The 55565-nt window shown below is 62.6% G+C and carries 54 protein-coding genes, 1 tRNA gene, 1 pseudogene and 1 riboswitch (1 of these 57 running past the window's edge); of the genes and pseudogenes, 22 read left to right on the top strand and 34 right to left on the bottom strand.

Features of this window, described 5'->3' with window-relative positions; translation table 11 throughout:
- Window positions 1–109 carry the 5' end (the start) of an AraC family transcriptional regulator gene (locus C8K61_RS25315; protein WP_108099452.1) on the bottom strand. The gene continues 926 nt to the left of window position 1, outside the view, so 109 of the gene's 1035 nt are visible here — the first part of the coding sequence; the start codon lies at window positions 107–109; its stop codon lies off the left edge, out of view.
- A complete protein-coding gene (locus C8K61_RS25310; protein WP_108099450.1) occupies window positions 109–1023 on the bottom strand; it encodes a GGDEF domain-containing protein in 915 nt (304 codons plus the stop codon). Before C8K61_RS25310 ends, C8K61_RS25315 begins: the two co-directional genes overlap by 1 nt.
- 403 nt (window positions 1024–1426) lie before the next feature.
- Between C8K61_RS25310 and C8K61_RS25305 the strand changes: the two genes are divergently transcribed.
- From C8K61_RS25305 to C8K61_RS25280, 6 genes are all read left to right on the top strand, one after another.
- Window positions 1427–3955 (top strand): TonB-dependent receptor, encoded by a 2529-nt coding sequence (locus tag C8K61_RS25305; RefSeq protein WP_108099448.1) that lies wholly within the window; start codon window positions 1427–1429, stop codon window positions 3953–3955.
- A gap of 67 nt (window positions 3956–4022) precedes the next feature.
- Window positions 4023–5957: a phytase gene (locus C8K61_RS25300; RefSeq protein ID WP_108099446.1), complete on the top strand. Its 1935-nt coding sequence runs from the start codon at window positions 4023–4025 to the stop codon at window positions 5955–5957.
- A 90-nt stretch (window positions 5958–6047) separates the two neighbouring features.
- Window positions 6048–6755 carry a protein TolQ gene (gene tolQ, locus C8K61_RS25295; protein WP_108099444.1) on the top strand — a complete coding sequence of 236 codons (708 nt, stop codon included), beginning with the start codon at window positions 6048–6050 and terminating at the stop codon, window positions 6753–6755.
- 10 nt (window positions 6756–6765) lie between these two features.
- Window positions 6766–7209, top strand: coding sequence for a protein TolR (gene tolR / locus C8K61_RS25290; RefSeq protein ID WP_108099442.1), 444 nt, complete (start codon window positions 6766–6768; stop codon window positions 7207–7209).
- A complete protein-coding gene (locus C8K61_RS25285) occupies window positions 7206–7979 on the top strand; it encodes an energy transducer TonB (RefSeq protein WP_108099440.1) in 774 nt (257 codons plus the stop codon). The genes tolR and C8K61_RS25285 overlap by 4 nt, the downstream gene beginning before the upstream one ends.
- A gap of 42 nt (window positions 7980–8021) precedes the next feature.
- Window positions 8022–9974 (top strand): PhoX family phosphatase, encoded by a 1953-nt coding sequence (locus tag C8K61_RS25280; RefSeq protein ID WP_108099438.1) that lies wholly within the window; start codon window positions 8022–8024, stop codon window positions 9972–9974.
- 3 nt (window positions 9975–9977) lie between these two features.
- Here C8K61_RS25280 and C8K61_RS25275 read toward each other — a convergent pair whose 3' ends face one another.
- Together C8K61_RS25275 and csrA are read right to left on the bottom strand one after the other, a co-directional pair.
- The gene (locus tag C8K61_RS25275; protein ID WP_108099436.1) at window positions 9978–10220 is read right to left on the bottom strand and encodes a hypothetical protein; all 243 of its coding nucleotides are present in this window, start codon (window positions 10218–10220) and stop codon (window positions 9978–9980) included.
- Between the two features lie 16 nt (window positions 10221–10236).
- The gene (csrA, locus tag C8K61_RS25270) at window positions 10237–10410 is read right to left on the bottom strand and encodes a carbon storage regulator CsrA (RefSeq protein WP_108099434.1); all 174 of its coding nucleotides are present in this window, start codon (window positions 10408–10410) and stop codon (window positions 10237–10239) included.
- Window positions 10411–10597: 187 nt separating this feature from the next.
- On the opposite strand from csrA, the gene C8K61_RS25265 reads away from it, so the two are divergent.
- Window positions 10598–11035: a hypothetical protein gene (locus tag C8K61_RS25265; RefSeq protein ID WP_108099432.1), complete on the top strand. Its 438-nt coding sequence runs from the start codon at window positions 10598–10600 to the stop codon at window positions 11033–11035.
- A 34-nt stretch (window positions 11036–11069) separates the two neighbouring features.
- Complete coding sequence (locus C8K61_RS25260; protein WP_108099430.1) at window positions 11070–11531, top strand: hypothetical protein; 462 nt, start codon at window positions 11070–11072, stop codon at window positions 11529–11531.
- A gap of 22 nt (window positions 11532–11553) precedes the next feature.
- Here the strand turns inward: C8K61_RS25260 and C8K61_RS25255 are convergent, their stop codons facing one another.
- The 5 genes from C8K61_RS25255 to C8K61_RS25235 form a co-directional block, all read right to left on the bottom strand.
- Window positions 11554–12513 carry an HlyD family secretion protein gene (locus tag C8K61_RS25255; protein WP_108099428.1) on the bottom strand — a complete coding sequence of 320 codons (960 nt, stop codon included), beginning with the start codon at window positions 12511–12513 and terminating at the stop codon, window positions 11554–11556.
- A gap of 2 nt (window positions 12514–12515) precedes the next feature.
- The gene (locus tag C8K61_RS25250; protein ID WP_108099426.1) at window positions 12516–12920 is read right to left on the bottom strand and encodes a DUF3302 domain-containing protein; all 405 of its coding nucleotides are present in this window, start codon (window positions 12918–12920) and stop codon (window positions 12516–12518) included.
- A gap of 34 nt (window positions 12921–12954) precedes the next feature.
- A complete protein-coding gene (locus tag C8K61_RS25245) occupies window positions 12955–13848 on the bottom strand; it encodes an amino acid ABC transporter substrate-binding protein (RefSeq protein WP_108099421.1) in 894 nt (297 codons plus the stop codon).
- A 2-nt stretch (window positions 13849–13850) separates the two neighbouring features.
- Window positions 13851–15194: a putrescine-ornithine antiporter gene (potE, locus tag C8K61_RS25240; RefSeq protein WP_108099419.1), complete on the bottom strand. Its 1344-nt coding sequence runs from the start codon at window positions 15192–15194 to the stop codon at window positions 13851–13853.
- 141 nt (window positions 15195–15335) lie between these two features.
- Window positions 15336–17183 (bottom strand): diguanylate cyclase, encoded by a 1848-nt coding sequence (locus C8K61_RS25235; RefSeq protein WP_108099416.1) that lies wholly within the window; start codon window positions 17181–17183, stop codon window positions 15336–15338.
- Window positions 17184–17330: 147 nt separating this feature from the next.
- Here C8K61_RS25235 and C8K61_RS25230 point away from each other — a divergent pair, with 147 nt between their 5' ends.
- Window positions 17331–18119: a DeoR/GlpR family DNA-binding transcription regulator gene (locus tag C8K61_RS25230; RefSeq protein ID WP_108099414.1), complete on the top strand. Its 789-nt coding sequence runs from the start codon at window positions 17331–17333 to the stop codon at window positions 18117–18119.
- Between the two features lie 7 nt (window positions 18120–18126).
- On the opposite strand, the gene C8K61_RS25225 is transcribed toward C8K61_RS25230, so the two are convergent.
- Both C8K61_RS25225 and C8K61_RS25220 read right to left on the bottom strand, forming a co-directional pair.
- Complete coding sequence (locus C8K61_RS25225; RefSeq protein ID WP_108099412.1) at window positions 18127–19035, bottom strand: alpha/beta fold hydrolase; 909 nt, start codon at window positions 19033–19035, stop codon at window positions 18127–18129.
- Between the two features lie 141 nt (window positions 19036–19176).
- Entirely contained in the window at window positions 19177–19752 is a 576-nt protein-coding gene (locus tag C8K61_RS25220; protein ID WP_108099410.1) for a flavin reductase family protein, read from the bottom strand.
- 201 nt (window positions 19753–19953) lie between these two features.
- On the opposite strand from C8K61_RS25220, the gene C8K61_RS25215 reads away from it, so the two are divergent.
- The 6 genes from C8K61_RS25215 (at window position 19954) to C8K61_RS25190 (ending at window position 25484) form a co-directional block, all read left to right on the top strand.
- On the top strand, window positions 19954–20550 hold the full coding sequence (locus C8K61_RS25215) for an antitoxin Xre/MbcA/ParS toxin-binding domain-containing protein (protein ID WP_108099408.1): 597 nt from the start codon (window positions 19954–19956) through the stop codon (window positions 20548–20550).
- Window positions 20550–21023, top strand: coding sequence for an RES family NAD+ phosphorylase (locus C8K61_RS25210; RefSeq protein ID WP_108099406.1), 474 nt, complete (start codon window positions 20550–20552; stop codon window positions 21021–21023). The genes C8K61_RS25215 and C8K61_RS25210 overlap by 1 nt, the downstream gene beginning before the upstream one ends.
- A gap of 75 nt (window positions 21024–21098) precedes the next feature.
- The gene (locus tag C8K61_RS25205) at window positions 21099–21614 is read left to right on the top strand and encodes a DUF4124 domain-containing protein (protein ID WP_108099403.1); all 516 of its coding nucleotides are present in this window, start codon (window positions 21099–21101) and stop codon (window positions 21612–21614) included.
- 177 nt (window positions 21615–21791) lie between these two features.
- A complete protein-coding gene (locus tag C8K61_RS25200) occupies window positions 21792–22322 on the top strand; it encodes a glyoxalase superfamily protein (protein WP_108099401.1) in 531 nt (176 codons plus the stop codon).
- A 139-nt stretch (window positions 22323–22461) separates the two neighbouring features.
- Entirely contained in the window at window positions 22462–23316 is an 855-nt protein-coding gene (locus tag C8K61_RS25195; protein ID WP_108099399.1) for a tetratricopeptide repeat protein, read from the top strand.
- Window positions 23317–23561: 245 nt separating this feature from the next.
- Window positions 23562–25484 (top strand): tyrosine-protein phosphatase, encoded by a 1923-nt coding sequence (locus tag C8K61_RS25190; protein WP_108099397.1) that lies wholly within the window; start codon window positions 23562–23564, stop codon window positions 25482–25484.
- Between the two features lie 38 nt (window positions 25485–25522).
- On the opposite strand, the gene C8K61_RS25185 is transcribed toward C8K61_RS25190, so the two are convergent.
- Together C8K61_RS25185 and nudK are read right to left on the bottom strand one after the other, a co-directional pair.
- Window positions 25523–26458 carry an AraC family transcriptional regulator gene (locus tag C8K61_RS25185; RefSeq protein ID WP_108099672.1) on the bottom strand — a complete coding sequence of 312 codons (936 nt, stop codon included), beginning with the start codon at window positions 26456–26458 and terminating at the stop codon, window positions 25523–25525.
- A 117-nt stretch (window positions 26459–26575) separates the two neighbouring features.
- Window positions 26576–27172 carry a GDP-mannose pyrophosphatase NudK gene (nudK, locus tag C8K61_RS25180; RefSeq protein ID WP_108099395.1) on the bottom strand — a complete coding sequence of 199 codons (597 nt, stop codon included), beginning with the start codon at window positions 27170–27172 and terminating at the stop codon, window positions 26576–26578.
- A gap of 166 nt (window positions 27173–27338) precedes the next feature.
- On the opposite strand from nudK, the gene C8K61_RS25175 reads away from it, so the two are divergent.
- A complete protein-coding gene (locus C8K61_RS25175; protein WP_108099393.1) occupies window positions 27339–27698 on the top strand; it encodes a DUF3592 domain-containing protein in 360 nt (119 codons plus the stop codon).
- Window positions 27699–27941: 243 nt separating this feature from the next.
- Window positions 27942–28156, top strand: a pseudogene (locus tag C8K61_RS27375) (tyrosine-type recombinase/integrase); the annotation flags it as partial.
- A gap of 741 nt (window positions 28157–28897) precedes the next feature.
- Here C8K61_RS27375 and C8K61_RS25165 read toward each other — a convergent pair.
- The 13 genes from C8K61_RS25165 to C8K61_RS25105 all read right to left on the bottom strand — a co-directional run bounded on the left by C8K61_RS25165 (window position 28898) and on the right by C8K61_RS25105 (window position 43284).
- Window positions 28898–28971: transfer RNA gene (locus tag C8K61_RS25165), tRNA-Gly, on the bottom strand.
- A 100-nt stretch (window positions 28972–29071) separates the two neighbouring features.
- Window positions 29072–29944: an alpha/beta fold hydrolase gene (locus tag C8K61_RS25160; protein ID WP_108099391.1), complete on the bottom strand. Its 873-nt coding sequence runs from the start codon at window positions 29942–29944 to the stop codon at window positions 29072–29074.
- A 418-nt stretch (window positions 29945–30362) separates the two neighbouring features.
- Window positions 30363–31073, bottom strand: coding sequence for a murein L,D-transpeptidase catalytic domain family protein (locus tag C8K61_RS25155; RefSeq protein WP_108099389.1), 711 nt, complete (start codon window positions 31071–31073; stop codon window positions 30363–30365).
- Window positions 31074–31166: 93 nt separating this feature from the next.
- Complete coding sequence (locus C8K61_RS25150) at window positions 31167–32198, bottom strand: L,D-transpeptidase (RefSeq protein WP_108099387.1); 1032 nt, start codon at window positions 32196–32198, stop codon at window positions 31167–31169.
- 95 nt (window positions 32199–32293) lie between these two features.
- Window positions 32294–33007, bottom strand: coding sequence for a pseudouridine synthase (locus C8K61_RS25145; RefSeq protein WP_108099385.1), 714 nt, complete (start codon window positions 33005–33007; stop codon window positions 32294–32296).
- Entirely contained in the window at window positions 33007–33222 is a 216-nt protein-coding gene (locus C8K61_RS25140; RefSeq protein ID WP_108099383.1) for a cysteine-rich CWC family protein, read from the bottom strand. The genes C8K61_RS25145 and C8K61_RS25140 overlap by 1 nt, the downstream gene beginning before the upstream one ends.
- 57 nt (window positions 33223–33279) lie before the next feature.
- Complete coding sequence (gene atzF / locus C8K61_RS25135) at window positions 33280–35085, bottom strand: allophanate hydrolase (RefSeq protein WP_108099381.1); 1806 nt, start codon at window positions 35083–35085, stop codon at window positions 33280–33282.
- A gap of 118 nt (window positions 35086–35203) precedes the next feature.
- Window positions 35204–38851 carry an urea carboxylase gene (uca, locus tag C8K61_RS25130; protein WP_108099379.1) on the bottom strand — a complete coding sequence of 1216 codons (3648 nt, stop codon included), beginning with the start codon at window positions 38849–38851 and terminating at the stop codon, window positions 35204–35206.
- A gap of 261 nt (window positions 38852–39112) precedes the next feature.
- Complete coding sequence (locus tag C8K61_RS25125; protein WP_108099377.1) at window positions 39113–39748, bottom strand: urea amidolyase associated protein UAAP2; 636 nt, start codon at window positions 39746–39748, stop codon at window positions 39113–39115.
- A 10-nt stretch (window positions 39749–39758) separates the two neighbouring features.
- Complete coding sequence (locus tag C8K61_RS25120) at window positions 39759–40487, bottom strand: urea amidolyase associated protein UAAP1 (protein ID WP_108099375.1); 729 nt, start codon at window positions 40485–40487, stop codon at window positions 39759–39761.
- A 2-nt stretch (window positions 40488–40489) separates the two neighbouring features.
- Window positions 40490–41293 carry an ABC transporter ATP-binding protein gene (locus C8K61_RS25115; protein WP_108099373.1) on the bottom strand — a complete coding sequence of 268 codons (804 nt, stop codon included), beginning with the start codon at window positions 41291–41293 and terminating at the stop codon, window positions 40490–40492.
- On the bottom strand, window positions 41290–42105 hold the full coding sequence (locus tag C8K61_RS25110) for an ABC transporter permease (RefSeq protein ID WP_108099371.1): 816 nt from the start codon (window positions 42103–42105) through the stop codon (window positions 41290–41292). Before C8K61_RS25110 ends, C8K61_RS25115 begins: the two co-directional genes overlap by 4 nt.
- Window positions 42106–42216: 111 nt before the next feature.
- The gene (locus C8K61_RS25105) at window positions 42217–43284 is read right to left on the bottom strand and encodes a putative urea ABC transporter substrate-binding protein (protein ID WP_108099369.1); all 1068 of its coding nucleotides are present in this window, start codon (window positions 43282–43284) and stop codon (window positions 42217–42219) included.
- Window positions 43285–43338: 54 nt separating this feature from the next.
- Window positions 43339–43444: riboswitch (guanidine-I (ykkC/yxkD leader) on the bottom strand.
- 321 nt (window positions 43445–43765) lie between these two features.
- Between C8K61_RS25105 and C8K61_RS25095 the strand changes: the two genes are divergently transcribed.
- A complete protein-coding gene (locus C8K61_RS25095) occupies window positions 43766–44200 on the top strand; it encodes a hypothetical protein (RefSeq protein ID WP_256589549.1) in 435 nt (144 codons plus the stop codon).
- A gap of 110 nt (window positions 44201–44310) precedes the next feature.
- Here the strand turns inward: C8K61_RS25095 and C8K61_RS25090 are convergent, their stop codons facing one another.
- Entirely contained in the window at window positions 44311–44478 is a 168-nt protein-coding gene (locus C8K61_RS25090; protein ID WP_108099367.1) for a general stress protein, read from the bottom strand.
- Window positions 44479–44820: 342 nt separating this feature from the next.
- Here C8K61_RS25090 and C8K61_RS25085 point away from each other — a divergent pair, with 342 nt between their 5' ends.
- Window positions 44821–45078, top strand: coding sequence for a DUF2188 domain-containing protein (locus tag C8K61_RS25085; RefSeq protein ID WP_108099365.1), 258 nt, complete (start codon window positions 44821–44823; stop codon window positions 45076–45078).
- Between the two features lie 105 nt (window positions 45079–45183).
- On the opposite strand, the gene C8K61_RS25080 is transcribed toward C8K61_RS25085, so the two are convergent.
- From C8K61_RS25080 to C8K61_RS25045, 7 genes are all read right to left on the bottom strand, one after another.
- Window positions 45184–45597: a hypothetical protein gene (locus C8K61_RS25080; RefSeq protein WP_108099364.1), complete on the bottom strand. Its 414-nt coding sequence runs from the start codon at window positions 45595–45597 to the stop codon at window positions 45184–45186.
- Between the two features lie 136 nt (window positions 45598–45733).
- Window positions 45734–47323: a malate:quinone oxidoreductase gene (locus C8K61_RS25075; RefSeq protein ID WP_108099668.1), complete on the bottom strand. Its 1590-nt coding sequence runs from the start codon at window positions 47321–47323 to the stop codon at window positions 45734–45736.
- A gap of 162 nt (window positions 47324–47485) precedes the next feature.
- Window positions 47486–48877, bottom strand: coding sequence for an MDR family MFS transporter (locus tag C8K61_RS25070; RefSeq protein ID WP_108099666.1), 1392 nt, complete (start codon window positions 48875–48877; stop codon window positions 47486–47488).
- Window positions 48878–49072: 195 nt separating this feature from the next.
- Window positions 49073–50224: an acyl-CoA dehydrogenase family protein gene (locus tag C8K61_RS25065; protein WP_108099362.1), complete on the bottom strand. Its 1152-nt coding sequence runs from the start codon at window positions 50222–50224 to the stop codon at window positions 49073–49075.
- Between the two features lie 40 nt (window positions 50225–50264).
- Window positions 50265–51155 (bottom strand): 3-hydroxyisobutyrate dehydrogenase, encoded by an 891-nt coding sequence (gene mmsB / locus C8K61_RS25060; protein ID WP_108099360.1) that lies wholly within the window; start codon window positions 51153–51155, stop codon window positions 50265–50267.
- Between the two features lie 37 nt (window positions 51156–51192).
- On the bottom strand, window positions 51193–52707 hold the full coding sequence (locus C8K61_RS25055; RefSeq protein ID WP_108099358.1) for a CoA-acylating methylmalonate-semialdehyde dehydrogenase: 1515 nt from the start codon (window positions 52705–52707) through the stop codon (window positions 51193–51195).
- Window positions 52708–53029: 322 nt separating this feature from the next.
- Window positions 53030–53926 (bottom strand): LysR family transcriptional regulator, encoded by an 897-nt coding sequence (locus C8K61_RS25045; RefSeq protein ID WP_108099354.1) that lies wholly within the window; start codon window positions 53924–53926, stop codon window positions 53030–53032.
- A 143-nt stretch (window positions 53927–54069) separates the two neighbouring features.
- Here C8K61_RS25045 and C8K61_RS25040 point away from each other — a divergent pair, with 143 nt between their 5' ends.
- The 3 genes from C8K61_RS25040 to C8K61_RS27090 all read left to right on the top strand — a co-directional run.
- Entirely contained in the window at window positions 54070–54768 is a 699-nt protein-coding gene (locus tag C8K61_RS25040; RefSeq protein ID WP_108099352.1) for a CoA transferase subunit A, read from the top strand.
- Window positions 54769–54805: 37 nt separating this feature from the next.
- Complete coding sequence (locus C8K61_RS25035) at window positions 54806–55462, top strand: CoA transferase subunit B (protein ID WP_108099350.1); 657 nt, start codon at window positions 54806–54808, stop codon at window positions 55460–55462.
- Window positions 55463–55473: 11 nt separating this feature from the next.
- Window positions 55474–55565, top strand: a 92-nt coding sequence (locus C8K61_RS27090) for a hypothetical protein (RefSeq protein ID WP_256589556.1), incomplete at its 3' end; no start/stop codon positions are given.

Below are 55565 nucleotides of genomic sequence, written 5' to 3'. Positions count from 1 at the left end.
GATGGCTGTCGATGCCACGCGACAGGCACAGCTCGATCAGCGTGGCGGGCTGCTGGTGCGCGGCGATGATGCGGCTGTCGCACTCGTACCAGGGGCAGGGCAGGGTCATCAGGCGCTCAGGGCCAGCGGGCGTTTGGCTTTGGCCAGGGCCAGGTTGAGGCGTTGCAGCAGGCTTTCAGGGCTCTCTTGCAGGGCCATTACGCTGGCGACGGTGGCGCTCAATTGCAGGCGTTCACCATGCTGACGCGACTTGTGCGCAAGGTGGCGCAGTGACTCGCTGAGCTCTTTCGCCACCTGCGTGGCCAGGGTTTCGCCGGTGTTGGGCAGCAGCACCACGAAGCGGTCGCCGGCCAGGCGGCAGAGCAGGTCTTGCTGGCGCAGGTTGAGCAGTAGCAACTGGGTGACGGCCTGCAACACGTGGTCTCCTTCGTCATGGCCGTAGCTCTGGTTAATGGCGTCGAAGGCGTTGATGTCGACCACCACCAGGGACAACGGCTGCTGTTCGCGGGCGCTGTGTTGCAGGCTCAGCTCCAGCTGTTTGCGCAGGTAATCGGCGCCGCCCAGGGGCGTGAGTTTGTCGAACAGGCGGTGCTCGCGGAACAGCCGCTCGCGCTTCTCCATCTGCTGGGAAATGGCCAGCTGTTCGTGGTGCCAGTGGTACATGCCGTAGGTGAGAAACAGCAGGCCGACCGGCATTGGCCCCGACTCCAGCCAGTGGTCCCAGGTGACGCTGTCGGGCAGGCGGATGAACTCGTCGAGCAGGTCGATCCACCAGGAAAAGAACACGCAGCTAAGGCCGATGGCCAGCAGGTTGGTGACGCGCCCGGCGGGCCGGCTTTTCAGAATCAGCCCCAGCCACACCAGGGCCAATACGGCGGAGCCGCCTTCGCCGACCAGGTCCAGCCACACCCATTCGGCCACGGCCTTGAGGTCGCCAGCGGCCAGGTGCAGCAGCAGGCCGAGGTTGGCGGCGAGAAACAGCGCGGTGAGTTTGAGGCGGTGGTGGTGCAACAGGCTGGACATGGAGACTCCTGGTCAAAGCGAGATCTCGTAGGAGCGGCTTCAGCCGCGATGCTGTTGATCGTTAAAGGCATCGCGGCTAAAGCCGCTCCTACAGGAAATCAGGGGCGACACAACTGATGCCGCCCAGCTAACCAGTGCTTTATGACGCTCAGGTTGCAGTGGGGGAGGTCAATTGGGCTCAGGCAATCGTGCGATTTTTTTGCGTGGCGGCGAGTGGGCGCCGGCAAACGCGGCTTGGCGGTTTTAAACGCCGGGTCATTTCAGCCCATTCGCTCCGCTAAAACACGCCAAAGCCCCGGTTTTGCTGGTGTTGCCGCGAGCACTGTCACAGAAGCGTCATGGCCGCTGCCTAGCGTGTCGCTCCACTTGCTGGGTGCCTACCTGGCCTTATGGGGAGTGACCAATGAGCATCAATTTCCGCCAAGCCCGCCGCGCCGGGCATGCCCTCAGCGCCTTGACCCTGGCCATCGCCGCCAGTGCCGTGCTGGCTGCCGAGCCTGCACCTGAGGTGGTGGCCGAGGGTGAAACCGAACACGTCAATGTGGTCGGCCAGGCAGTGAGCATGGACAAGGCGATCAAAGAGCAACGCAGTGCCGACACGGTCAAGAGCGTGGTCAGCGCCGATGGCGTGGCGCAGTTGCCGGATGAAAACGTGGCCGAAGCCGCGCAGCGTTTGCCGGGTGTGAGTGTCGAGCGTGACCAGGGCGAAGGCCGTTTTGTCAGCGTGCGTGGCCTGGGGCCGGACCTCAACAGCGTGAGCATCAACGGCACCCTGATTCCCTCGCCCAACAGCGGCACCCGCGCCGTGGCTCTGGACGTATTGCCATCGGAGCTGGTGCAGTCGCTCAGCGTGATCAAAACCCTGACCCCGGACATGGACGCCAACTCCCTGGGCGGCACCATCGAAGTACAGAGCCTGTCGGCGTTCGACCACAAGGGTCTGTTCTACACCGGCAGCGTCGAAGGCAGCCACGACGACAACACGGGGCAGAACAGCCCGAAGGTGTCGGGTGCAGCAAGCAATCGTTTTAGCGTCGGCGATGGCACCGACAACTTCGGCGTGGCCGCCGCCGTGAGCTGGGGCCAGCGCGATTTTGGTTCCGATAACGTCGAAACCGGCGGCGCCTGGGACTTCGAAGACGGCGCCAAGCTGGAAGAATTCGAGCAGCGCGATTACGACATCACCCGCGAGCGCACAGGCCTGGGCCTGAACTTCGACTACCAGGCCGACGACTACAACAGCTACTACCTGCGTACCCTCTACAGCCGCTACAAAGACAGCGAAACCCGCAACGCCGCCGGCGTCGAGTTCGCCGACGCGCAAGCGGCCGGTGAGAGCGGTGACAGCGAAGGCTGGCGCGAGCTGAAAAGCCGCGAAGAAACCCAGAAAATCCAGAGCTACGTGCTGGGCAGCGAACACCTGCGCGGTAACTGGACCATCAACGCCCAGGCCGGCTGGAGCGAGTCCAGCGAAGACAGCCCCGGCCACATCGCCTCGGCTAAGTTCGAGGGCACCGATGACTTCGCCGACAGCGGCTTCAGCAGCTCCAGCAAGCCACGCCTGAACATCGGCAGCGATTTCTACAACCCGGCCAACTTCGAGCTCGACAGTGTCGAGTGGGAAGAGCAGAACACCACCGACACCGAGAAGAACATCAAGCTCGACTTCGCCCGCGACTACGAGTTGGCCGGCAACGAAGCGCGGGTGAAATTCGGCGGCAAGCTCAGCCGCCGCGACAAGGACAACGACCTCAACAGCTGGGTGTACGAGGACTTCGACAACTACGGCATCACCGATGACGAGCTGTCGCTGACCCAATACACCAAGGGCACCGTGCACTACGGCCTGGACAACTTCGGCCCGGGCATCAGCGCCAGTTCGATCAAGAACCTGCTCGGCCGCCTGGACCGCAGCGAGTTCTATGACGAAGAACAGTCGCGGGTGAATGACTTCACCATGAGTGAAGACATCAACGCCGCGTACCTGATGCACACCGTCGACGTTGACGCCTGGCGCATCATCGCCGGCCTGCGCTACGAGGGCACCGAGTTCAAGGCCAAGGGCACTGGTATCGAGGACGGTGAATACGTCGCCAGCGATGCTGACAACAAGTACGACCACTGGCTGCCGGGTCTGCACGTGCGCTACCAGATCGACAAAGAGACCCAGGTGCGCTTCGCCTGGACCAACACCGTGGTGCGCCCGACCTTCGAGCAACTGGCGCCGGGGTTTGTCATTGACGGCGACGAAGCCGAGTTCGGCAACCCCGACCTCGACGCGCTGGAGTCGAGCAACTTCGATCTGGGCATCGAGCACTACCTGAACAAGGACGGCGTGGTCTCGGCCTTTGTGTTCTACAAAGACATCGAGAACTTCGTCTACAACACCGATCTGGCCGGCAGTGGCCGCTGGGCCGCGTTCGATCAAGCCAACACCTTCGCCAACGGCGACAGCGCCGACCTGTATGGCATCGAGCTGGCCTGGCAGCAGAAGTTCAGCAGCCTGCCGGCGCCGTGGAATGGTTTGCTGATGGGCGCCAACGCCACCTTCAGCCGCTCCGATGCGCACATTGAAGGGCAGGGCCAGAAGCGCGATATCGACCTGCCGTTCCAGTCCGACAGCGTCGGCAACCTGATGCTTGGTTGGGAGAACGACAAACTCAGCCTGCGCCTGTCGGCCAACTACAAGTCTGACTACCTCTATGAAGTGGCGGCCATCGACGACAAGGCCCACGACCTGCACGTGGACGACCAGACCTTTGTCGACTTCACCGCGCGCTACTTCCTGACCAAGAACCTGCAGCTGTCGTTCGAGGCGCAGAACCTCACTGACGAGTCGTACTACGTGTACACCGGCAGCCGTTCCTACAACGCCCAGTACGAAGAATACGGCCCGACCTACAAGCTCGGCCTGACTTTCACCCACTTCTGATAAAGCCCATGCGCCCCTAGCGTGGGGCGCGTGTGGCCTGTGCGTTTTGTACAAGGACACTGATGTGATGAAGCCGTTGTTTACCCGAACTCTGCTGGTGGCTGGCCTGTTGCTGGCCGGTTGCGATGTATTACCCAAGGCCACTGATGCGAAGCCTGCCGTCAGCTTGTCGCCGTGGAGTGCCTCGGCGAAAGTGAAGGCCGAGGATGTCCGTTTTCTGCCGGCTGATGTCAGCGCCAGCACCGACCTGCGCCTGGCGGCCAGCGAACGTAATGGCCTGCTGTTGCTCAGTGCCGAGGGTGCCGAGTTGGCGCGTTTGCCCGGTACCTACAGCGGCCTCGATAGCCGCAGTCTGGGTCGCCAGGTGCTGGTGGCCAGTGTCGATGGCGCCACTCAGCAAGCGGCGCTGGTGCTGCTCGACCCGCAAGCGCGGCAGTGGGCCAAACCGCTGCTGTTGCCGGCGCGCGATTACGCGGTGTCCGGCCTGTGCCTGTACCGCGACGAAGCCGCCAACCTGCACCTGTTTCTACTCGGTGAAGACGGCAAGGGCGAGCAATGGCTGGTGGCCAGTGGCAGCCAGTTGAACCAGCAGCCGCTGCGCCTGCGTGGCCTGCCTACGCCACCGGGCGCCGAGTATTGCCATGCCGATGACGCCGCTAATCGCCTGTATGTGAACGAGGAAGGTGTGGGCCTGTGGGCCTACCCTGCGGCGCCGGAAGCCGATGTCGCCCGGGCGCCAGTGGACTTGCGTGCGCCGTTCGGCCAACTGGCCGGCAACCCGCAAGCCATGGTTGGCCTGCCCGGCGGCCTGGTGGCGCTGGACAGCGATAACGCCACGCTGCACCTGTATCAGCAGACTGCCGAGCAGTGGCAACACGTCGCCAGCCTGTTCCTCGAAGGGCTGCAGGAGCCCGAGCGCCTCGACGCTCGGGTCACCGCCAACGGCCTGGAACTGTTGATTGAAGACGGCGAGCAGAAACGCATCTATCAGGGCCAGTTGAACTGGAAACCCACACCCCAGGCCCTGCCGCCGCATCTGCCGAATGTGCCGGCGCTGCGCCAGACCGAACCGGTCGGCCGCCAGGGCGACGCCGCCGATGACCCGGCAATCTGGCTGCACCCGAGCCAGCCGCAGCTGTCGCGCGTGCTCGGCACCAACAAAAAACAAGGCCTGCTGGCCTATGACCTCGATGGCGGCCTGTTGCAGGAGCTGCCGGTGGGGCGCCTGAACAACGTCGACGTGCGTGCCGGTTTCACCCTGGCCGGCAAGCCCATCGACCTGGCCGTGGCCAGTAACCGTGATCGCAACAGCATCAGCCTGTTTGCTATCGATCGCGCCACGGGTGAACTACGCGAGGCTGGAGAGGTGCGCACGCCGCTGGCGGAGATCTATGGCATCTGCCTGTTCCAGCCCGCATCGGGCGAGCTGTACGCCTTTGCCAACGGCAAGGACGGCACCTTCCTGCAGTACCGCCTGACCGACCAGCAAGGCCAGATCGAGGGCCAGCAGGTGCGCCGTTTCAAGGTCGACAGCCAGCCCGAAGGCTGCGTTGCCGATGACCGTCAGCAGCGCCTGTTTATCGGCGAGGAAGACGTCGGCGTGTGGACCGTGGATGCCCGCCCGGATGCCTCGGGCGAGCTGACCAGCGTGCTCAAGGTCGGCGAGGTATTGAAGGCTGACGTCGAGGGCATGGGCCTGTTCCACGGTGCCCATGGCGACTACCTGGTGGTGTCCAGCCAGGGCAACGACAGCTATGTGCTGCTCGATGCGCAGCCACCGTTTGCCGTGCACGGCGCCTTCCGCGTCGGCCTCAACGGTGCCCTGGGCATTGACGGTGCTTCGGAAACCGATGGTTTGGAAGTGACTGGCGCCAACCTCGGCGGCCCCTGGAACCAGGGCCTGCTGGTGGTGCAGGACGGCCGCAAGCGCATGCCCGAGAGCACGCAGAACTTCAAGCTGGTGCCCTGGAGTGACGTGGCCAAGGCGTTGGGCTTGCCCTGAGGGGCTGTCATCAGTTGGTAACGCCTGCGTAATCGAATAGCCGTACAACACACCCCGTGAAGGCGGGGTAATGAGACAAGGAGCTGCACCATGCACAGCACACTCGACCAGATGAGCGTCTGGAGCCTGATCAACGATGCCTCGCTGCTGGTAAAGGGCGTGATGCTGATTCTGCTGTTGGCCTCGTTGGTCAGCTGGTACCTGATTGTGCAGCGCAGTTTGCTGCTGGGGCGTATCGAGCGCCTGCTCAAGCAATTTCAGCTGCGCTTTCGCAACAGTAATGACCTCGCACAGCTGTACCGCGAAGGCGGCGAACAGCTGGATGACGAGGCCTGCCTGCAGCGGATTTTCCACGAGGGTTTCAGCGAGTACAGCCACCTGCGCCGCGAGCCTGGCATCACCCCCGAAGCGGTGGTGGATGGCGTTGAACGGCGCCTGCTGGTGAGCATCAGCGAGGAGCAGGAACGCCTGGAAAAGGGCCTGGCGTTTCTCGCCACGGTGGGTTCGGTAAGCCCTTATATCGGCCTGTTCGGCACGGTGTGGGGGATCATGAATTCCTTTATCGGTTTGTCCCAGGTGCAACAGGCCACCCTCGGCACCGTGGCGCCGGGCATCGCCGAGGCGTTGATCGCCACCGCCATCGGCCTGTTCGCGGCGATTCCAGCGGTGATCGCCTACAACCGTTTTGCCGCGCGGGTGGAAACCCTCAGCACGCGCTTCTACAGCTTCGGCAACGAGCTGCAAGGCCGCCTGCACCGCGCCCTGCAGGCCACCACGCGCCTCGCGCAAGCGGCCTGAGGACAACCCCATGCGCAAGCCAGTTCGCAAGCACGGGCCCAAGGCCGAGATGAACGTGGTGCCCTATATCGACGTGATGCTGGTGCTGCTGGTGATCTTTATGGTCACCGCGCCGATGCTCACCCAGGGGGTGAAAATCGAGCTGCCCAAGGTGGCCGCCGAAGCCCTGGCGAGCAACAGCCAGCAGCAGATTCTGACCCTCTCGGTGAAGGCCGATGGCGGCTACTACTGGAACCTCGGCGCCGAGCTCGACAGCCATCAGCAAGAAGACAGCGCCGTCGGCCTGGAGGAAATGACCGCCAAGGTCGGCGCAATCATTGCCGCGCGTGGCGACACCCAGGTGTATATCCGCGCTGATCACAACACCGACTACGCCACGGTGGTGGCCGGGATGGCGGCGTTGCAACAAGGCGGCGTGCGCAACCTCGGCCTGATCACCGAGGCGCCGCAATGAGTGCCGCGCTGATGCCTGCTACCCAGCCCATGTCCGCGGTGCAATGGCCCAGCCGCGTCTGGTCGCGGCATGCCTTGGCCGTGAGTATTGCTGTGGGGTTGCATGCGTTGGCGCTGGTCGGTCTGGTCAGCCACTGGCAGCCCAGCCCACCCGCTGAGCCGACGGTGCACACGCTGACCACGCAGATCATCACCCTGGCGCCACCCACTCCGGTGCCAGTGCCTGAGCCGGTGGTGGCTGCTGCGCCGCCTGTGCCGGTGCAACCCGAGGTGCTGACGCCGCCACCGAAACCGTTGGTGAGCAAGCCCGTGGAGACCAAGCCCAAGCCGCAGATCGACCACGCCGCTCTGGCGCGCAAACGGGTGCAAGAGCAGGAACAACAAGCGGCCGCCGTGGCGCAGCAACAGGCCGAGCAGCAACGCGAGCAACAGCAGGCCGCTGCTGCCCAGGCCCAGGCTGATGCAAAAGCACGCGCCACCGCCGAGGCACTGGCCGCTGAAAGCCGGCCCTATTTGCCGGTTAGCAAGGAGGCGCCGGCATACCCGGACAAGGCTCTGGAAAAAGGCATCGAAGGCGACTGCACGGTGACCTACACCGTCACCCCGCAAGGCCGGGTGGAAAACCCGCAGGTGCTGGGCCAGTGCCATCCGCTGCTGGTGCGCCCGTCGTTGGCGGCTGCGCGGACCTTTCGTTATCAGCCGCGGATAGTCGATGGCCAGGCCATCAGCGTCAGCAATGTAAAAAACACCTTTCACTACCGAATCGAGTAAGTTCGGCGCACAGCGCCGGGCACTGACTTTACGAGAGCCGTCATGAGCCACGATCACGAGCAGTTTCATCAGCGTCTGGAAAGCCACGACAACATCGCCATCAACCCCAGCAGCAACCCGAGCCTGGCCGAACTCCTCAACCCCAGCCGGCGCAATGTGCTAAAGGGCGGCCTGAGCGTGGCGATTCTGGGCTTTTTCGGTGGGCTCGGTGCCTGCAGCAAAATCGGCGCGAGCTCGCTGCTGAACTTCAAGGGTGTGCCCGTGCAACTCGACCCGCAGTTCGATCGCGTACTGGTCGCCGAGGGTTATCGCGCGGTGCCGTTCTTCTCCTGGGGCGACCCGGTAGAGGCGGGCGCACCGGCCTGGAACCCGGACGCCAGCGACGACTGGCAAGCTCAGTTGAAGCAGGCCGGCGACAACCACGACGGGATGAACTTCTTCGCCTTCGAAGGCGAAACCGACCGTGGCTTGCTGGTGATGAACCACGAGTACATCAACCCGCACCTGCACCCCTCCAGCACCATCGACCAGAGCAAGCCGCGCCCGCTCGATGAAGTGCGCAAGGAGCAGGCCGCCCACGGGGTGTCGGTGATCGAAGTGAAAAAAGACGCCGATGGCCAATGGCAGCGCGTGCTCGATTCCTCCTACAACCGCCGCATCAGCATGCTCACCCCCATGCGGGTGGCCGGGCCATTGGCCGGCCATGAGCTGATGCAAACCGTCAGCGACCCCAACGGCCTGGAAGTGCTCGGCACCCTCAACAACTGCTCCACCGGCGTTACGCCCTGGGGCACCTTCCTTACCTGCGAAGAGAACTGGCCGAATTACTTTATCAACCGCGACCAGGCCGACTTCGCCCAGCGCGTGGCCCACAAGCGTTATGGCCTGGCCTCAAGCGGCACCAGTAAGAACTACGCCTGGGAAACCGCCGACCCACGCTTCGACGCCACCCCGGACGCCAATCAGGCCCACGGCGGTCATGTGAATGAGCCGAACCGCTTTGGCTGGGTGGTGGAAATCGACCCGTTCGACCCCAAGGCGCAACCGATCAAGCGCACCGCCTTCGGCCGTTTCAGCCGTGAATGCGCGGCGCTGAGTCTGGGCGATGACGGCAAGATGGCGTTCTATTCCGGCGACGATGCCAAGGGCGAGTACATCTACAAATTTGTCCCTGCCGGCAAGCACGATGCCGCCAACCCCAAGGCCAGCCGCGACCTGCTCGACAGCGGCACGCTGTACGCCGCCAAGCTGAATGCCGACGGCAAGGGCCAGTGGCTAGCGCTGGTGCATGGTGAGAACGGCCTGACCGCCGCCAATGGTTTTGCCAGCCAGGCCGAGGTTTTGGTCAACGCCCGTGCGGCTGCCGACAAGGCCGGCGCCACGCCAATGGATCGCCCGGAGTGGGCCGCCGTGCACCCGCGTACCCGCGAGGTCTATGTGACCCTGACCAACAACGATGGGCGCGGCAGCAAGCAGGCCGTGGACAAGGCCAACCCGCGTGCCCAGAACCTCCACGGGCATATCCTGCGGTTCAACGAGCAGGACGCTAACCCGACCGCTCTGGCCTTTACCTGGGAGTTGTTTTTGCTGGCGGGGGAGGCACAGGGCACCAAGGACAAGGACGGAAAACCGCTACCGGCCAACCTCACCGGTACCATCAACGGCGACATCCTGTCCTCGCCCGACGGCTTGGCGTTCGACGACGCCGGGCGCTTGTGGATTCAGACCGACTACGACGACGTGGAGCCGGCGATGCAGAACATGGGCTGCAATCAGTTGCTCTGCGCCGACCCGTCCAGCCGCGAAGTGCGGCGTTTTCTGGTGGGGCCACGCGGTTGCGAAATCACCGGCCTGACCTGGAGCCCGGATGGCAAAGCGATGTGGGCGAATATCCAGCACCCCGGCATCAGCTTCCCGGCCAGCGATGGCAAAACCCGACCGCGCTCGACCACGCTGCTGATCACCCGCCTGGACGGTGGCGTGATCGGCGCGTGAGGGTCAGGAAAAAACCAATGTGGTCTTGGCCTGCTGCATGACATTGCCGGAGAGTTGCTCGCCGGCAAACCGCACGATCACGTAGTTGGCGCCGCTGGGGAACACCGAGTCGTTGGCCGCGGCCGAGGCGGAATACACCCCCAGGCGCTCTTCACGGATCACCGTGGGCTGACTCAGCTCGATAGAACCCTGGGCAAAGCACAGGATGATATCGGCGGGACCTTCATGAAGAATGCGGCGCGGCATGGCAGGCCCTGCAAGGTCAGGCTGGAGCGGCAGCAGGTTGTCGCTTCTTGGCATCGTCACGCATGATCGCCACGTCCTTCGGTGCCGCAATGCCGATACGCACCTGGTTGCCGTTGACCTCGACCACTGTCACCGAAATGTCAGCACCAATTTGCAGCGTTTCGCCTACGCGGCGGGTAAGTATCAGCATGAGCCTGCTCCAGTGGGTCACGATGCCGGAGGCCGCGGTACGGCTCTCCCATTGAGGGCTATGACCTAGGAAATTGCCGAGAGGTTTCAAGAATTTTTCCTAAACCTTGGATGGGCGCCGGGCGTGTACGCAAAATTTCCGCGCAGTGCGTTATCCTCGCCGCCCACGCCATGCAGGGAGCGCCGCAGTGAGCATCAACAGTACCGACCATCTTTTCGCTGTCATCACGCCGGGCCTCTTGTATGCCGTGAGTCTGGGCACCACCTGGGGCGGTTTTCTGCTGATGCCCGTGCTCTATTTCGTGTTTCGCCGCTTGTCTATGCCGTTGGCCAAAGACTGCACCCTGAAACTCTTTGATTTGACCCTTTCGCTGATGCTGATCGGCTTGGTGCTGGGCGGCTTTCTGGCGGCGCTGAATTTAGTAGCACGGGATGGCGAGATGCACATTCCGTTGATTTCCGATGGTCTGTTTGTCTACGTCCTGGGCCTGTTGGGCGCGATCTACTACACCGTCTGTGTACTGCTGCTCAGCATCAAGACCTACCAGAGCAAACCCTATACGGCCAAGCTGTCGATGGGGATTTTCGAAGCCTTGCGTGGCAAGCGCACACCCGCCGTGGAGTGATCCGCGCCGCCACGCCTTGCAGGGAGCACCGCTGATGTCGATTTTTCCGCTTAAACCTTCACCCACTCTGGTTCTGTTGGCGCTGCTGGCTGGCGGCTGTCAGTCGGCTATTGCCTGTTCGGTCACCACCCCACCGGCAGACTGGGCCACCGGCTCGGCGCGCTGGGACGGTGACTGTGCCGGCGAGCAGGCCGAGGGTTTGGGCGTGCTCAAGGAACAGCAGGGCTCTGCGGTGAAACGCCTGTTCTTTGGCCGTGCGCAACAGGGCGAATTGGCCCTCGGCGTGATCGAGGTGCCGGAGCAGGGTTTTATGCCGGGGAAATTCGAGGCGGGCCGAGTGCTTAGCAGCGATGACCGCCAGACCGTGCTGGACGCCTTCGAGACCGCTGCGCAGGCTGCGGCGGCGGCCGCACAGCGTTTCGAACAGGCCGGCAATGCGCCGTCGGCGGCCTTCTACCGGGGCAAGGAACGGGCGCTCTTGCAACAGATGGACTGAGCGCCCAGCGCCTTGGCGCCGCTTAGTGGAACGGAAAGATGTAGTTCATCCACGAGGCCATGCGCAGCAGAATCTTGCGCATGATGGCGACATGGTGGAAGTGCTCGCTGTAGATCGCCGCCTGGCCGTACGAGCCGCCGGGCATCATCGCGCGGTAGGGCTCGTAGTCCGGGTCGGTGATCTCGATGACCACCGGCACCCGCCCGGCCGGTGGCGAACCGGTGTAGCTGATCAGGGTGCCGGAGGGCTGCACCTGCCCTTCACCGATTACCGGCAATACGTTCTTCACCTTGCCCTTGAATACCTTGCCGGGAATGCCATCGAAGGCCACTTCGGCTTCATCGCCAAGCACCAAGCGCAGCTGGCTGTTCTGCCGCATCCAGGCGGTGAAGTATTGGGTTTCGGCGGGGATGAAGACCATCGAGGGGCGCAGCGGCAAGCGCGTGGCCATCATGCCCGGGCGCAGTGACACATGCACCACCATGCCATCTCCGGGCGCGCGCACGGTGGTGTTATCCAGTTCGAACTGGGCAATGTTCAGTTGTGCCTGCAGATCGTCGACGCGGGCGGTGGCGATGTCTTCGTCGCGGCGGTTGCCGACGTTGCGTTTGACCAGCTCGCTGGCCCGAAACAGGTCGGCCCGCGCGGACACCAGTTGCGCCTTGATCGACTTGACCTTGTTGGAGAAGGGCGTGGGGTCGATGCGAAACAGCACATCACCTTTTTTCAGCGGCGTATTGCCCTGCACCGGCACGTCTACCACCAGGCCGCTGACTGCCGGCACCACCGGTGTCGAGACGAAATAGGCGCGCGCCACTTCGGAGTAGGGGTGGTTGTAGTTCATGGTGAAGATCAGCGCGCCGATCAACACGATGCCGCCGAGCACGGCGGTAGGCACCGTCCATTTGTTCAGCGGTATGCGGAACAGTTTGAAGATCGCTACACAGAGTGCCGCGTAGGTCAGGATCAGTAACAGGTCCATGTTCAGAGCTCCTTGTCGGCGTCAGCCGCCGGTGGCAGCGGTTCGCTGGCGGGTGTTGGCGCGACTGCGACTGCGGCTGTTACGGGTGCCTGCGCCTCCAGCGCAGCCAGTCGTTGTTGCAGCTCGAGCACTTGCTGTTCCAGGCGCAGCACATGGTCACGGGGGGCTTTGCCGTCGCCGAAGCCCCAGCCGCGGTCCTCGCGGTACAAGGTCGCCCAGATCCACAGGAACGGCCACAGCACATGCAGGGTGAACAGGCTCACCCAGCCGGTGGCGTGGATCGCGTCCTGGTGCGGATGGTTGCGGTGTTTGGCGATTTCGTAGGGGATGTCGTGCAGGGCAATGATGCCGTAGAACAGCACGATGCCGACGAAGAACAGAATCCCCAGGGCGAAGTAGTCGAGCATAAACAGCGTTCCTCAGATGAATAAAACGGGGCGCTTATGGCAGCGCGTAAACCTTGTGCAAGTCCTGCAGGGTTTTGTCTGGCGGGCCGAAGTAACGGCTGTAGGCCTGGTCGATTTCGCCGCTGCGGTACAGCGCGCTGAGGGCGCTGTCCACCAGCAGGTGGAAGTCTTCATCACCGCGAGGCAGGGCCATGGCGGTGGGGCTGTAATCGAAAATCCGGTTGAGCACTTTCAGCTTGGCGCCGTCTGGGTCTTGGCTCAGGTAGTGCTTGAGCAGCATGCGTTCGGAGAAGAACGCATCGGCATTACCCTGCGCGACCTGGCGAACGCCGTCGGCGTCGTTGCTGACGCTGATCAGGTTGACCACCACCCCCAGCCGGTTCACCTGCTGATGAATCCAGGCTTCGGTGACCCCGCCAGCGGTGGTGGCGAAGGTATGCCGAGCGATGCCGCGATTGATCGTGGCGCGCCACGTCGGCCCCTCGTGGGCGGTCTCGCCATTGAGCACGCGCACCAGGTCGTCGGCCGCATTCTGGCGCACCACGGCAGCGAGGCCGGCGGTGTACACCGGAATCGAGAAGCTGACCGTCTTGCGCCGTTCCAGGGTTTGCGGGGTGGGGGTGCACAGCAGGTCGATGCTGCCGCTGCTGACTGCGGTGATGCTCTCGGCGCGGCTGACGGCTTTGAACTGCACCTTTACGGCGTCCAGCCCCGGCTGATGACGCAGGTAGTCGGCCACCTGGTTGCACAGCTCTATGGCATAGCCTTCGGGTTTGCCGCCGCTGTCACTGCTGAAGGGGGCGAAGTCGGGCAGGTAGCCGAGGGTGAGGGTGTGGCTGCTGCGCACGCGCTCCAGGGTATCGGCCCCGGCGATAGCGGGCAGGGTGCTCAACAGGCCGACCAGCAACAGGCTCAAGTGGGTGTTCATGGTTACGCCTCCGCCACGGGTAGCGCGGCTTGGGCGGCCAGGCGCGCAGCCAGGCGTTTGGCCATTGAGCCATACAGCAGGTAGCCGATCAGCAGCACGATGGCGCCGCCGAACATGGCGTCCTTGCCACAGGAATACAGGGCATAAAACGAATAGGCCATGGCCACCAGCAGAATCAGCACATTGCGCTGGTACAGCGGTGGGCTGACCTTGGCCCGGTACATGATCACCAGCAGGCCGGACAGCGCAGTGACGAAGGGGATCAGATTGGTCACTGCCGCCAGATTGACCAGCTTGCCGAACTGGGCGCTGGCATCGGGCGAAATGGTCGAGATCGCCATCAGCGTTTGCAGGGCGCCGCAGGCCAGCATGCCGAGGATTGGCGCGTTCGCCGCGCTGACCTTGGAGAACAGCGCAGGGAACATGTCCTGGTCGGCGGTGACCTTGGCGGTTTGCGCCAGGGTGAACTGCCAGCCCAGCAGCGAGCCGATGCAGGCCACCACCGCCAGGCCCATGATGATGTTGCCCACCAGGGGGTTGAACATATGGGCATACACCAGGGCAAACGGCGCCGAGGAATTGGCCAGCTCGCTATTGGGCACAATGCCCTGGATCACCGTGGTCGACAGCACGTACACCACCGCGGCACCCAGGGTACCGAGCAGGCAGGCCAGGGGCACATTGCGCTTGGGGTTTTCCACCGCGTCGGAGTTCTGCGCCGCCGACTCCATGCCGAGAAAGGCCCAGAGCGTCAGCGGAATGCTGCTGGAAATCGCCTCGGAAATCGGCAGGCCTCGGGGGTTCCAGGCGTCGATCAGGATGCTCGGTTGGAACCAGAACCAGCCGATCACGCTGAGGCCCGCCACCGGAATGATCACGCCCCAGACGCTGATGGCGCCGATCCGCCCGGTTACTCGTGGGCCGCCGAAGTTGGCCACGATGGTCAGCCAGATCAGCCCCAGGGTGCCGACGAACAGCGGTACCGAGCCGCTGCCGAACCAGGGTACGAAGGCGGTCAGGTAACCCACTGCGGAAATGGCCACGGCGATATTGGCGATGGCCAACGACAGAAAATACAGAAACGAGCAGAGAAAGAAGGCCGAGCGGCCATGGGCCTCGGCGGTATAGGCGGACATGCCGCCGGCGCGGGTGCAGTAAATGCCGCACTGGGCAAAGCAGTAGGCAATGGCCATCGAGCCTATTGCCGTGATCACCCAGGACAACAACGACACGGCGCCCAGCTGCGCCATGTTGGTGGGCAGCATGATGATGCCCGAGCCCATCATGTTCACCGCCACCAAGGTGGTTAAGCCCATCAGGCTCATTTTTTTGCTCGACCCGGCCATCGACTGTTCCTTAGTACGCGGTTCAGGGGGGCAGCGGTGGGGCTCGATACGGGCCGGTCCGCTGCTCTGTTGATTACCAACAGCGTAGATCAGCCGGTTGCCGGTGCCGGGAAAAATTCCAGGCCCGGGCGAAGTGCGCAGTTATTCGTGGCCGACGCGGTTGCGGCCCTGTTTTTTCGCCTGATAGAGGGCCGCATCGGCGTGTTGCAGCAGCATCTGCGGGTTGCTGTCGGCGCTGGGCAGCAGGCTGACCACGCCGACGCTGACACTGACATGGCCAAGTGGTGAAACCTCGTGCGGCAACGCTTGCGCCGCCACTGCCTGCACCACTTTGCGCGCCATGGCCTGGGCGCCGGCGGCGTCGGTCATGGGCGCGAGGAAGACGAACTCTTCGCCGCCATAACGGGCCACCAGGTCGCTGGAGCGGCACACGGTGGAGGCCAGTGTCTGGGCGATCTGCCGTAGACAGGCGTCGCCGGCCGGGTGGCCGTAGTGATCGTTGTACGGTTTGAACCAGTCAACGTCGAGAATCGCCAGGGCCAGGGGCGAGCCGATGCGTTGTGCGCGCGCCCATTCCTGTTCCAGCACCTCATCGAAATGGCGACGGTTGGCGATGCCGGTGAGGGCGTCGGTGAGGCTCAGGGTTTCCAGTTTGCTGTTGAGCACCTGCAGCTCTTCGGTGCGCTGGGCGACGCGCTGCTCCAGCTCGCGCTCGGAGCTTAGCAGGGTGTGTACCAGTTGCTGTTGGGTGTGCAGCAGTTGCTCGCGCACCCGCGCTTTTTCCCGGCGCATGACGTTGTAACGGTCGGCCAGGGCAAAGGCCAGCAAGATCATTTCCATCGCCGAGCCGAGCTGGATGCCATCCACAGTGAACAGGTTGGTGGGCATCACACCCATGGCGCGCAGTGAGGTCATCGCGCCGCCGAGCATCAACAGGGCGAAGGCACCGAGGAAGAAATAGGCACTGCGTTGGCGCTTCAGCGCCGCCGCCACGCCAACCCCGATCACCACCAGGGCGGTAGCCAGGTTGAGCAGAATCGCCGCGCGTGAAAACAGCGGCAGGGCCACGGCATAAGCCAGCGGGGTGAGCAGGTACAGCGCCACCAGCGCGATTAGCAGGCGGTCGGTGCGGGGCAACAACTGAGGTGTGCCCAGCATGCGCCGCATGAACAGCAACATGGCGGCGAGCGCCAGCGAGGTGCCGGAGTAATACACCGCGTTGGAATTCAGCGGCACGCCGCCCAGGAGCAAGTCCGGAGCCAGGCCGTTCTTGATCGCCAGGGTGGCGAAGGTGCAGGTGGCGAAGGTTACGTACAGCAGGTAGATGCGGTCGCGCAGCGACACCAGCAGCATCAGGTTGAAGAGGATCATTGCCGTGGCAATGCCGAAGTACCAGGCCTGACCGACGTAGTCATCGCGCTCGTGGGCGTGGAAGGCCTGCGGCGTCCACAACTGCAGCGGAATCAGCAGGCCGACACTGGATTCCATGCGCAGGTAGATCACCTGCTCGCTGTGCGCCGGCAGGCTGATGGGGAAGATGTAATTACGATTGGGGTAGACCTTGCTGCTGCCCGGCATGTCGCAGCCGGTGACCACCACTTGGTACTGACCTTGAGCGTCGGGCAGGTAGGCCTGGATAACCGAGATGCGCGGGTTTTCCACCGCCAGCATGCGTTGCACGTCGCTGCTGCTGGTGTTGCGTAGCGGCAGACGCAACCAGTAAGCCGAGCGGGTAAAACCCAGGCCCAGGGCGCTGCTGGCGGGCAGGTCGGTGGTGAAGCGTGCGGCCAGCTCGGGGCGCTGCACATCGGCCAGGGTCAGGGAACGGTCGGGGTCTTCCAGCAGGGCGACGTGGGCAGTCAGCGACAGCGGCTGGTCACTCAGCGCGGCCACATCAAGCGGCTCAGCGGCCCAACTCGGCGAACTCAACAGGCTGACAGCCAACAGCAGGCAGGCCAGCAGTTGCCGACTAAAGCGGGAAACATGCATTGGACTAAAACCACAGGCACTAAAGCTGGGGGAGTCTACAAGAGCCGCGCCGGGCGCTGCAAAAAACGCCAGCGCGGCCTTGAGTTAGACGGGTTGCTTCGCTAATCTCGCAGTAACCCGCAAAAACCAGCACAAGCAGGCATAAACATGCAAAACCAGCACGTGGTCACCGACTTGCCCCAGGTTCGCCGGCAGAAGATTCTGCTGCTGCTCGAACGCGACGGCCGTGTGCTGGCCTCGGCTTTGAGCAGCCATTTCGAAGTCTCCGAAGACACCATTCGCCGGGATCTTGCCGAGCTCGCCGAGGCTGGCCTGGTGCAGCGCGTACACGGCGGCGCGCTGCCGCGGCCACGGGATTCGGGCAAGGACTACTTCGCTCGCCTTAACGAACCCGCCGAGGTCAAACGCCAACTCGCGCAACTGGCCGCCCAGCAGGTACAGAACGGCCAGGTGGTGGTGTTCGACTCCGGCACCACGCCGCTGCAGATCGCCCGCTCGCTGCCGGTGGATATCCGCATCACGGCGATTACCGCTTCGCCGATGACTGCCATTGCCCTGGCTGACCATCCGGGCGTCAGCGTGATCGTCGCCGGCGGCCAACTGAACCCGCAGACCATGGCCGCCAATGGCCAGGAAGCGTTGCAGCTGATCAATAGCGTCAAGGCCGACCTGCTGTTCACCGGCGTGTGCGCGCTGCACCCGGAAGTGGGCCTGAGCTCGCCGCGATTCGAGGAAGTACAGCTGAAACGGGCGATGCTCGACTGCGCCTCCCACGTGATCGCGGTGACCACTGCCGACAAACTGGGCGCCGTTGAGCCGTTCGTGATCGCCCCCTGCAACCGCATCCACAGCCTGTACACCGAAGCCCGGGTCGCCTCCGGTGATCTCGACGATTACCGGCGCCAGGGCCTCAATGTGCGGGTGGCTGAAGGCTAGGGCACCGCTACTTGGCGATGAACTTGGTGATGGCGGTGATGGTCTGGGTCGGCGCCTCTTCCATCAGCCAATGGCCAGCGCCAGGCACCACCACTTCGGTGACCTGATCGGCCGCGTTGCGCATCACCAGCGCTTCATTGGCGCCGAAGGATTTCTCCCCACCAATGGCCAACACCGGCATCGGTAGACGCTTGGCCAGTGAGGCCTGATTGTCGATGGCGTCCTGGCGAATGGCGTGGAACTGGGAGAAGGCGGCGTGCATAGCGCCGGGGCGGGCGTAGAGCTTGGCGTAGTGCTGGCGGGTGGCTTCGTCGATCTTGCTCGGGGTACCGGCGAATTCGTTCCAGAAACGGTCGAGGTAGATGCGTTCGCGGCCAGCCACCAGGCGTTCGGCGTCTGCACCGCCGAAGTCGAAATGCCAGAGCATCGGCGAGCGCACGATGTCGTTCCACGGCGGAATGCCTGGTACCGGTGCATCCATCACCACCAACTGCTCAGTGAGTTCCGGGTAACGGGCTGCATAGGCATAGGCGACCATGGTGCCGATGTCATGGCCAACCACCACGGACTTCTCGATGCCCAGCGCTGCCAATACGGCGCGCATATCGGCGGCCTGGGTTTTCTTGTCATAGCGGTCGTTGGGGATCGACGACAGGCCCATGCCGCGCAAATCTGGCACCACCACGGTGTGGTTCTTGGCCAGCTCGGTGGCCAGCGGTGCCCACATGTCGCCTGTGTCGCCAAAGCCATGGATCAACAGAACTGCCGGGCCTTTGCCGCCGACACGTACGTGCAGTTTGGCGCCTTCAGTGGGTATTTCCTGGGTATGGAAGGAAGCAGGGAAAGCGGGCATTTCGGCCTGAGCCGAAACGCTCAAGGCGAGCAGGGTGAGCGCAGCGAACAACGTCCGAATCATCGGTGAGGCTCCAGAATAGGTGAGGCGAGAATGCCCCCTGCGGCGGCGGGCGATGCAAGGCATCGACCTTGCGCCATCTGTTGCCAGCGAAGGATTCGACCGGGTGAGCGTAGACCGTTTTTCCAACCGCGCTGCAGCGCGTTAATCGACCTTGACCACGCAGGATTCGCCGGTCAGATAAAACTGCCCGCCTGCCACGTAATGCAGGCTGCGCAAGGCCGGGTCGGCTTGTTCGAACTGCCAGTGGCCATTGGAAAACGCGCGGGTGTCAGCCCAGGCACCAACCACTTCGGCAATGAACAAATCATAGGTCTGCTGGTTGTGCGGTTCGGGGATCAGACGGCAGGCCAGCCAGGCTGAACAGCCGGCCACAAACGGCAGGTCGTGGCCGGGCATGTCGAACAACTCGACGCCGGCTTCGGCGAGTTTGTCTGGCGCTTCGGCCAGGCTGCGATTGCCGACCCTGTGGGTCAGTTGCGCCTGCGCCGCAGTCGGCACCTGGATGACAAACACACCGCTGTTCTCCACCAGGGCTCGGGTGCGGGTGGCCTTGTCCAACACCACGGTGAGCTTGGGTGGCATGAAATCCAGCGCGCAGGCCCAGGCCGCCGCCATTACATTGCTCACCCCGGCATGACGCGCCGACACCAGTACGGTGGGGCCGTGGTTGAGCAAACGGTAGGCCTTGGGCAGTTCGACGGGGGCGATGGTGTTCATGCAGGGTGCTCGAATAGGGAGAAGGGCAGAGTGTGGAAATAGTACCGGGGCGCGAGCAGGAAAAGTTGCCTGGCGTGAGTGTCCACCACCGCGCGGCTGGCGGTAGAGGTCCTACATGGCTTTCAGCTTTCCAAGCGACGGCCTGGGGTGTACTGTCATTTGCGTTGACTTATTCAGTCAAATGACTGACAGGAGGTAGCCATGGCTTCCCGCGATTCATCCAAAGACCGTTCTAAGGCAGCAACTGCGGGTAACCACAAAACCCGTGAAGCACGCAAACCCGCGACCGCCGCCATTGCCGAGGAAGCGGCGCACTATCAGGCCGAGGTGTCCAGCAATCGGCCGCCACTTCCTGAGCACGCCTGGGCGGACGACCCGGACGACCCGGACGATTTTCAAGCCATAACCCGCGGCATGCCGGGCATGAGTGACGAGGTGCAGGTGGGGTTTATCCGCCACGGGTTGAGCGCCAACTTTGCCCGCAGCCTGGGCCAGACCTTCGATATTTCCGTGGGCGAGTTGGCCAAGTTATTGCTGGTGTCGGAATCGACCCTCATCCGCAAAAGTCGTGACAACGCGTTGCTCGACCCGTCCACCAGCGAACGCATGCTGCGCATTGCCGCTGTAACGGCGTTGGCCACGGACGTGTTCGAAGACGAAAGCAAGGCCACCGCCTGGATGAAACGCGACAACGTGGCGCTCGGCGGCCAGGCACCGCTGGCCATGTGCGACAACGACATCAGTGCCGGCCAGGTGCGCCGGGTGTTGCGCGCCATCGAGTACGGTGGCGTGGCCTGATGCGGGCCTGGCGGTTGTGCAAAGCCAAGTGGGCGGACAATTTTGATGGTATGGGTGCAGCCATCGCGGGTGGCCGCTGGAATGCGCAAGATGTGCCGGCAATCTACCTGGGCCTGGATTCGTCGACCTGCGTGCTGGAAACCTTTGTGCACCAGAGCGGCCCGCCATTGGTAGCGATGGTGATGGTGGAGGTGGAGTTACCGGATGACGCCGGGTTGTATGTCCAGCCCGCGCTCAGCGACTTGCCGGCTGGCTGGGACAACCTGCCCGCCGATGCGCCAAGCCGCCAGTACGGCACGGATTTTCTGCAGCGCTCGGGCAAGTTCGGCTTGATCATTCCCTCGGTGGTCAACCCGCTGGCCCGCAACATCGTGCTCACCCCCAACCACCGCGCGCGCTTCGATATCCAGGTGCGCAACAGCCAGACTTTCGTTTACGACGCACGGATGTTCAGCATGCGGGGTGTGCACTAGGCGCGTCGGCCGGCTCTTGGCAAGTGAGTGGCCGCTGACTAGAGTGCGCCCTGCGCTCACTAAAAGGACTTATCGATGGTCGGTCGCCGCTTACTCCCCTTACTCCTTCTCGGCTGCGTATTGCCTCTACAGGCTCAGGTGTACACCTGGGTCGACGAAAACGGCCAGAAGCACTTCGGCAACCAGCCGCCGGCTACTCAGCCGATCAAAGAAGTCAAAATCAACCAGGGTTACGTCAGCGACGGCCCACCTCCGACGCCAGTCGGCTCGACCAGCGATAGCAGCATGGCTGGCAGCAGCGCGGCCGCAGGTTCCGCCGATGAAAAAATGTGCAGCGAGGCCATCCGCTGGACCGGCATAGATTTGCCCAACCTCAAAGACATTGCCCGCGAACGCAAACAGCAGGGCAAGCTCACCACCGACCAGTACAACCAGGCGGTGCAGGGGCTGGATAAAGCCAAAAGCGAAATCACCTTGAAGGACTGCCTGGCCAGTACCGGCAAAGAGCGTGAGCAATACAAATGCCTGTCGGGCGGGGCGGGCGTGCTGGTGTGCTCCGGAGCCTTGCAGGATGCGTTGAACAAGCAGTGAACTGCGTGCTTTGCAGCGTTGGCAAATTTGCCTATCATCCGCGGCAGGCTCATGCTGCCTGCCGCTCGCACCCCATGGGTACGGTGAAAGCATTGAGGTAATCCCCATTCTTTGGTTCTTCCAGACCGTCGAAGGTTGGCAACGCGAGCACTGACAGGCTTCGACTCAGGAGGAACTATGTCCAGCATCACCAGCGCCAAACAGATGGCCAAAGCGTTACGTACATCCTTGGCCGCGCAGCAACACGAAATCACCCACTCCGCTGCCCTCGAACTGGTCGCCCAACAACTGGGCTACAAAGACTGGAACACCGCCAGCGCCGTACTTCCCGAAAGCAGCACGCCCATCGGCATCGCCTTCGACAAAGCCATTCCCATTCTGCGCATTTTCGATGAAGCCAAAGCTCGCGAGTTCTACCTCGACTTTCTCGGCTTCAGCATCGAGTTCGAACACCGTTTCGAAGCCTCGCTGCCGCTGTACCTGGGCATCGACCGCGCCGGCCTGAAGCTGCATTTGTCCGAACACCACGGCGACGCCAGCCCCGGTGCCACGCTGTTCGTGCCCATGCACAACATCGCCGCCTACCGAGACGAACTGATCGCTAAACAGTACGGCTATGGCCGCCCCGGCATCGTCGAGCAGCCTTGGGGGCTAGTGATGGAAGTGTACGACCCGTTCGGCAACCGCATTCGCTTCTGCCAGCAGTAAGCGTTAGGCCAGGCGGGTCGGCAGTACGTCGGTCCGCTTGCTTGTGCGCATCTGTTCAAACGGTTGTCGGCTCCTGCTTGCACAGCGCTCATGCCCGGGTGTTACATCGCCAATCCAGCATTCACTCCAAGGGTTCCCCATGCAGGATGCGACCAACCCACCTGTGGTAATCAGCGTGCCGCAAACCACCTTCGCCGAGCGCTTCACCCCGCTACGGGCAACCTTGCTCGACCCCGAAGGCATCTTCAGCGGTTCGCAAATGTATGCCGACCTGACCGCCCTGATTCCCATGGCCAAAGCGCAAGGCGAGCACTCGGCCGAACTGGCCCAGCTGTACGCAGCCCTGGCGCTGTTACAAGGCAAGCGCGATGAGTGGGAAGAGCAGCGCACCTTTGGCCTGCGAGCGCTGGCCATCCAGCAAGTCAACCCGGTACTGCCGGCGGACGAGCTGCTGGCCCTGCACTACAGCCTGTCGCTGGGCGCCGGCGAGCTTGAGCAACCTGAACAGGTTATCGAGCACCTGCGCGCCGCCATCGCGCTGATTCCCCAGGACCGCAGCCTGAGCCAACGCCAACATTTCGGCCTGCGCCAGGAGTTGGGTTACTGGCTGCACCTGCACGGTGAATACGCCGCCGCACTGGCCTACAACCAACAACTGCTAGCGGATGCCGAAGCCGCGTTCGGCACCGATGAGGCCGAACTCACCGGCATGCTCACCAACCTGGCGCAGAACAGTTACGAGCTGAAGGACTGGACGCAGAGCAAGACCTATCTGCAGCGGGTGGTCAGCTTGTCGCGCCAACACGGCAAGCTGGATATCGAAATGGACGGCCTGTTTCAACTGGGCGTGCTGGCCCATGAACGTGGCGATAACACGCAGGCACTGGACTATTTCCAGCAGCGGTTGGCGTTGGCGCGCAAGGCCGATGATGAGTATTGGCTGGAGCGGGCGGAAGAGGATCTGGCCGAGTTTCATCAGCGGGCCAAGGGCTGAGAAGATTGCGGTATGAGCCGATGTATCAGCCGTAAAACCCCTGACCCACATAGCCACATAGCCACTTAGGCGCGCTAGCGTGCGCCAGTGCGTGTTTTGGCGAACCTGTTACATCCTCCACGGACAAAAAACGCAACCTACGGACCAATCGCGCAGCCATTTTCCGTTGCCGGTTGTTTGTCATATTCGAGCACAACGGCCTGTAGATAGTGGCCAGCCTCAATTCGTATCAATGAGGCTACATTGTGCTGCAACGTCTGCTGTGTTCCCTGTCCGTGCTCAGTCTGTCCATCGCCGCTGCCCAGGCGGCTGAGACCTATACGCTCGATACGCCGCGCCTGACCGGTATCGATAACTTCCGCGATATCGCCGGTACCACCACGGCCTACACCACGGCCAATGACGGGGTGATGCGTGCCGGGCAGTTTTATCGTTCCAATGCGATTACACCCACGGCGTCCGACCTCGCGACGCTCAACAGTCTGGGCATCAGCGATGTCTACGACCTGCGCACGCCGAGCGAAATCGCCGCCACGCCCGACACCCTGCTGACGGGCGCCAGCTACAGCAATATCGACATCATCGGCAGCACCACCTCGGGCTCGAATATCACCAACATCTCCTTCACCAGCGCTGCGCAGGCGGTGGCCATGATGGAGGACACCAACCGCGCGTTCGTCAGCGACAGCGGTATGCGCGGGCAGTTTTCCGTGCTGTTCAACGAGCTGGCGGCGGCCGATGGCGCGGCGTTGTTCCATTGCACCGCTGGCAAGGACCGCACCGGCTGGACCACTGCGGTGCTGCTGAGTATCGCCGGCGTCGACAGCGCCACCATCATGAGCGACTACCTGGCCACCAACGACTACACCGCCGCCCGTGTCGCCGCCACATTGGCCTATATGCCGGCCAGCATGGCGGCCATTTACGCGCCGCTGCTGGGCGTGCAAGCCAGCTACCTGCAAGCCGGGCTGGATGAAGTGACGGCCGAATACGGCAGCATGGACAACTACCTGAAACAGGGCCTGGGCCTGTCGCAAGAAACCCTCTACGTGCTGCGCGCCAAGATGGTTTATTACAGCAGCTTGCCCGGTGAAGTGGCGGCGCTGGGCAACGCCTCGGCCGGGGCCATGCTCTTGCAGCAATTGCAGAACAGCAGCCTGTCGGGCACCTACTCGGCGTACAACTTCTACCTGCAGTCGGCCATCGACGCCGGCACCCTGGGTGGCGTGGAATCCACCATCGGCGGCCAGGTGCACGCCGACGCCGCCAGCTACCTGCTGCGCCAGGACGCACTGATCGACCAGGCGGCTGCGCCCTATACCAGCGGCATCGACCTGAAGGTCGGCCAAAGCCGTCTGTGGACAACCGCGCTGGCCGGCTACCTGGGCACCGACGGTTCCAGCCAGGCCGCCAGCAGCAACGAACACACCCAAGGCAGCATGGTCGGCCTGACCCAGCGCTTCTCCGAACAGCTCAGCGCCAACCTGGGCTTCGGTTACAGCAAGGGCAGTGTCGGTGGCGATGGTGGCGAGGTGGACAGCGACCTGACCTTCATCAGCGGCGGCGCACGTTTTGCCCCGGGCAACCTGGAGCAAGGTCTGTTCGTCGATGCCAAGGCCAGCGTGGGTTACCTGAACTACGACAGCAAACGCGACCTCGGCGGCGGCCTCGGCTCAGCCAAGGGCGACAGCCACGGCACCGTGAGTGGCGCCAGCGTGGCGCTGGGTTATCGCTTGCCGGTGAGTGACCTGATTCTGGAGCCAAGCCTGGGCCTGCGCGTCAGCCACCTGGACCTGGCCGGCTTCCAAGAGAAAGGCAACGACCTGGCGCTGGACGTCGAGGGTATTCAGGAAACCCGGCGCAGCGCCGTGGCCAACCTGAAAACCTCGTTCGCGCCAATCGCTGCAAGCGGCGGCTGGCAGCTGGTGCCGGGTATCGACGTGGGTTACGAGCGCGCCTTGGGTGCGCAGAAAGTCGAGAGCCAAGGGCGGGTGCTGGGGCTGGATATCGAACAGCGCGCCGCTTTCGATAACCGCGATCTGTTCAACGGCGCGGTCAATCTCACCGCCAACCTCGGCGCCCTGAGTGTCGGTGCTGAAGTGGGCGCCAGCGGGGGCAGCGACAGCCACGGTTTCAGCGGCAGCCTGAAAGCCAGCTATCTGTTCTGACCGGCTAAATCCTCCGCCGCTGCCTGGCGGCGGCGGATTTAATGGTTACTGCGCAGGCGCTTTTTAACCTCTGCCGGGCTCACGCCATAGGCCGTCTGGAAGTACTGACAGAAGCGCCCGACGTTGCTGAAACCCAGGCGCAAGGCGACGTCCGTTACCGACAGCGATGTCTCCTCAAGCAGCACCTGACGCGCACGCTCCAGCCTTACCTGGCGCTGGTACTCGACAATCGAGCTGCCGACAAACCGTCGAAAACCATCCTGTAATGCCCGAAGGCTGACGTTGCTCAGTGCCGCCAATTCGCTGCCACTCACCAGGGCATCCGGGTTCGCTCGCAGGTACTCCACTGCCAGCTTTACATGGCGCGGGGCAATGGCTGGGCTCGGGCGGCGCAAGGCCTCGGTATGGGTGTGCGGCCAGCTGTCCAGCACTGCATCCACCAGCATTTCCTGCAAGCGGCTGGGCAGCAGCACGCTGGAGTTGATCAGCAGATCGAATTCGTGGCCGGTGGCCAATTCGATAATCGCCTTGATGCCCTGAAACGCCGGCTGATTGAAATCGACCTGCGGCTGAAAACGCACTGTCTCGACAATGGGTTTACCCAGCAGCACCGACAGGCGCTCAGTGAACAGCGCGCGGCGCACTGACAAACCATACTGTGCGTGGCCATCGAAAAACCGCACCGAACTGACGCTGGCTTTCTCGATTGCGAGGCCCATTTTCGGGGTGCCGACGTGTTGGTTTTTCTGCTGAAAAACAATGGTGCCGGCCGTGGGGATAACGAAGGTGATCTCATCGTGCAGATCGGGCAGGGCGGTGCTGAACTCACCGCGATAATTCATCCGCCGAAAGCTCACCCCCTCATGGCGGCCATACACCCCGGCGATGATGATTTTCCGCTCCGGGCGCGGCAGCTCGGAGTAGAGATTGCCGAACAGGCGCGTGTACAACGCGCCGAACTGATCGGCGTCCATGGCATCGGAGCGGATAACGATTTGTTTGCGCGAACTGAGCGAATTCAACGGAGCGTCCACTGGCTGGAGGGCGCGCGGACGGTAGCAAGTGGCGGTGACAGTTGAATGACTGAGCTATCAGTCGAGCAGCCCGTTCATCTTCGCGTACTGCAGCAGCATGATGGTCTTGCCATCGGCGATCTCGCCGGACTCGATCATCGCCAGCGCCTGCTCGAACGGCAGCTCGAGCACCTCGATTTCTTCCCCTTCATTCTCCAGCCCGCCGCCATCACTGACGCGGTCGCTATCCAGGTATTCACCGACGAAAAAGTACAGCCGTTCGGTCACCGAGCCCGGGCTCATAAACGCCTCGAAAACCTTGCGCACATGCTCGATGCGGTAACCGGTTTCCTCCTCCGTTTCCTTGCGAATGCAGGTGATCGGATCGTCCCGATCAAGCAGCCCGGCACAGGCCTCGATCAGCATGCCGTTGTGCTCATTCACGAACGCAGCAAAACGGAACTGACGGGTGAGAATCACCGTTTGTTTGGCGCGGTTGTACAACAGGATGGTCGCGCCGTTGCCGCGGTCGTAGGTTTCGCGTGTCTGGGTTTGCCAACTGCCGTCGCGGCGCCGGTAATCGAACGTGGTTTTGCGCAGGATGTACCAATTGTCCGAGAGCAGTTCGACGTGCTGGATGCGGACGCGGTCGTTGCGGGTGGGGGTGTCGCTCAAGATGACTCTCCGATGTTTGTTGAGACAGTTTGCCCGTAGCACGACGATTTGATGGGATCAAAAAATGCCGTCTCCTTGTTACTATCAACCACCCAATTTGCTGCCGCAGAATACCTCCGGCAGCCTCGCGCGAACCATGCGCACTGTTCATGGATGAAGTGGTTGTATGAGAAATGCACTCGGCGGTTTGTTCCTGCTTGGCATGGCTATTTTTTACACCTTCCACATTTTCGAGACCGAAGACTGGAGCAAATCCACGGCCACGGTAGAGAGCGTGCGGGTGTTCTACCAAAGCGAGGTCCATGCCAAAGGCGAGCATAGGGTGGATCTGCGCTACGGCTATGAGGTCGACGGTGTTCATTACACCGGGCATTCCACCAGCAGCGGCTCCGCCTGGGAGAGTAGCGCCCGCAGAACGGCAGAGCAGTTTGCCGTAGGTAAACCCATCAGCATTATTTACGACCCGCAGGCGCCGGAAAAATCTGAGATCAAACAGACGGGATGGTCGGGGTCTTTTTCGCTTTGAGGGGATGGGTGTCGGGGCTTGCATGGTGGATATGACGTTTGTGCGTTTTTTGTCGATTTTCGCAGTTCTAGCCTGTTTCGCATTCTCCATACGCTCCGTTGATGCATGGAGCACTGTTGCAACACAGGAGGTGGCTCTTGATGCGATGCTCGATATGCCGGCCTTCTCTCCTGAAGGCTTGGAAGTGCTAAAGGGCGACAGTGATGGAGAAACGCGGCACAGGATTACAGCGTTAAACCGCGAACCTCGATCAAGTCACCACGCGGCCAATCAAGTCACATCCTGCGTCACACCTTCGCTGCACACTTCATTATGGGAGGTGGGCATATCGTCACGTTGAAGGAGATTCTGAGTCATTCCTCGTTAAGCATGGCATGCGATATGCGCACCTTGCTCAAGAGCGTCTGAACGATGCAATAAGGTTAGGTCCTTTGCAGCGAATTGGGTACATAGACTGATTCTCCCGCTCCTCCGATACCGCAGTCCCAAATCAGTGCGAGCAATCTGCCCGTCTGCTGCTACTTAGATTCTGCGGCGTTCCGATTGATGTATGCGCATACCGCGACCATATCTAATCGACTTCCTTCTCCGTGGGGCGGCCCAATGTGCCAAGGCCCAGTGTCAGCATCCGAAGGCGCTAACACTGACAGCCCAGTTCCCATGCTTCCTTCAAAATAAGTGTTCATTTTTCCGCTGACTCTATAGGTCCTTCCTGTTGAGCATTCGAAGGCAGCCAAAGCGGTATGGGATTTGTAAGTTTTTGGTGCCTTTGCTGTGAAACGTTGCTGCACGTTTTTCAGATCATCTAACCGTGGAACGATTGTTAGCTTCCCTATCTGCTTTGCAGCAGAGAGCCAGTAATAGCGCTTTGCTTCGTACTGTTGGCCAACTTCAAGGGACCTCGTATATACCCATTGCGCTTGCATAGGGTCCGGTGTCCAAAGCCCCTCAACTGGAATCTTTTCCTCAGAGCTTTTGCTACAGCCTACGGTGGCGATCGCAAGGCAGAACGCGATTATTAGACGTTGAAAGCATTGCATGTAACTACCATCCTTGGATTTAGACAGGCCAGGTGCCTAGGGCACGTAGCAATTGATGCGACCTCTGCAACTGCCATCAGTCAGCTTCGCCAATTGTCGACACCCCAAAAGCCAGAAACGAAAAAGCCCTGAATAATCAGGGCTTTAGCTTGTTCGATTTGGAGCGGGTGAAGGGAATCGAACCCTCGTTATCAGCTTGGGAAGCTGGAGTAATGCCATTATACGACACCCGCTTTTGCGGGGGACTTTGTACCAGAAGCGGGCGGGGAATTGAAGCCCGCAGTGATAACAAGGCGATGTTTTTCACTGCGGGCAGACAATTCGCTGCAGGTTTTACACCGCGATGGCGGCGGTGTTGTCGTGCACTGGGCGGCGTTGCTGGTTGCCGGTTTGCAGGAAGCCGAGCATGGCGTTTTGGGTTTGTTGCCAGGCGCCTTTGTGTTCCATGTCGAGGAAGTGCCCGGCGTTGGTCACGGTGGTGAATTGGCAGTCGTTGAGGTGGTTGCCGAAGATGCGCGCATCAAGGGCGGTGGTGTATTCGTCGTGTTCGCCGTTGATGAACAGCAGCGGGGTGTCGATGCTGTGCAGGCAAGCCATGTGGCAGTGGGTGTCGAGGTGCAGCACCTTGTGGATATGGGCGTGCATCTGCCGGTACTCATGGTCGTGCAGGGTACTGATGTGCCGGTGGTTGTAGCGTTTGAACAGGGACGGCAGGTGTTTGCCGATGGTGTTGTTGACCAGGTGGCCCATGTTGTCGCGGTCCATGGTCTGCAGGTAGTACAGGCCTTTTTCCAGGTAGTCGAGCATGGGTTCGTTGAGCAGCGGTGAGAACGAGTTGATCACCGCCTTCTCGATGCGTTTGGGCCGCTGCGCCAGGGCCAGCAGCGAGGCCACGCCGCCCCAGGAAAATGAGGACAGGTAGTCGGCGTCGAAGTGTTCGATCAGCTCAAGCAGAATTTCCGCTTCGTCTTCTTTGCTCAGCGGGTGCACGTGGGCGTTGTGCGCTTTCGATTGGCCGGCGTACGGCTGGTCGTAGCAGACCACGTTGAATTGCGGTGTCAGGTATTTGAGCGTGTGCGCGAATGAGGCGGTGGTGGCCAACGAGCCGTTCACCAGGATGACGGTTTTACGCGCCGCCGGGTTGGCGTAGTACTCGGTGTGCACATTGTGACTGTATGCATGAACGACTGCGGTTTCTGGCCTCATGTCGTCTTCCTCCTTGGCGCAAGGTAGTGCTCACATAAGCGGACTCGCCGCTGAAAAGAGCCGTGTAGGGCAGACAGCAAAACGCCTGGACATGACAACTGAATGTCAGCCATTAAAATTTATAAGTTATTGTTTTTAAAGCGGTTAGGATCGAACAACGCAACTGCCACACGGCGTGGGGAACGCGTGTGAAAAGGCGGGTGAACCAGGCAGGAATCCAATTGGCGCAGAGCGCCAGTAACCGGGGACGTGCTTAGATGGTCGCTGTGACTGATTAGTCACGCTCTGACCTTGTGATTCGATTTAAGCAGTAGGAAATTTCCACTGCAAGCGCGGGCGGAGCTTTTTCTGCAATTAAACGGCTCTGGCGCGGCCTGTCCGATGAGTGACCGTTTTGCCATGTGCAGCAGCGCTCACTTCACTTCTGCAATACCGCCAGGGTTTCGCCGGTGCTCGGGCAGCTTTGCGCGCCGAGGTAGCGGGAGCTGTCCAGCCACTTTTTCTGTGGGTAGTAGGCGAATACGTAGCTGCCGGTTTTCAGGGTGTCGATCAGTTTGCCGGCGATGGCCGGGCGTACGGCCGGGCAGCCTTGGCTGCGGCCCAGACGGCCAAGGCCGGGCACCACTTTGGGGTCGGCGTAGGCGGCGGCATGCATGACGATGGCGCGCGACTGGCTGTTGTCGTTGAAGCCCGGCTCCAGGCCGACCAGGCGCAGCGAGCGACCGTGTTTGCCGCTGTAGGTGACGCCGGTCTGGTACAGACCGATGGAGCTCTGGTAGCTGTTGGGCACGTTGGAGAACGAGGTGGCCATGTCGTCGCCGCTGTTCTTGCCGTGGGCAACCCACTCTTCGAACAACAGCTTGTTGTGGGCCAGGTCGAACACCCACAGGCGTTTGTCACGTGAGGGTTTCGAGTAGTCGATGACGGTGAGCAGTTTGTTCGGGGCAGTCTGGCTGGCGCACTGGTAGGCGGTGAGGGCGAGCTTCAGGGCAGTCAGGCTGGCGTTGGGCGCCAGGCGTTGCAGGTCCGTGGCGCTGGGCAGCGTTTGCGCGTGGGCGGTGAAGCTGGTGGCCAGTACGAGCAGGCCGCAGAGGCCCGCGCAGCGTCGCAGGGCGTATCCCCAAGTCATTCGAGTGAACAAGCAGAAAACCCTGTTTGAGTAGTTGTGCGCGGGCATTGTGCACAATTGGCGCTGGGCTTCCGATCATTTTTTGACCAGCGGTTACTTGGCTTTTTCCGCCTCGGTGGTGATTACGGTGAAGTTGCCGTTGCTGCGGGTTTCTGAAGTGGAGGCCAGATCGGTTATCACCAGGGTGGTGCCGATATCCATGGCGGCATGCAGATTTTTCAGAAAGTCCGGGTCCACATTCAGCGAACCGAGCTGCTCGCGCGGTGAGTTGCCGTATTCGGGGTTGCTCACCTGAATGGCGGACCAATGCAGCGGTTGCGCTGGCAGCAGCTCATTGGTGGAGGGCTTTTCCAGCAGGGAGAACACGGCCATGCCCTGGTGCTGCTGATTGCTGTCCAGCGCCACCACGGGCGCGCTGCCCACCAGTTGCCCGCCGCGGAATACGTAGGTGCGCAAATCGGCGCGGCTGATCAATACCGACAGTGGGCCGGCGCTGTCGCCGGGGTCATTCCAGAAGGTGTCGTTGCTGAGTACGGCGGTGGCCACCGGTTTGCCGGCACTCACCGTGGGCGCCAGCAGGCCGGGGTGGTAGACCTCCACCGGGGCGCTGTGGGCGTCGGAAACAATCACGGTGGTGGAGCTGAACCCGGTGGTTTCGAACAGCTTCTTGGCGAACTCGATGGGCAGGCGCACGCAGCCGTGGGAGGCGGGGTAGCCGGGCAGGTGGCCGGCGTGCAGGGCGATGCCGTCCCAGGTCAGGCGCTGCATGTAGGGCATGGGCGCGCTGTTGTAGAGGTCGGATTTATGCTCGGCGCTTTTTTGCAGAATGCTGAACACGCCGGTCGGGGTTTCCTTGCCTTTTTTGCCGCTGCTGATCGTGCTGACGCCAATGGCGATGCCGTTGCGGTACACGTAGGCGCGTTGCTCGGTAAGGCTGACGACCACGGTCACCGGGCCGGCCGGTGACACCTGTGGGTACCAGAGAAACTGCCCGGGTTTGAGGTCCTGCAGTTGCTGACGCAGGTCCTGCGCGGGTGGTAGCGGTGCCAAGGTTGGCGGTGCGGTTACCGCCCCCATCAGGCTGACTATAACGAGCGAACCCACAATCAACGACAGCGCCTTCATGCCGACCCTCCAAAACGACTGGTTGGGTTTTGAGCCCGTAGCAGCGACTTTAGTCCCGATTTTATTTGCCGCAAATCAAAAGCCAAACGCCGCTCTTACGGGGAGTGATGTTGGGGGGAGAACGCCGCTACTTCGTCTGGGGTGAGGGCACGGTATTGGCCGGGCGCCAAAGCGGGGTCGAGAACCAGAGGGCCGACGCTTTCGCGGTGCAGGCGAAGCACTTTGTTCTGGAAGTGGCCAAACATCCGTTTCACCTGGTGATAACGGCCCTCATACAGGGTCAGCCGTGCGCTGTGCGTGGTGAGAATGTCCAGCTCGGCGGGCAGGGTGGTGAGGTCTTCGTAAGCGAAGTACAAACCCTGGGCAAACACCTCGCTGTACGCGGCAGTGATCACCTGTTCGGTTTCAACGTAATACACCTTGGGCTGTTTGCTGGTCGGCTGGGTAATGCGCCGTGACCAGTGTCCATCGTTGGTCAACAGCAGCAGGCCGGTGGTGGTCAGGTCCAGGCGACCGGCCAGGTGCAGGTTGTGTTCGGCGGCTTCGGGCAGCAGGTCGAGCACGGTGGGGTGTTCGTCATGTTCGGTGGCGCTGACGTAGCCAGCCGGTTTGTGCAGCATGAAATACAGCGCCGGCTTGCCGGGTTGCAGCAGCGTGTCGTCGAGTTCCACGCGGTGAAATTCGCGGATATCCAGCAGGCCGTCGCGCACCACCAGGCCGTCCACTTTCACCCGTCCGGCCGCCAGTTGCTGGCGAGCGTCGAAGCGGTTGGCGGCGGGCAGGTTGGCGAGGAAACGGTCGAGGCGCATCAGGCTTTCGGCTCATCACCGCAGGCGGCAACGCCCTTCGCGCAGTTGGGGCACAGGCAGCTTTTGTCGATCTGTTCTGCACTCAAACGCGCCAATGCAGCAGCCGAGATTGGTGCGCTGAAACACCAGCACGCCTCGCCATTACTGGTCGGGTCGACCTGACTGCAGCGGTTGCGCTGGCCGCACAAGGGGCAAAGTTCGACATCAGTGGGCATGGGGCGAGCAGCTCTGGCGGGATGCGCCATGCTAGCTCGCCCTCTGCGTGGCGCCTACTAGGCCTTGCTTTTCAGGTAGCCCCGCCAGCCGCCAAAGTGGCTGATATCCGTCGCGCCCGCCAACCCATAGGGTTCGCAGATAAACCCGCTTTCCCAGCTGCCGTCAGCCAATTGCACCTTGCCCAGCCCCAGCGGTGCCGGGATGCCGGTGAGGAACGAGCCCAGCTCGCTGCTCGGCAGTTCCCAAACTTCCACATCGATGGCCACGCCACCGTCGGCCACTCGCATCATGCCGGGGCGAAACGGCGGGCCGCCGGCCAGCGCCCACAGTTGATAGTCGGGTGAGCTCTGGGTGGCTTGCAGCAGACGACCGCCGCGTTGCTTGAGCTGCCAGTTGAGCGGCAGGCCATCCAGGTGTGCGCCACACACCACCACTCGGGCCAGATCATGCCGGGCGAGGGTCGCGGGTGCGGTGATGCTCAGGCTGCGTTCGCCGGCCAATGGCAAATCGGTTGCGCATTGCAGCCCTTCGGCCACGCTCAGCAGATATTGGTCAGTGAACGGTCGGCCGAACAGAGTCACGCCCCAGGGCAAGCCGTTGGCCATAAACCCGGCCGGTACGGCGACGGCGGCGTAGTCGAGCATGTTCATGAAGTTGGTGTAGTAGCCCAGGTCCGAGTTGCGTTTGACCGGCTCGGCCGCCAGCTCGGCAAGGGTCACCGGGCGCGGGTAGGCCGGGGTCAGCACGCAATCCAACTCGGCCATGGCGCGGTCGCAGATGGCCTTCAGCTCTTGCAAGCGGTACTGGGCGCGAAACAGTTCGACGGCGGTGGTGCCCGGCGCTTTCGACAGCACGGCATGGATTACCGGCAGCACCGCATCGGGCTGCGCTTCGATCAGCTCGCCGGCGACGCTGTAACGCTCAGCCACCCAAGGGCCTTCATAGAGCAGGCGCGCGGCTTCGGCGAAGGGTTCGAAATCCAATTCCACCGCCACGCCACCGAGGGCTTCGAGGTGCTTGATGGTGGCGGCAAACAGCGCCGGGCTTTCCGGGCAACCCAAGAATTCCAGCTGCTTAGGCACACCAAAATGGAAGCCTTTGCGTGGTACGCCAAAAGCGCTGGCATCGTTCCATAGCGGGTTTTTACGGCTGTAGGCATCGGCTGGATCAAGGCCGGCAGTCAGGCCTAACAAGTGGCTGGCTTCGCGGGCGCTGGCGGTGAAGTAGGTGACGCAATCCAGGGTGCGGCAGGCTGGCACCACACCGGCAGTGGAGAGCAGGCCCTTGGTGGCTTTCAGGCCGACCAGGTTGTTCAGCGCCGCCGGCACGCGGCCGGAGCCAGCGGTGTCGGTGCCCAGGGCGAAGCTGGCCAGGCCGAGGGCCACGGCCAGCGACGAACCGGCGCTGGAGCCGCCCGACGGGTAGTCCGGGTGCACGCTGTTGCGGCACGGGCCGTAGGGCGAGCGGGTGCCGTTGAGGCCGGTGGCGAACTGGTCGAGGTTGGTCTTGCCCAGCGGTATGGCGCCGAGGGCCAGCAGTTGCTTGACCAGGGTCGACGACTCGCTCGGGGTATAGGCAAACGCCGGGCAGGCGGCGGTGGTGGGGATGCCGGCCAGGTCGATATTGTCTTTGATCGCAAAGGGCACGCCGAACAGCGGCAGGCTGTCGGCGCTCTTGCCATCCAGGGCGGCGAGGTAGGGCTCCAGTTCTTCTGCTGTGAGCAGGTGGATAAACAGATTGAATTCAGGGTTCAGCGCGGCGGCGTGTTCACGCAGGGCGCCGATGAGTTGGCGCGGGGTGGCGGTGCCGGCCAGGTAGGCGGCTTTGACGGCGCTGAGGCGCAGGTCGAATGGGTGGTTCATAAGGTGGCTCCTTTTCGGACGCGGTCCTTGTGGGTGGGGCTTTAGCCGCGATGCTTTTGATTTTTAAGATCACGGGCATCGCGGCTAAAGCCCCTCCCACAACGAATGGTGTTGGGCTTTAGATTTCTTCCAGGACGACAACGCGTTGCCCGGCGCGCACGGGCGACCCCGGCTGCACGCGCACTTCCTTCACCACCCCGTCACGCGGGGCGAGTAAAGGAATTTCCATCTTCATCGACTCCAGAATCACCAGCACATCGCCGGCCTTGACGCTGTTCCCGGCCTCCACCTGCACCTGCCAGAGGTTGCCGGCGATATGGCTTTCGATGCTGTGCTGGCCCGCGCTCAGTGGTGCGTCTTCGCCCAGTTCGACCACCGCTTCTTCACTGTCGAAGTGCGCCTGGCCGCTGGCGATCCAGCGCTCGCGCTCGGCGTTGAACGCGCCTTGCTGCTGGCGGCGAAAGGCGCCGATGGTCTCGGCTTCTTTGGCCAGAAAGGCTTGGTAGTCAGCGAGGTTGAGCACGCTGTGTTCGATCTTCAGCTCATAGCGGCCCAGCGGGAAATCCTTGCGAATCTGCAGCAGTTCTTCGGCGCTTACCGGGTAGAAGCGGATCTGATCGAAGAAGCGCAGCAGCCACGGCTTGCCGTCGAACGCGGCCACTTCGCGGTAGCGGTTCCACATCTGCAGGGTGCGGCCGACGAACTGGTAACCGCCGGGGCCTTCCATGCCATACACGCACATATAGGCGCCGCCGATGCCCACCGAGTTCTCGGCGGTCCAGGTGCGCGCCGGGTTGTACTTGGTGGTCACCAGGCGGTGGCGCGGGTCCAGCGGCGTGGCCACCGGCGCGCCGAGGTACACGTCACCGAGGCCCATCACCAGGTAGCTGGCCTCGAACACGGTGCGGTACACCTCTTCGAGGTTGGGCAGATCGTTGATGCGGCGGATGAACTCCAGATTGCTCGGGCACCAGGGCGCATCCTTGCGCACGGTGGTCATGTATTTCTCGATAGCCAACTGGCAGGCCGGGTCATCCCAGGACAGCGGCAGGTGCACGATGCGCGACGGCACTTCGAGGTTCTGCGCGGCGCACACGGCGTCCCACTCGCCGGCGATGATGCCGAGCAGGTCGGTGAGGCTGAGGGTTTCCGGCTGGTAGTGCACTTGCAGCGAGCGGATACCCGGAGTGAGGTCGATGACGCCGTCCAGGGCTTTGGCTTCCAGGGCCTGCATCAGCGCGTGGCCGCGGAAACGCAGCACCAGGTCGAGCTCGGGGGCACCGATTTCCACCAGCAGGTGGGTGTCGCCGGAGAGGCGGGCGACCAGCCGGGTGTCGGCTTGGCCGAGGTCGAGCACGATGGGCGAAACCAACGCCAATCGGCTCCCTCGCCCGCTAGCGGGAGAGGGCTGGGGAGAGGGGCTTTGGATTGTGCTGGCTGCGGCCCTCTCCCCCGGCCCCTCTCCCGCGAGCGGGCGAGGGGAGACCAGCGAGCGTGCTGTCGCAATATCGACCGGGGTAAATTGCACCTTATCGCCAGCCTTCAGCTGACCCAACTGCCACAAGTCCGCCTCAATAATCGTCACCGGGCACACAAATCCACCCAGGCTCGGCCCATCCGGGCCGAGGATCACTGGCATATCGCCAGTGAAATCCACCGCGCCGATGGCGTACGGGTTGTCGTGAATGTTGGACGGGTGCAGCCCGGCCTCGCCACCGCTCTCACGTACCCATTGCGGCTTCGGCCCGATCAACCGCACGCCGGTGCGGCTGGAGTTGAAGTGCACTTCCCAGTGGGTGGCGAAGAAGGTGTCGATGTACTCGGGGGTGAAGTATTCCGGTGCGCCGTGTGGGCCGTAGATCACGCGGATGGTGCGCACCGCCGGCAATGGTGGGTACTGCTCGGCATCCAGGCTGGCGCCATGGCTGTCGTCGCTCAGCGCGGGAATATGCAACACATCGCCGGCGCGGAGGGCGCGGCCGCCATGGCCGCCGAACTGGCCGAGGGTGAAGGTGCTTTTGCTGCCCAGGTAATCTGGCACTTGCAGGCCGCCGCGCAGGCACAGGTAACTGCGCGCACCGGCACCGGCTATGGTGCCGAGGCTCAGGGTGCTGCCGGCTTTGACCAGCAGCGCGGTGTTCATGGCCTGCGCCTGGCCATCAAGGCTCAGTGGAATCACGGCGCCCGTCACGGCCACCACCGAATCGGTGTTAAAGCGCAGGGTCGGGCCGCTCATGGTGATTTCCAGCGCAGCGGCGCCCTCGGCGTTGTCTAGCAAGCGGTTGCCCAGGCGCAGCGCCAGGCTGTCCATTGGGCCCGATGGCGGCACGCCGACGGCCCAGTAGCCGAGGCGGCCGGGGTAGTCCTGCACGGTGGTCTGGGTGCCGGCGCCGAGTACTTCCAGGGTGTCGGCTTGGTACGCCAACTGCTCCAGGCAGCGGGTCCAGGGATTGCCGCTGGCAAACGGGGCGTCCTGGATAATCTGGCGCAGGTAGTCGCGGTTGCTTTCCACGCCGTACAGCACGCTGTCGCCGAGGGCGTTGTAGAGGCCGCTACTGGCTTCTTCTCGGGTCGGTGCCCAGGCAATCAGCTTGGCGATCATTGGGTCGAAGTAGGGCGGAATTTCGCAGCCGGCTTCTACCCAGGTGTCGATGCGCAGGGTTTTGCCATCGGCGGGCGGGAATTGCACGGCTGTGAGCAGGCCGGGGCTCGGCTGAAAATCGCGGCCCGGGTCTTCGGCATACAGGCGCGCCTGAATGGCGTGCCCGTTGGGGCTCAAGCCCTTGATCAAGTCTTGCAGCGGAGCCAGGTCGCCGGCTGCCAGCTGGATCATCCAGCTCACCAGGTCGACGCCCCACACCTGTTCGGTCACGCCGTGTTCCACCTGCAAACGGGTGTTCACTTCGAGGAAATAGAACTGGCTCGCCTCGCTGTCGTAGACAAACTCGACGGTGCCGGCGCTGCGGTAGTTCACCGCCTTGGCCAGTTTGATGGCGGCGGCGCACAGCTCGTCGGCCATGCCGGCGGGCAGGTTGGTGGCCGGGGTTTCTTCCAGCACTTTCTGGTTGCGCCGCTGCACCGAGCAGTCGCGCACGCCGAGGGCAATCACCTCACCCTGGCCATCGCCGAACACCTGCACTTCCAGGTGGCGGGCGCGCTGGATGTATTTCTCGATAAATACCCCGGCGTCGCTGAAGTTGTTCTGCCCCAGGCGTTTCACCGCATCGAAAGCTTCGCTCAGCTCGGCGGCCGAACGGCACACGCGCATACCAATACCGCCACCGCCAGCGGTGCTTTTCAGCATCACCGGGTAGCCCACCTGCTCACCGGCGAGCAGCGCGGCGTCGAGGTTTTCCAGCAGCTCGGTGCCCTCGAGCATGGCCACCCCATGTTGCTTGGCCAGGGCGCGGGCGGTGTGCTTGAGGCCGAACACCCGCAGTTGCTCAGGCGTCGGCCCGACAAAGGCAATGCCGGCCGCTTCGCAGGCCTCGGCGAAGGCGGCGTTTTCCGAGAGAAAACCATAGCCCGGGTGGATGGCCTGGGCGCCGGTCTGTTTGGCCACGGCGAGGATCTTGTCGACCTTCAGGTAGGTGCCGGCGGCGGCGCCTTCACCCAGGCTGTAGGCCTCGTCGGCCTGTTGGATGTGCAGGCTGGCGGCATCGGCTTCGGAGTACACGGCCACGCCTTGCACTTCGAGCGCACGCAGGGTGCGCAGAATGCGGCAGGCAATGGCGCCACGGTTGGCGATCAGCAGTTTGTTGAACATGTCGTCGAGCCCTCGAAAGGGGAGGCGGGCCGTCCCGCTGTATTTGGGTCTGCACCGGGGTCGTCCACGGTGGGGAATGCTGTACTCGGTCAGTCCCCTCTCCCCTGGTGGGAGAGGGTTAGGGTGAGGGGGGACTTTGATGGTGCGTTTGGCCCCTACCCTCACCCCCGGCCCCTCTCCCGCACGCGGGAGAGGGGAGCGAATCTGCGTTTAACACCTGCCCACTGCGACTCTGGCAAACCGCAAACAACCACCGCCGAATCAGTCCCATACCAGGAACTCCGCAGGCGTCGGGTTGTAGCCGTTGCAGGGGTTGTTCAGTTGCGGGCAGTTGGAGATCAGGACGATGACGTCCATATGCGCCACCAGCTCGACGTATTTGCCGGCGGCGGAAATGCCGTCTTCAAACGTCAGGCCGCCTTCGGGGGTGACCGGCACGTTCATGAAGAAGTTGATGTTGGCGCTGATGTCGGCCTTGTTCAGGCGGCCGTCGTGCAGGCTGGCGCGCAGGAAGTTGTCGCGGCAGCTGTGCATGTAGCGTTTGTCGAGGGCGTAGCGCACGGTGTTGCTTTCCTGTGCGCAGGCGCCGCCCAAGGTGTCGTGGCGGCCACAGGTGTCGGCGGTGATGGTCAGTAGCGGGTTGCCGAGGTTGGAGTACAAAACGGTGCCGGTGGTCAGGTACACGCGGTTCTGTTTGCGCAGGGTGCGTTGCACGTCGTAGCGCTCGCGTGGGTTGCTGGCGCTGAAGAACAGGGTGTCGACCGCCTGGTTACCTTCCAGGTCGAGCAGACGCAGGGTTTGCCCGGCTTTCACTTCTTTGAGGAACGGCTCGCCGGCGGCGATGGTGGCGCGAAAGATGGCGGCTTCTGCATGGCGAGGGCTGTGGATTAGTGACATGGCGTGGCCCTCAGAGGTACTGACGTTCGGTGTTGTGGAAAGCGCGGCCGTTTTCCGGGCGCGAGGTGCGGCACAGCACGCTGATGCCGTCTTCGGCGACCTGGCTCCAGCTCAACTGGACCGGCTTGGGTGCGTACGCAGGATTCGGGTCCATCGGATGTTGCAGGGCGGTCAGCACCACCAGGGTGTCCATCGGTGCATACAGCTCGACGTAGTCACCGACCTTGGAGTTGTCTTCGACGAAGTGGAAGCAGCCGTCGCTGTCGACCGTCACCTTGCTGAACAGGTTGAGCACCATCAGCAGGTCTTGCAGGTTGAGGTTCCACTTGCCCATTTCCACCAGCAGGTTGTCCACGCCGTTGCGGAAGAAGCTGTTGCGCAGTTCCTGGTAGCGGCCGGCGCCGTATTTTTCCTGCACCTCGGTGGCGCTCAGCACGCCGCCAAAGCTGTCGTGCCAGCCGCAGGTGTCGGCGGTGATGGCGGCGAGTACGCGGCCCATGTCCGAATACAGGCAATGGCCGACGGTGAGCTTGGCGGTGTGCTGGCCTTTGAGGCTGTCCGGCAGGTTCAGGCGCTCACTTTTCTCGGCGGCATTGAGCAGCATCAGGCTGACATTGGCGCCGCCTTCGAGGTCGGTGATGCGCAGCAGCTGGCCGCGTTTGAGCACGAACGAGGTGTGGCCGCCGCCGGGTACGGTTTCTTCATACAGGCTGGGGCGCAGGCTCAAGGCACTGGTCATGTTCAGGCTCCTTGGTAGACAGAATGCAGGCTGCCGGTGACGTGCGCCGGCAGGGCGTCGACGGCGGCACGGGTGGCGCGGCGGTCGGGGTTCAGGGGAATGTCGTAGGTGATGCGCGCGCCGTAGGCATTCGGGGCGTGCGGGTCGTGGCGGACCTTGTCGAACACCATCAGGCGGGTGCCAAGGGTGAAACCTTCGGACAGGTCGTGGGTGACCATGAACACCGTCAGCTTGGTTTCGCGCCACAGCTCCAGCAGCAGCTCGTGCATGTCTTTGCGGATGCCCGGGTCGAGGGCGCCGAAGGGTTCGTCGAGGAGCAACACGCGCGGCTGCATGATCAGCGCCTGGGCAATCGCCAGGCGTTGCTGCATGCCGCCGGAAAGCTGGGTGGGGTATTTGTCCAGGGAGTGGCCGAGTCCGACTTTTTTCAGCAGCTCGGCAGCTTGTTCGCGGGCATCGCGTTTGGCCTGGCCAAACAGCCGGCCAAACAGTGGCGAGCGCGGCAGCTCCAGGCCGAGGGCGACGTTGTTCAGTACCGACAGATGGGGGAATACCGAGTAACGCTGAAACACCACACCGCGGCTGGAGTCCGGCTCGCCAACCAGCTTTTTGCCGCCGAGCAGAATCTCGCCCTTGCTCGGCACTTCCTGGCCCAGCAGCAGACGCAGGAAGGTCGACTTGCCGCAGCCGGAGGTGCCCACCAGGGTGCAGAACTCACCCTCGGCGACGGTGATATTCAGGTTCTCCAGAACCACTTGATCGCCGTAGGTTTGCCACACATTTTTCACTTCGATGAAGGCGCTCATGCTTTCGCTCCTTCATACCAAGGGAAGGCCAGGTAGGTCAGGCGCTTGAGGCCCAGGTCCATCAGCCACGCCAGCAGGGTGATCCACACCACGTAGGGCAGAATCACGTCCATGGCCATGTAGCGGCGCACCAGAAACACCCGGTAGCCGAGGCCATCGGTGGAGGCGATGGCTTCGGCGGCAATCAGAAACAGCCAGGCTGAACCCAGCACCAGGCGCAGGGCAATCAGCAGGCGCGGCAGCAGTTGCGGCAGGACCACCCGCAGAATCAGGGTCCAGGTCGAGGCGCCGAGGGTTTGTGCTTTGATCAGCAGCTCCGGCGGAATTTCCCGCGCCCGTTGTTCCAGGTCTCGGGCCAGTACCGGGGTGATGCCGATCACGATCAGCATGACTTTCGACAGCTCACCCAAACCGAAGACGATGAACAGAATCGGCAGGATCGCCAGCGGCGGCACCATCGACAGCACGGTCAGCAGTGGCGACAGTGGCGCGCCGAACAGCGGCAGGGTGCCGGCGGCGATACCCAGGCACAGGCCGACCACAGCGGCGATACCCAGGCCCATGCCTAAGCGTTGCAGGCTGGAGGCAGTGTCCTGCCAGAGCAGATAACCGCCGCTGCGTTTGTCTTCTTCAAAGGCCATGCGCTTGACCGCATCGGTCATTTGCACGGCGCTGGGCAGCAGCTTGTCATTGGGGTTGTCCGCCAACCGCGCCGAGGAACCGGTGAAGTAGGCGAACAGCAGCAGGGCGAACGGCAGCAGGATTAGCAGCAGTCGTCCGGCACCGTCCGGGTGGCGATTGATCAGTCTCAAAGTTTCGTACCGTATCCGGGTAGGTTGGGTTGAGCCAAAGGCGAAGCCCAACATTGCGATCGGGAGGCAAGCATCGAGGTCCGCGTTGGGCTTCGTTGCACTCAGCCCAACCTACAAGGTGCCGTCAGCAGCCATCTGCACGTAGCTGGGGTCAAAGCGCAGCTTGATGTTGCCCTGGTCCCCGGTGACCTTGCCTTTGGCGAAGCTCATGCCAACGGCGCCGGCGTCTTTAGCGCCTTCGCCAAGCAGGCCGTGGGCGAAGGAGAAGTTCGCCACCTTGTTCATGGTGTCCGGCAGTTGCGGGCTGGTGGCGAAGGCCAGGGCGTCTTTGGCGGTGTAGAACAACTTGGTGGTCGCCAGTTGCGACTTGAAGCCAGCCAGGTCGGTGCCCGAGGCCTTGGCCATGTGTTCCAGGGCGGCGGTGGCGCGCGGGCTGTCGGTGGTCATCAGTTCCATGATTTCGAACCAGGCGCCGGTCAAGGCTTTGCCCAGGGCCGGGTTGTCTTTCAGGGTCTGGGTGTTGACCACCATCATGTCCATGATCTCGCCGGGAATCTGGCTGGAGTTGAACACTTCGGTGGTGTCGGGCAGGGCTTTTATTTCCGCCAGCATCGGGTTCCAGGTCACCACCGAATTGACTTCGCTGGTGTTGAAGGCGGCGGCGATGTCAGCGTCGGAAGTGTTCACCACGCTCAAGTCTTTTTCGCTCAGCCCGGCGCTTTCCAGGCCACGGGCCAGCAGGTAGTGGGACACCGAAAGCTCGACCAGATTGACCGGTTGGCCCTTGAGGTCGGCCAGGGTCTTGCCCTTGCCTTTGAGCACGATGCCGTCGTTGCCGTTGGAGAAGTCGCTGACCACCAGGGCGGTGGAGTCGACGCCGCCAGCAGCGGGGATGGTCAGGGCGTCCATGTTGGTCATGGTGCAGCCATCGAACTGGCCGGCGGTGTACTGGTTGATCGACTCGACGTAGTCGTTGAGCTGCACCACGTTGATGGCGATGTTGTACTTCTTCGCCCACTTGTCGACGATGCCTTCGGCGGCCGCGTATTCCCACGGCATCCAACCGGCGTAGAGGGTCCAGCAGACGCTGAATTTTTCTTTCGGGGCAGCGTGGGCGCTGAAACTGAGGGCGGCAGCAAGGCCAGTGAAAGCGAGGGCTAGAACAGCGGACTTGCGCATAAAAAACCTCCAGTTCGAGAAAAAAGCGGGCAGGCGTAACGCGGCTTGGCGTTCGTCTCCCGGGCTTTTGTCCCGCCGTGTAACCTCACTGGAGGTCGACAACTCTCGGACCAGTCACTGAGCGTTTTAAGCGCTAGCCGGAACCCTAGTCATCCATTGCAAATTGTGGTGCCGCGTGCCCCGGTGGTGGCCGAGGTTAATCCTGCACGCCTGAGCTAAAGCGAGAGGCGTGCCAAGTTAGCGCCGGCCAGCTATGCCGGGGGCTGGGGAGAGTGAGCGAGACAGGGGAGGGCGAAGTCGTGCGCAAAAATAAGGCGCCGGCGGCGGTCGTGCCGTGCTTTGGTGCGTCGATGAAATAACTGGCAACGGAATTTGAAAGCTCCTACAGCAAGCCGAGAGGTTTCTGCGCTGTCCAAGACTTCGGGAACAGCCAAAGAGCGGCACTCGCCACTCGGTTCCCGTGCGGTCTCAGGAGGCTGCCATGATGCGTTACCGAACCCTGCTGCTGGGTCTGATAGGTCTGTTTCTGGCTGGTTGTGCGGGTTATGACTACGACGACAATTACGACCGCAGCTATGGCCGGGGTGGCTATGGCAACGTCTACAGTGCTCCGGTATATGGGGGTGGTTACAGCGTGCAGCAGTACCGGGTGTACTCGGCACCGCGTTACTACTCGCCGCCGCCGGTGTATCGTCCGGCGCCACGCTATTACGTGCCGGCACCGCAACCGCGTTATTACTCCACGCCCCATCGCGCGCCCATGCAGCAAGGCTGGAATCAGCCGCCGCGTGGTTACTACCCGGCGCCAGGGCGCGGCCAGGACCGTCATCACTCCCGTGGCCGGGATGACCACCGCGGCAACGACCACCGCGGCGATGATCGCGGGCGTGGCGATGGGCGCCAGCACCGCCGATAGTCCGGTACTACAAAATCTCAAACGCCAGACAAACAAAAGCCCGCTGTCGCGGGCCCTTGCTGGACTCAGCTAGCAGGGCGTTAGTGAATCAGGGCACATCCAACAACAGGTCAGCCCCTGGCGCCATGGCTGGCCTGGCCGCCTTTGCGGCCGGCTTCGGAGGCTTTCTGCGGGTCATTGGCAAAGTTGCCGCCGCTGTTGTGTCCACCCTTGCGACCCGCTTCCGAGGCCCTCGCTCGATCGTTGGCGAAATTACCGGGGTTTTTGTTGGTAGGCATTTTGGTTTCTCCTCTTCTATGAAGTAGTAGCAAAACCCTAATGGGCCTTACAGGAACTCTGAAGGCCCTCCCTCAAGATCGTTCGCCTGAATTAAGTCATTGGCGACAAACGGTTTTTTGATATTAAAGTGCAACTTGCCACTCAACTTTCAATTGCCCCGCTGCGCTTGCGCTATTGCCAATGTGCAACTAAGGCCCGCCATTAAACGCGGCTGAATATGACCGCTCATCCCTTGCAGGGAACTGCGCCCACAGCGTTTCGCTCGGATGTTCACACGCTGGTGAAACCCCCGTGGCGTGAGGCCTGGCGGGGTGGCAGTGACATTCAGGGATTAATGCAGCATGGGCGACTACCACATCAACCGTGTGCCAGAGGGTTGGCAACTGATCAAACGCGGCGCCACGCGCCCGTCCAAACGTGCCTTGACCAAGGGTCGGCTGATTCAGGAAACCGAGCGTTTTCTACGGGGCAAGGATGCCGTGCTGATCATCCACAACGAAGATGGCACCACGGTGGAGAAGACCTACGAAGCCGGCAAGCTGGTGCCGCCGCGATGGGCCAAGTGGCAGGAAGAAGAGTCGGCCAACGACCAGGAGTAGGGCGAATATCGCCTCGGGCGATATCCGCCGCTGCCATCCGCACGGTGTCTGCCGTGCCGTTATAACGGCGGATACCCTGCGGGTATTCGCCCTACGTTAGGGCACTCAGGCCGGCTGCTCTTCGTCGCGAATCAATACGCACAGACGGCCGCTTTCGTCTTCCACGGCGTCGTACACGTAATACATCACCACTTCACCCAAACCTGGGAGGGCGGCCACGTAGTCGCCGATCTCGGCGCTGAAGTGCGCCTTGCTGCCGGGTTTGGCTTCGCTTTCGATGTAAGCGTTGAAGAACAGGCCTGGGTCGGCGTCGCCAAAGAAATCGTCACGGGCTTCTGCATCCCATTCGGCCGGGGCGTTGAACTGGCCGGCGAACAGCACCTTGCCATCACCCAGGTCTTCTTCTTCGGCTTCCGGGTCGGTTTCATCCAGGCGGTACACCGTGCAGCTCAGCGCGTCTGCATGACCGAGGATAAAGGCGCGGGCGGCCATACGTTTGTCGGTATCCATTACAGACATGGGTGTCTCCAGTAGGGGCGGCGTTGTGCCTGCGAGCGGGCAGTGTGCCGCTCAACCTTCGGGCTCGCAAGCGCGAGCGACGGCGCTGCAGCAGGTGGGCGCCGGGTAGAAACGGCGGCGCCCACTGGGGCGGGGTTTACAGCGCGTCGACCATTGGGTCGGCGTCCGGCTGAACCTGCACGAACGGCAGTTGCAGACGTGCGCTGCTCCAGGCACGGGTACTGTTGGTCAGCTCAAGGTCGTTGTTCAACTTGCGGCCGTAGGAGGGAATGATCTCCTTCAGCTTGGCTTGCCATTCTGGCGTCTTGACCTTGTCCTTGAAGGTTTTCTCCAGCACCGAGAGCATGATCGGCGCGGCAGTGGAGGCGCCCGGCGAGGCACCCAGCAGCGCGGCAATGCTGCCGTCCGCCGAGCTCACCACTTCGGTACCGAACTGCAAGATGCCGCCCAGTTCCGGGTCTTTCTTGATGATCTGCACGCGCTGGCCGGCATGTACCAATTTCCAGTCGGCGTCTTTGGCCTCGGGGAAGTACTCGCGCAGGGCAGCCATGCGGTCGTCCTGACTGAGCATCAACTGGCCCACCAGGTAGGTGGTCAGCGAGGTGTTATCCAAGCCAGCGTGGGCCATGGGCAGCATGTTGTGCCAGGTCAGCGCGCTGAACATGTCCCACAGCGAACCATTGATCAGGAACTTGGTGGAGAAGGTGGCGAATGGGCCGAACAGCAGCGCCTTCTTGCCGTCGATCACGCGGGTGTCCAAGTGCGGCACCGACATCGGCGGCGAGCCCACCGAGGCTTTGCCATACACCTTGGCCTGGTGCTGCGCGACGATCTCCGGGTTGGTGGTGACGAGGAATTCGCCACCCACCGGGAAGCCGGCATACCCTTCGGCTTCCGGGATGCCGGATTTCTGCAACAGCTTCAGCGCGCCGCCACCGGCACCAATGAAGACGAACTTGGCTTTCACGCTTTTCAGCTGCTCGCCGTTGCCGAGGTCGGCAACCACCACGGTCCAGGTGCCGTCGTCATTGCGCACCAGGTCGCGCACTTCGTGTTGCAGGTGCAGGGCAACGCCAGGGCGGCTGGTCAGCGAGCCGAACAGCTGGCGGGTGATCTCACCAAAGTTCACGTCGGTGCCGATCGGCATGCGCGTGGCGGCGATTTTCTGCCCTTCGGCGCGGCCGTCCATGACCAGCGGAATCCACTGTTCGATCTGCGCCGGGTCGGTGGAAAACTCCATGCCGCGGAACAGCGAGCTGTGCTGCAGCGCCGCATGGCGCTTTTGCAGGTAGGTGACGTTTTCATCTCCCCAGACAAAGCTCATGTGCGGCACGTTGTTGATGAAGGTGGTGGGGTTGTTCAGCACCTTCTGCTCGACCTGGTAGGCCCAGAACTGCTTGGATATTTCGAACGACTCGTTGATCGCCACCGCCTTGCTGATGTCGATGCTGCCATCGGCGGTTTCCGGTGTGTAGTTCAATTCGCAGAAGGCCGAGTGGCCGGTGCCGGCGTTGTTCCAGGGGTTGGAGCTTTCTTCAGCGACCTGACCCATGCGTTCGTAAATGTCGATGCTCCAGCCCGGCTCCAATTCATTCAGGTAGGTGCCCAGGCTGGCACTCATGATGCCGCCGCCAATCAGCAGGACATCGACGGTTTTTTCCGGCTCGGGGGTTTTCGTGCAGCCGACAACGACCAGGCAGACGAGGGTTAACAACAGCTTTTTCATCAGTTCAACCATTTCCAGTTTGCTATTAGCGAGGCTAAGAGCAAGACCGGGGCCAGGTGCGGCAGGGCGCCGCAGGGCGGGGGCTGGAGCGGGTTTCAGCTGAGTGCGGCTGGCGGGATCTGGCCAGATCCCGCCAGCCGGGGGGCGGAATCTCGCCGCCGTTTACTCGGCGGTGGGACTGGCCGGCAGGTGATGACGCAAACGGTTGTCGGCCATAAACAACGCAATCAGCAGCGGAATAGCGGCGATGGCTGCGTCCAGCAATAGCAGGTCGCGAAACGCCATACGCAGTTGCTCGCTGTCCACTTGGCCGAGGCTGGCGCTGATGTGCTCGGGGTCTACGCTGGGCAGCAAATGCCAGAGCAGGCTCGACAGCAATGTAACCCCCAGCGCCCCGCCCAGGCCGCGGAACATGCCGCAGGCCGCAGTCACCACGCCCAGGTGGCTGAGTGGCGCAGCACTCTGCACCGCCACCATCGAGGTGGGGAACTGTAGCCCCAGCGCTACTCCGCAGCAGGCTAGCAGCGGCAAGCTGAGCATCTCCAGGCTCGGCGGCAGGAACGCCAACGCCACCAACGCCACTGGCAACAGCAGATTGCCGCTGAGAATCAGCGGTTTGTAGCGGCCCAGCTGGGAACTCAAACGGCCACCGATAAAGGCCCCCAGTGGTGCGCCAATGGCAATCGCCATCAGTTGGCTGGCGCCGGTACCGGCACCGCCCTGGGCATGGGCGTGCAGGGGAAACAACACGGCCAGGGCCACGGCCTGGAAGTTGGCGAAAAACAACAGGCCCCAGCCGGCGCGCACCGGACCGATGCGGAACAGCTCCATGGGGATTACCGGCTCGCTGGCACGGCGTTCCTGCAACACGAACAACAGCAGGCCGAGCAGGGCGACTCCCAAGCCGATGGCGTTTTCCAGGCTCAGCCACTGGCGCTCCTGGCCCAGGCGGGTGATCAACAGCAACAGGCTGCCCAGGCCGATCAGCAGCAATACCCCGCCGAGGTAATCGAGGCGCGCCTTGCGCCGTTTTTCCGCCAGGCCCGCCAGACGCCGCTGGCTCAGCCAGATGGCCAGCAGGCCGACGGGCAGGTTGATCCAGAACACCCAACGCCACGACAACTGCTGGCTCAGCAGGCCGCCCAGCGGTGGCCCGATCAGGCTGGCCAGAGCGAACATGCCGCTGAACCAGGCCTGGTAACGGCCACGCTCGGCGGGGGCGATCAGATCGCCAATCAGCGCCTGGATGGTGGCGATCATGCCGCCGGCACCGATACCTTGCAGGGCGCGAGCGCCGACCAGTTGGCCCATGTCCTGGGCGAGGGCGCAGAGCACGGAGGCGAACACGAACAGGCTGGTGGAAATCAGCAACAGGCGGCGCCGGCCGAACAGGTCACCGAGCTTGCCGAAGAATGGCGTGGCGATGGTCATGGCCAACATATAGGCCGACACCACCCAGGCCAGCAGTTCGCTGCCAGGCAGCTGCAAGGCGATTTCCGGCAGCGCCACGGCAACGATGGTCTGGTCCAGGGCGGAGAGGAAAATACCCAGCATCAGGCCAAACAGAATCTGGCGCAGTTGCGTGGGGCTGAGCGGAGCAGAGGGGGAAGCGGCAGTCACGACGGGCCCTTAACGGCTGGCAGGAAGTGAGGGTATGACCTGATCGAGCGGTGCGAGTTTGCCCAAGCGCCGCCCGGCTGAACAGCGTTGTTTCAGCCGGTGCCTGCGCGTGGGAAGCGGTTCATCCCATCACAGCGCGTAATGCTTCAGCTCACGGGCAATCAATAGGCGCTGGATTTCGCTCGAGCCCTCGTAGATCTGGGTAATGCGCGCATCGCGGTAGTAGCGCTCTACTGGGTAGTCCTCGAGGTAGCCGTAGCCGCCGTGAATCTGAATCGCATCGGAACACACCCGCTCAGCCATCTCCGAAGCGAACAGCTTGGCTTGCGAGGCTTCGGACAGGCATGGATGGCCTGCCGTTCTAAGTCGCGCGGCATGCAGAATCAGCAGGCGGCTGGCGTTCAGTTGGGTGTGCATGTCGGCCAGTTTGTTGGCGATGCTTTGGTGTTCGATGATCGGCTGGCCAAACTGCACCCGCTCACGGGCATACACCAGCGCCGCTTCGAAGGCCGCGCGGGCAATGCCCAGCGCTTGCGCGGCGATGCCGATACGGCCGCCTTCCAAATTGGACAGCGCAATTGCCAGACCCTTGCCGCGCTCGCCAAGCAGATTGGCGGCCGGCACCGTGCAGTTGTCGAGGGTGATGGCGCAGGTGTCGGAGGCCTTGATGCCCATCTTCTTTTCGCTGCGGTCGACGACAAACCCTGGGGTGTCGGTGGGCACCAGAAATGCCGACAGACCTTTTTTGCCCAACTCGGCATCGGTCACCGCGAAGACGATGGCGAGCTTGGCGCGCTTGCCATTGCTGACGAACTGTTTGGCGCCATTGAGCACCCAGTTGCCGTCCCGCAGTTCGGCGCGGGTGCGCAGGTTATGCGCCTCGGAACCGGCGTGCGGTTCGGTCAGGCAGAAGCAGCCAATGGCTTGGCCGCTGGCCAGGGCGGGCAGCCACTGCTGCTTTTGCGCCTCGCTCCCATAGTTGAGCACCGGGCCGCAGCCCACCGAGTTGTGCACACTCATCAGGGTGCCAGTGGCGGCATCTGCGGCGGCGACTTCTTCCACCGCCAGGGCGTAGGCCACGTAGTCGGTGAACGAGCCGCCCCAGTTGTCGGGCACCACCATGCCGAGCAGGCCGAGTTCGCCCATCTTGCTTACCACAGCGTCGTCGATCCAGCCGGCGGCGGCCCAGGCTTGGGCGTGCGGGGCGATTTCACTACGGGCGAAATCGCGGGCCATGTCGCGGATCATGCGTTGTTCGTCGCTCAGTTCCAGATCGTGCATGCAGGGCTCTCTGTCTGTTTTGTGGTGGGCATCGGCGCGTTCATGCGTCGTGCTGGTAGAGCTTGATGATCGCCGAGAAATCCAGGCCGCCATGGCCCTGGGCGCTGAAGCTCTGGTACAGCTGTTGCGCCAGGGCGCCGAGCAGCACTGGTTGCTGCGCCTGTTTGGCGGCTTCGGTGGCCAGGCCGAGGTCCTTGAGCATCAGGTCGGTGCCAAAGCCGCCGCTGTAACCGCGAGCAGCCGGGGCGCTGTCGAGCACTCCGGGAAAGGGGTTGTAGGTGTCCGAACTCCAGCAGCGGCCGCTGGAGGTGTTGATCACCCCGGCCAGCACCTTGGCATCCATGCCCAGGGCGACGCCCAAGTTCATGGCTTCGGCCACGCCGATCATCGAGATGCCCAGCAGCATGTTGTTCGCCACCTTGGCCACCTGGCCGTTGCCGGCGGCGCCGCAGTGGACGATGTTCTTGCCCATGGCGGCGAGCAGCGGCTGCGCGTGTTCGAAGTCGTCCACGCTGCCGCCGACCATAAAGGTCAGGGTGCCGGCCGCCGCGCCGCCAGTGCCGCCCGACACCGGCGCATCGAGCATCGGGTTACCTTGCTGGGCGGCTGCGGCGGCCACTTCACGGGCAGTCATCGGGTCGATGGTGGAGCTGTCGATCAGCCGCACACCCTTGGCAATGTGGGCGAGCAGGCCGTCTTCGCTCAGGTATACGGCTTTTACATGGCGAGCGGCGGGGAGCATGGTGATGATCACTTGCACCTCACTGCGCGCCAGTTCGGCAGGGGAGGCGACGGCGGTGGCGCCGGCTGCGGTCAGGCTGTGGACGGAGGCGGGCACCAGGTCAAAGACCGTCAGTGCATGGCCGGCTTTGAGCAAGTTCAGGGCCATCGGCCCGCCCATGTTGCCGAGCCCGATAAAACCGATATTCATGAGGCGTCCCTTTTGTTGGAGTTATGGGTTGCGCGGTTTATTTCAGGGTAATGGTGGTGTTCACCGCCCCCACTTCATCTTCATCGAACCAACGCTGGGTGACCGTTTTAGTCTGCGTATAGAACTGCACCACTTGCTTACCGTACGGGCCGAGGTCGCCGAGTTTGGAGGCGCGGGAGCCGGAGAACGAGAAGATTGGCACCGGCACGGGAATCGGCACATTGATGCCCACCTGGCCGACGTCGATCTCCTCCTGGAAGTGCCGCGCCGCTGCCCCGGAGCGGGTGAAGATGGCGGTGCCGTTGCCGTTCGGGTTGGCGTTGATCAGGGCGATGGCCTCATCCAGACTGGCGGCGTTGAGCACGCAGAGCACAGGGCCGAAGATTTCTTCGCGGTAGATGCGCATGCTCGGCGTGACGTCGCTGAACAAGGTAGGGGCGATGAAGTTCCCGCGCTCGAAACCTGGGACTGTCGGGTTGCGGCCATCCAGAGCGAGGGTCGCGCCCTCTTCGATGCCCGCGGCGATCAGGCCATGAATCCGCTCAAGTGCGGAACAGGAGACCACCGGGCCGAGGTCGGCACCCGCTTCGGTACCCGCGTTCAGCCGCAGGGTCTTGCTGCGTTCGACCAGCTCCGGCAGCCAGGTTTGCGCCTCGCCCACCAGAATCACCGTGGACAACGCCATGCAGCGCTGGCCCGCCGCGCCGAAAGCGGCGCCCACCAGGTTGTTGAGAGTCTGCTGGCGGTTGGCATCGGGCATCACGATGGCGTGGTTTTTTGCCCCCATCATGCATTGCGCGCGCTTGCCGTTCTGGGTGGCGCGGTTGTACACGTGGGTGCCGACCTGGGTCGAGCCGACAAAGGACACGGCCTTGATTTCCGGGTGATCGCACAAGCGGTTCACCACCTCGGCGCCGCCGTGTACGACATTCAGCACCCCGGCCGGCACCCCGGCCTGCATCGCCAGTTCGGCCAGGCGCATGGTCACCATCGGGTCTTGTTCGGAAGGCTTCAATACGAAGGTGTTGCCGGTGGCGATGGCCATCGGAAACATCCACAGCGGAATCATTGCCGGGAAGTTGAACGGGGTGATACCGGCGCACACGCCCAGAGGTTGCAGCAGGGTGTAGGTGTCGACACCGCCAGCGACGTTGTTGGCCAGCTCGCCCAACTGCAAGTTGCCGATGCCCGCGGCGTGCTCGACCACTTCCAGGCCGCGGAACACGTCGCCCTCGGCGTCGGCAAGGGTCTTGCCCTGTTCGGCGGTGAGCAGCGCCGCCAGTTCGGCCATGTGTTCGCGGATCAGTTGCTGGTACTTGAGAAAGATCCGCGCGCGGGCGCCGATCGGGGTCTTGCGCCAGGTTTTGAAGGCCTCGGCGGCGGCGCTGATGGCCGCGTCCACTTCGCCTTGAGTGGCAAAAGGCACCCGCGCGAGCACCTGTTGGGTGGCCGGGTTGATGATGTCGCGCCATTGGCTGCTGGCTGAATCGATCAGCTCGCCGCCGATCAGCAGTTTTACGCGGGGAATGGCAGTGGCGTCGGTCGTTTGCATTGTTGTTATGACTCCGGCATGAGCAGGGGTTGGGCAAATCGGGACTGGGGAGCAGCTTAGCAGTGTGGTTCTAGGAATTACCCTACATGAGTTTTCCGGCTTTTCTACAGAGCCATTTTCTGTCGTTTGTAATCCTCACCCGACACACATTTAGTCGGGTTTCCCTTATGCAACGTTCCTCGAAATACTCCTCACGCGATACCTACCCCCGTCGGCTCTGCATCACCGGCAGCACGCTACTGCTGCTAATCGGTCTGGGCTCCCAGCCTGAATTTCTTGCCCGCCTGTACGATTGGCTGAGCGTTGCCTGGCACCTCCCGCTCTAACCCGTTTGCTCCGCCGGCCAGGCCGCCAGCACTGTGTCGTACAGGGCCTGGGCGGCCACCGACAGTTCGTGGTCGGCCTTGCGCAAAATGCCAATCGACCGTTCGATGACGGGCTCGCTCAAGGTCAGGCAGCGCGCGCCCAGCTCATGCATCTGCTGTACGCACAGCGCCGGTACGGCGCTCACCCCCAAACCATTGGCGACCATGCGGCCGACCGTGGCCAATTGATGGCTTTCAAACACCACCGGTAGTTTCACCCCGCGCTGGCGCAGGTGCTCTTCAAGTAAAACGCGCACGGTGGAGGGGCGCTGCAAGGTCACGAACGGGTACTCCAGCAGCGTCGCCCAGTCGACCTCGGCGCGCTCGGCCAGCGGCGAATCAGCCGCCACCACGGCGACAAAACGGTCCAGGTACAGCGGTGTGAAATCCAGGCTGTCATCAGCCTCTGGGGCGAAGGCGATGCCCAGTTCCACTTGGCGGTCGCGGACCATCTCCAGCACCTGTTCATTGATCACGTCGTTGACCGTCACATTCACCTTCGGGTGCCGTGCGCGAAACTGCACCAGCAATTCCGGCAAGGCGTTGCAGGCGAACGACGGCATCGCTGCCAGGGTTACTCGCCCTTGCTGCAGGGTGAAACGTTGGCGCAGCTGATCTTCGGCATTTTCCCAGTCAGCCAGCAGACGTCGCGCCAAGGGCAGCAGCGCTTCGCCTTCCGGTGTCAGGCTGACATTGCGTGTGGTGCGGCTGAACAGGCGGCCACCCAAGCCTTCTTCCAGGCCTTTGATGGTCAGGCTGAGCGCCGATTGGGAAAGGTGCAAGCGCTCCCCGGCCTGGGCAAAACTCAGGCTTTGCGCCACTGCGAGAAAGGCACGCAGCTGTTTGATGGTCATGGTTGGCCTCGGCAAAACGGCTATTTACTGTGCTGATTTATCAATTAATCCATTTTAAAAATCAACTTAACAAATCAATCCGTCGGCACAACACTCTGGGTACTGGGCCGTTGGCCCCCACCAAAACAAGAGAGGCGCCGCAAATGGCAGGTTTCGATAAACGTGTGGGTTCGTACGAAGAGGCCCTGGCGGGTCTGGAGGACGGCATGACCGTCCTGGCCGGCGGCTTCGGCCTGTGCGGCATCCCGGAAAATCTGATAGCCGAGATCAAGCGCAAGGGCACCCGTGACCTTACCGTGGTCTCCAACAACTGCGGCGTCGATGGCTTTGGTCTAGGTGTGCTGCTGGAAGACCGGCAGATCCGCAAGATGATCGCGTCCTACGTTGGCGAAAACGCCCTGTTCGAAAAGCAACTGCTCAGCGGCGAGCTGGAAGTGGAACTCACCCCGCAAGGCACCTTGGCGGAAAAAATGCGCGCTGGTGGCGCGGGTATTCCGGCGTTCTTCACCGCCACCGGGGTCGGTACGCCGGTGGCCGAAGGCAAAGAAGTACGTGAGTTCAATGGCCGCGACTACCTGATGGAGCCCTCCATCACCGGCGACTTCGCCATCGTAAAAGGCTGGAAGGCCGACTGGTTCGGCAACGTGGTGTACCGCCACACCGCGCAGAACTTCAACCCGCTGGCAGCCACCGCCGGCAAGATCACAGTGGTGGAAGTGGAAGAAATCGTCGCCCCTGGCGAGCTCGATCCGACCCAGATCCATACCCCAGGCATTTATGTCGATCGCCTGATCTGCGGCACCTTCGAGAAACGCATCGAACAACGCACCGTACGTGCCTGATCGTCTTCCTCCTCCCTTTTTGCAGAGAATAAAAACTATGGCGCTTACCCGCGAACAAATGGCCCAGCGTGTCGCCCGCGAATTGCAGGACGGCTACTACGTCAACCTCGGCATTGGCATCCCGACTCTGGTCGCCAACTACGTGCCCGAGGGTATGGAAGTGATGCTGCAGTCGGAGAACGGTCTGCTCGGTATGGGCGCATTCCCGCGCGCCGATGAGATCGACGCCGACATGATCAACGCCGGTAAACAAACCGTGACGGCGCGCGTCGGCGCCTCGATTTTTTCCTCCGCCGAATCCTTCGCCATGATCCGTGGCGGCCATATCGACTTGACTGTACTCGGTGCCTTCGAAGTGGACGTGCAGGGCAACATCGCCTCGTGGATGGTGCCGGGCAAACTGGTCAAGGGCATGGGCGGGGCGATGGACCTGGTGGCCGGGGCGGAAAATATCATCGTCACCATGACCCACGCCTCCAAAGACGGTGAGTCGAAACTGCTGGGCCAATGCACCTTGCCACTGACCGGCGCTGGCTGCATCAAACGCGTGCTCACCGACCTCGCCTACCTGGAAATCGCCGATGGCGCCTTCCTGCTCAAAGAGCGCGCACCGGGAGTGAGTGTCGAGGAAATCGTCGCCAAAACCGCCGGTAAGCTGGTGGTGCCAGAGCACGTGCCGGAAATGCAGTTTTGAGGACTGATGCCATGCAAGACGTCGTAATCGTTGCCGCCACCCGTACCGCCGTCGGCAGTTTCCAGGGCTCGCTGGCCGGTATTCCTGCCGTCGATCTTGGCGC

Origin of the sequence: Pseudomonas sp. GV071, assembly GCF_003050835.1 — a bacterium.
Lineage (GTDB): Bacteria > Pseudomonadota > Gammaproteobacteria > Pseudomonadales > Pseudomonadaceae > Aquipseudomonas.
The sequence above is the reverse complement of the archived record's forward strand: the minus strand, read 5'-3'. Positions and strand labels throughout refer to the sequence as shown.

Coding starts and splice junctions, on each gene's coding strand:
- C8K61_RS25310 (WP_108099450.1), bottom strand. CDS start 1,023: ATGTCCAGCCTGTTGCACCACCACCGCCTCAAACTCACCGCGCTGTTT.
- C8K61_RS25305 (WP_108099448.1), top strand. CDS start 1,427: ATGAGCATCAATTTCCGCCAAGCCCGCCGCGCCGGGCATGCCCTCAGC.
- C8K61_RS25300 (WP_108099446.1), top strand. CDS start 4,023: ATGAAGCCGTTGTTTACCCGAACTCTGCTGGTGGCTGGCCTGTTGCTG.
- tolQ (WP_108099444.1), top strand. CDS start 6,048: ATGCACAGCACACTCGACCAGATGAGCGTCTGGAGCCTGATCAACGAT.
- tolR (WP_108099442.1), top strand. CDS start 6,766: ATGCGCAAGCCAGTTCGCAAGCACGGGCCCAAGGCCGAGATGAACGTG.
- C8K61_RS25285 (WP_108099440.1), top strand. CDS start 7,206: ATGAGTGCCGCGCTGATGCCTGCTACCCAGCCCATGTCCGCGGTGCAA.
- C8K61_RS25280 (WP_108099438.1), top strand. CDS start 8,022: ATGAGCCACGATCACGAGCAGTTTCATCAGCGTCTGGAAAGCCACGAC.
- C8K61_RS25275 (WP_108099436.1), bottom strand. CDS start 10,220: ATGCCGCGCCGCATTCTTCATGAAGGTCCCGCCGATATCATCCTGTGC.
- csrA (WP_108099434.1), bottom strand. CDS start 10,410: ATGCTGATACTTACCCGCCGCGTAGGCGAAACGCTGCAAATTGGTGCT.
- C8K61_RS25260 (WP_108099430.1), top strand. CDS start 11,070: ATGTCGATTTTTCCGCTTAAACCTTCACCCACTCTGGTTCTGTTGGCG.
- C8K61_RS25255 (WP_108099428.1), bottom strand. CDS start 12,513: ATGGACCTGTTACTGATCCTGACCTACGCGGCACTCTGTGTAGCGATC.
- C8K61_RS25250 (WP_108099426.1), bottom strand. CDS start 12,920: ATGCTCGACTACTTCGCCCTGGGGATTCTGTTCTTCGTCGGCATCGTG.
- C8K61_RS25245 (WP_108099421.1), bottom strand. CDS start 13,848: ATGAACACCCACTTGAGCCTGTTGCTGGTCGGCCTGTTGAGCACCCTG.
- potE (WP_108099419.1), bottom strand. CDS start 15,194: ATGGCCGGGTCGAGCAAAAAAATGAGCCTGATGGGCTTAACCACCTTG.
- C8K61_RS25235 (WP_108099416.1), bottom strand. CDS start 17,183: ATGCATGTTTCCCGCTTTAGTCGGCAACTGCTGGCCTGCCTGCTGTTG.
- C8K61_RS25230 (WP_108099414.1), top strand. CDS start 17,331: ATGCAAAACCAGCACGTGGTCACCGACTTGCCCCAGGTTCGCCGGCAG.
- C8K61_RS25225 (WP_108099412.1), bottom strand. CDS start 19,035: ATGATTCGGACGTTGTTCGCTGCGCTCACCCTGCTCGCCTTGAGCGTT.
- C8K61_RS25220 (WP_108099410.1), bottom strand. CDS start 19,752: ATGAACACCATCGCCCCCGTCGAACTGCCCAAGGCCTACCGTTTGCTC.
- C8K61_RS25215 (WP_108099408.1), top strand. CDS start 19,954: ATGGCTTCCCGCGATTCATCCAAAGACCGTTCTAAGGCAGCAACTGCG.
- C8K61_RS25210 (WP_108099406.1), top strand. CDS start 20,550: ATGCGGGCCTGGCGGTTGTGCAAAGCCAAGTGGGCGGACAATTTTGAT.
- C8K61_RS25205 (WP_108099403.1), top strand. CDS start 21,099: ATGGTCGGTCGCCGCTTACTCCCCTTACTCCTTCTCGGCTGCGTATTG.
- C8K61_RS25200 (WP_108099401.1), top strand. CDS start 21,792: ATGTCCAGCATCACCAGCGCCAAACAGATGGCCAAAGCGTTACGTACA.
- C8K61_RS25195 (WP_108099399.1), top strand. CDS start 22,462: ATGCAGGATGCGACCAACCCACCTGTGGTAATCAGCGTGCCGCAAACC.
- C8K61_RS25185 (WP_108099672.1), bottom strand. CDS start 26,458: ATGGACGCCGATCAGTTCGGCGCGTTGTACACGCGCCTGTTCGGCAAT.
- C8K61_RS25175 (WP_108099393.1), top strand. CDS start 27,339: ATGAGAAATGCACTCGGCGGTTTGTTCCTGCTTGGCATGGCTATTTTT.
- C8K61_RS25160 (WP_108099391.1), bottom strand. CDS start 29,944: ATGAGGCCAGAAACCGCAGTCGTTCATGCATACAGTCACAATGTGCAC.
- C8K61_RS25155 (WP_108099389.1), bottom strand. CDS start 31,073: ATGACTTGGGGATACGCCCTGCGACGCTGCGCGGGCCTCTGCGGCCTG.
- C8K61_RS25150 (WP_108099387.1), bottom strand. CDS start 32,198: ATGAAGGCGCTGTCGTTGATTGTGGGTTCGCTCGTTATAGTCAGCCTG.
- C8K61_RS25145 (WP_108099385.1), bottom strand. CDS start 33,007: ATGCGCCTCGACCGTTTCCTCGCCAACCTGCCCGCCGCCAACCGCTTC.
- C8K61_RS25140 (WP_108099383.1), bottom strand. CDS start 33,222: ATGCCCACTGATGTCGAACTTTGCCCCTTGTGCGGCCAGCGCAACCGC.
- atzF (WP_108099381.1), bottom strand. CDS start 35,085: ATGAACCACCCATTCGACCTGCGCCTCAGCGCCGTCAAAGCCGCCTAC.
- uca (WP_108099379.1), bottom strand. CDS start 38,851: ATGTTCAACAAACTGCTGATCGCCAACCGTGGCGCCATTGCCTGCCGC.
- C8K61_RS25125 (WP_108099377.1), bottom strand. CDS start 39,748: ATGTCACTAATCCACAGCCCTCGCCATGCAGAAGCCGCCATCTTTCGC.
- C8K61_RS25120 (WP_108099375.1), bottom strand. CDS start 40,487: ATGACCAGTGCCTTGAGCCTGCGCCCCAGCCTGTATGAAGAAACCGTA.
- C8K61_RS25115 (WP_108099373.1), bottom strand. CDS start 41,293: ATGAGCGCCTTCATCGAAGTGAAAAATGTGTGGCAAACCTACGGCGAT.
- C8K61_RS25105 (WP_108099369.1), bottom strand. CDS start 43,284: ATGCGCAAGTCCGCTGTTCTAGCCCTCGCTTTCACTGGCCTTGCTGCC.
- C8K61_RS25095 (WP_256589549.1), top strand. CDS start 43,766: ATGATGCGTTACCGAACCCTGCTGCTGGGTCTGATAGGTCTGTTTCTG.
- C8K61_RS25090 (WP_108099367.1), bottom strand. CDS start 44,478: ATGCCTACCAACAAAAACCCCGGTAATTTCGCCAACGATCGAGCGAGG.
- C8K61_RS25085 (WP_108099365.1), top strand. CDS start 44,821: ATGGGCGACTACCACATCAACCGTGTGCCAGAGGGTTGGCAACTGATC.
- C8K61_RS25080 (WP_108099364.1), bottom strand. CDS start 45,597: ATGTCTGTAATGGATACCGACAAACGTATGGCCGCCCGCGCCTTTATC.
- C8K61_RS25075 (WP_108099668.1), bottom strand. CDS start 47,323: ATGAAAAAGCTGTTGTTAACCCTCGTCTGCCTGGTCGTTGTCGGCTGC.
- C8K61_RS25070 (WP_108099666.1), bottom strand. CDS start 48,877: ATGCTGGGTATTTTCCTCTCCGCCCTGGACCAGACCATCGTTGCCGTG.
- C8K61_RS25065 (WP_108099362.1), bottom strand. CDS start 50,224: ATGCACGATCTGGAACTGAGCGACGAACAACGCATGATCCGCGACATG.
- mmsB (WP_108099360.1), bottom strand. CDS start 51,155: ATGAATATCGGTTTTATCGGGCTCGGCAACATGGGCGGGCCGATGGCC.
- C8K61_RS25055 (WP_108099358.1), bottom strand. CDS start 52,707: ATGCAAACGACCGACGCCACTGCCATTCCCCGCGTAAAACTGCTGATC.
- C8K61_RS25045 (WP_108099354.1), bottom strand. CDS start 53,926: ATGACCATCAAACAGCTGCGTGCCTTTCTCGCAGTGGCGCAAAGCCTG.
- C8K61_RS25040 (WP_108099352.1), top strand. CDS start 54,070: ATGGCAGGTTTCGATAAACGTGTGGGTTCGTACGAAGAGGCCCTGGCG.
- C8K61_RS25035 (WP_108099350.1), top strand. CDS start 54,806: ATGGCGCTTACCCGCGAACAAATGGCCCAGCGTGTCGCCCGCGAATTG.